The organism is Brucella pseudintermedia (genome assembly GCF_008932435.1).
GTDB classification, from domain to species: Bacteria; Pseudomonadota; Alphaproteobacteria; order Rhizobiales; family Rhizobiaceae; genus Brucella; species Brucella pseudintermedia.
Genome location: NZ_WBWE01000005.1, coordinates 224,052 through 279,386 on the forward strand (window position 1 = coordinate 224,052; position 55,335 = coordinate 279,386).

Sequence of the window (55,335 nt, forward strand, 5' to 3'; positions counted from 1 at the left end):
GAAAACAGCGTCAGCCTCTGGGCTTTCAGAAATGGCGCGTGGATCAGGATCGTGCCTTTGGTTCCCTCGATCAACATGCGGTTCTCGCCGTCGCGGTCGAAACCGCAGGAGAGGTTGGCCGTGGCTCCCGGCCAGCCAAGCTGGAACTCGGTGCGCATGTCCACACCGCTTTTGGCGCGCTGCCAGCGACCGTCGACATGATCCGGCAGGCCCAGGAAATACAGTGCCAGCGAAACCGGATAGACGCCGAGATCGAATGCCGCCCCGCCGCCAAGCTCCGGACTGAAAAACCGGCTTTGCGGATCATAGGCACGGATATAGGACAGATCGGCTTCGATGCGCGTCACCGCGCCGATGCGCCCGCTTTCGATATGCCGTTTGGCGGCGCGGATCGCTGGCAGAAAGCGGCTCCACATCGCCTCCATGGCGAAGACGTTTTTTGCCTTTGCGGCGGCTTCGATCTGCCTTGCGCCAGCGGCGTCGAGCGAGAGCGGCTTTTCGATCAGGCATGGCTTGCCTGCCGCGATTGCCTGCATGGCCTGCAGCACATGCATGGCGCTCGGGGTCGCTATATAGACCGCATCGATATCCGGATGGGCAAGAAACGCGCCTGAATCATGGAACGCCTTGTCAGCGCCGATGCGCCGGCGGAAAGTTTCGGCGGTCTCGGCCGCGCGCGAGCAGACAGCGGCGACCCGCATCCCGGTGCTTGCCTGAATATCGTCGGCAAAGGCGTTGGCTATCGTGCCCGTGCCCCATATGCCCCAGCGAAAGTCCTTCTTTGTCTGCTTGTCCTGATTCACGTGCTTGCCCCGCAGCTTCATACAGGTGCTATATAGCTCATGTAATGCGGCTAACGAAGTTTCTTTGTCCTGTGAGGATGTCTTTCATAAGGTGGATGCGATGAGCGGATTTGTCGTGGCTGTAGCGCGGGATGGCGAGCACCGTTTTTCAAAACAGGTGGTGCCGGAAATCCGCATCGTCACGGGGCTGGGCGTCGAAGGCGACGCGCATCAGGGCGTGACGGTGAAGCACCGTTCTCGCGTGCGGGCCGACCCGACGCAACCCAATCTGCGGCAGGTTCATCTCATTCACGCCGAGCTTTTCGACGAACTGGCGGAAAAGGGTTTTGACGTCGCGCCCGCTGATCTTGGCGAGAACATCACCACGCGCGGCATCGATCTTCTGGGCTTGCCGCAAGGCGCGCTGATCAGGATCGGCGACGCAGTTGTTCTGGAAACGACGGGCCTGCGCAACCCCTGCGCCCAGATAGAGAATTTCCAGGCCGGGCTTCTCGATGCCGTGCTGGATCGCACGCCCGATGGCGAACTCGTCCGCAAGTCCGGCATCATGACCATCGTTCTCGCAGGCGGCACGGTGAAGGCGAATGATGCGATTGCCATTGAATTGCCGCCGCTGCCGCATCGCAAGCTGGAACGGGTGTGAAAAGCGCAAAATGTGGGCTTTTCGCGCGGGCTAACCGATTTAACAAGGCAGTTATGCAGGCAAAACCGGTGATTTTCGTGAGGGAAGGTCTATCAACTTTGCGTCATATGCCCTAGATCATCCCACAATAGGATACAGATTGACATGCGCTGCTGCCGAAACCCGGCGGCAGCCTGTTCTTATCGGTTCGGCTTGTCGGCGTTCGATGTTGCGCATGTGTCTGGACGACGGCTGGCCGGTTGCATTTCTAAAGGGCACAAAATGGAAAAAGCAGATATCGGAATGGTCGGCCTTGGCGTCATGGGTTCCAACCTGGCGCTGAACATAGCCGAGAAGGGCTATACGGTAGCCGTCTACGACCGTGATGAGCCTGTGCTGAAAGCCTTTCTCGAGAAGGCTGGCCCGCTGCGCGACAAGATCATTCCTTGCCCCACTTTCGAGGATCTCGCGGCCAATATCCGCAAGCCGCGTCCGATCATCTTCCTGATCAAGGCAGGCGCCCCCGTCGATGCTGAGACCACCCGCCTCAAGGCCTATCTTGAGAAGGGCGACATCATGATCGACGCCGGCAATTCCGATTACCGCGACACGGTGCGCCGCCTGAAGGCGCTTGGCCCCAACGATCCGACCTTTGTCGGCATGGGCGTTTCTGGCGGCGCGGAGGGCGCGCGCCATGGCCCGTCGATGATGGTTGGCGGGACCGAGGAAGCCTATGAGCGCATCGCGCCGATCCTGCTTGCCGCTGCCGCCAAATACAAGGACGAACCTTGCTGTGCGCTGGTAGGCCCCGATGGCGCCGGTCACTTCGTCAAGACGATCCACAACGGCATCGAATATGCCGACATGCAGATGATTGCCGAAATCTACGGCATCCTGCGCGACGGCCTTGGGCTGTCGGCCCCGGCCATCGGTGACGTGTTCGAGAAATGGAATCAGGGTCCGCTCAATTCCTATCTGATCGAAATCACGGCCAAGGTGCTGAAAGCGACCGATCCCGAAACCGGCAAGGCGATGGTCGACATGATCCTCGATGAAGCCGGTCAGAAGGGCACGGGTCGCTGGGCGGCCATTGAGGCGCAGATGCTGGGCGTTCCGGCAACGGCAATCGAAGCAGCGGTCGCCGCGCGCTCGCTGTCTTCGCTGAAAGCGGCGCGTGCGCTTGCCGCGGAAGCTTACAATCCGGGAAAGCGCAGCCTCGATATTGCCGAGCAGGCGAAATTCCTTGCCGATCTGGAGCAGGGGCTGCTGGCAGGCAAGATCGCCGCTTACGCTCAAGGCTTCGCGGTAATGGAAGCCGCCTCGCAGGAGCATGGCTGGAACATTCCGCTTGCCGAAACCGCCCGCATCTGGCGCGCAGGCTGCATCATTCGTTCGCAGCTTCTGGACGATATCGCCCATGCTTTTGAGGATAGCGAAAGCCGCAACCTGCTTTTGGCGCCTGCCTTTGTCGAACGCATGAGCAAGGCTTCCAGCGGCCTTCGCCAGATCGTCGCCAAGGCAGCGCTCGCAGGTCTGCCTCTGCCCGCTTTGGGTTCGGCGCTCAGCTATTTCGACAGCTTCACGCAGGCGCTTGGCACCGCCAATCTCATTCAGGGCCAGCGCGATTTCTTCGGTTCGCACGGCTTCAAGCGTATTGATAAGGACGGGGATTTCCACGGTCCCTGGGGCTGAGATCTTTCGGTCCCTGACCCGCCTGCAAATGGCGTCTTTCTGCGATCCGGTGCCCACGTACTTAATGTACGCTGCGCTCCGGTTCTCGAAAGCCACCATTTTCGGCACGTCATGAACCGAAATCTCACCAGCCCATCGCGCGTGTCATCAACAACAAAGCCGCCCTCGGGCGGCTTTGTATTTTACTGCTTTCGCTCCCCCTCATCCTGAGCTTGTCGAAGGGTGAGGTTAGGAAGGGGCGTCAGTCTGCCAATACCAGCAGGTCGTGCGAGGCGAAATGCACCGTCACTTTGTCGCCGCGCTGCGGCGGCGGCTGGGTCGGGTCGTTGAACGTGTCGAAAGACAGGCGGTTTTTGCCGAGCGTCACGCGCGTGCGGATGACGGAGCCGAGGAAATGCACGTCCTCAATGGTCGCATCCAGTGAAGTATCGTGGCTCTTGCGCGCCTCAAGGCTGACAGCTTCCGGGCGCAAGGCCAGCGTCAGCGGCTTGCCTTTGGGATGATGGTCGAGCTTTTCCTGCACGGTGATGGTGCGGCCGTCGAGGTCGATGCTGTTCCGGCCCGGTTCGCTGACCGACGCTTCCAGCATGTTGAGCGTGCCGACGAACGACGCCACGAAGCGCGAGGCAGGGCGGTTATAGATGTCGAACGGTGAGCCGATCTGGTCGGCGCGGCCTTCGTGCATGACCACGATGCGGTCAGAGATCGACAAGGCTTCTTCCTGATCGTGGGTGACAAAGACGGTCGTGATGCCGAGCTTCTGCTGGATAGCGCGGATTTCTTCGCGCAAGGAAATGCGGATTTTCGCATCGAGCGCGGATAGCGGCTCGTCGAGAAGCAGAACTTGCGGCTTGGTTGCAAGCGCGCGCGCAAGCGCCACGCGCTGCTGCTGGCCGCCGGACATCTGGTAGGGATAACGGTCCGCCAGATGGTCGAGGCGGATGAGCCCCAGCATTTCCTTCACCGTGGCGTCGATTTCCGTCTTCGGCTTTCCGGCAACGCGCAGGCCGAACGAAACATTCTGCGCGACCGTCATATTGGGAAACAGCGCATAGGCCTGAAACACCATGCCGATATTGCGCTGGTTGGGCTTGAGGTCCACCACGTCCTTGCCGTTGATTTCGATGGCGCCGCTGTCGGGCAGCTCGAAACCGGCGATCATGCGCAGAACGGTGGTCTTGCCGCAGCCCGACGGGCCGAGAAAGGAGACGAATTCGCCTTTTTCCACGGCAAGGTTGAAATCGTGGACGACGGTATTGGCGCCGAAGCTCTTTTTCAGGTGCTTGATATTGAGAAAAGCCATGAATGTTACCCGGCGGTTGTCTTGAATTTATTAAGGCGCGAGACGAGTTGCAGCATGATGATGCTGAGCCACGTTATGCCGAACGAGATGATCGCCAGCGCTGACGGCTCATAGGCGCGGTTCGCGCCGACCAGTTGCAGGTAGGGGCCGAAGGCCGGGCGGTTCAAAAGCGAGGCCAGCGTGAATTCGCCGATGACGATAGCGAATGTGATGAAGGCGCCGCTCATCACGCCGGAGATCACGTTCGGGAAAATCACCTTGAACATGATGCGGCCCCAGCCCGCGCCGAGGCTTTGCGCGGCTTCCGTCAGCGTATTGACGTCGATGGTGCGCATCGCCGTATCGACGGCGCGATACATATAGGGCAGCGACAGTGTCATATAACCGAACATCAAGAGCACGTCGGTTGCCCGCGTCGACGCCGTGAACGGCAGCCATGACGACGAGTTGTAGATGCGCAAATAGCCGAACACGATGACGATGGCGGGAATGACCAGCGGCAATAGGGTGATGAATTCCATCACCGGACGCAATTGCGGCAGGCGCAGCCGCACCCAATAGGCTGTCGGCACCACCAGAAGTACGCCGAAAACGATGGTCAGCAGGCCGAGCAGGATCGAATAGCCGAAGGTCGCCTGGAAGTTCGGATCGGAGAACACGACGCGATAGGCATCGAAGGAATATTCGCCCCGCCGCATCCGCAGCGAGAATTCAAACGTCCCGATGAGGGGCACGAGGAAGTAAATGGCGCCGATCAGGAAGGCGATCCATGCGCCGATTTTCTGGGCGTTGATGCTTTTCCGTTTCATCGCTGCCACCTCTCGGCGCGAATGCGCAGCCAGATATAGATGAGGTTGGAAATACCCGTAATGACGATCATGCCAAGGGCCAGCGCATAACCGAGGTTCTGGTTGTGCAGCACATCACCGCGGATCTGGGCATAGAGCAGGATCGGTACGATGTTGAGCGAGGAACCCGTCAAGGCATAGGCGGTCGCAATCGCCCCAAAGGCGTTGGCGAACAGAAGAAGCGTGGTGCCGAGCAGGCTCGGCCACAGGATCGGGAAGGCCACCATGCGCCAATATTGCGCGGTGGTCGCGCCCAGAATGGAAGAGGCCTCGCGCCACTCTTTCTTCAGTCCGTCGAGAGCGGGCGTCAGGATCAGCACCATCAGCGGTATCTGGAAGAAGAGATAGGTGAGCGTCAGGCCGAAGAAGGAGAGCAGGTTGAAACCCGTCGCATAGAGGTTGAAGCCGAACCATTCCCTGAGCAGGATCGTCACGAAGCCGGTTCGCCCCAAGGTCGCCAGAAAGGCGAAGGCCAGCGGCACGCCTGCAAAGTTGGATGCAACGCCGGAAAAGGTCAGTACCGTCGGCCGCAGCCAGGAAGGCAGATTGCCGAGCACGACCGCCCAGGCGAGGAAGAAGCCGATGATCGCGCCGCCAATGGCCGATGCAAGGCTGACCTTGATCGAGATCCAGTAGGCGCTCATGATCTGCGGCTGGAACAGATCATGGATGTTCTGGAGCGTGAAATTTCCCGCCGGATCCTGGAAGGCGCCGATGATGAGATACATCGTCGGCCAGATCAGGAACAGGATGGCGAAGATGAAAAACGGTGTCACGCCAAGCCAGGACAACGGAAGCTGGCGCTTGCGCGCTCCGCTGCGGGGGACTGTTGTTTCGGCTACTGCACTCATGCGCTCTTTCTTTAGACCGGGTTCCCGCCAGAACGGAACTGAATCGTTCCAACTTTTTGTTTTATTTGTGCGATCAGCAGGGCTGTCATTCGGCGTCGGGTAATCGATAAAGTGCCTGAGTGTGAACCCCTTTGATATCGCGCCGACCGTGCAGGGCCGACGCGATATGTGTTCGATGCGACAGGCGCGAGCCTGCCGCTCGCGGTCCTTACTGGACGTTTGCGCCCACGACGCTATCCCATTCCTTGGTGATCGTGGTCTGTGCGGCCTCGATCTGCTCCAGGGTCGGGAAGATAGCCTTTTCATAGGCTGCTGCCGGCGGCAGCTTGTCGAGCAGTTCCTGCGGGATCTTGCCGGCCTTCGCCATCGCGTTGAAGCGGATCGGGTGGCAATAGCCCTTCAGATAGCCGAGCTGGCCTTCATCCGAATAGATGTGCTCCATCCAAAGCTTCGCAGCGTTCGGATGGGGCGCATAGGCGCTGATCGCCTGCACATAGACGCCGGCGATGACGCCCGACTTCGGAATGACGGTTTCGATTTCCGGATTGCCCTTGAGCGTGTCGCGGTCGGCGAGTGCGTTATAGTCCCAGCGGATGACGATGGGGGTCGAGCCCTGCGCCAGCGAAGCGGCCTTGCCGATGACCGGAACGAAATTGCCGTCGGCGTTCAGTTCCTTGTAGAACTCAAGGCCCTTCTTGCCGGCGGCTTCGCCCGGCTCGCCACCACGGGCGATACCTGCGGCATGAACGCCGAGAATGGCCTGTGCGGAAACGCGCGGATCGCCTGCAAGCGCGACGGAATTTGCGTAGTCGCTCTTGAGGAGGTCTTCCCAATCGGCGGGCACGTCCTTCACGATGTCCTTGTTCACCTCGAAAGCAAGCACACCGTAATAGTCGCCATACCAGTACCCCTCAGGGTCCTTGGCGCTGTCCGGGATTTCGTCCCAGGTCGCGACCTTGTAAGGCTGGATCAGGCCGTCCTTCTTGGCCGATGCGCCGAAGGCAAAGCCCACGTCGATGACGTCAGGAGCCTGCGGGCCCTTATTGTCCTTGTTGGCCTTGATGGCTTCGATTTCATCGCCCGAACCGGCGTCCGGGTTCAGTTCGTTGACCTTGAGGCCGTACTTGTCCTTGAAGCTCTGGATGATTTCGCCATAGCCGCACCAGTCATGCGGGAGGGCGATGGTGGTCAGTTCGCCTTCTGCCTTTGCAGCGGCGATCAGTTCGGCTGACGGTTCGGCAGCGGCGATGGAAACCCCGGCAACGGCGATTGCCGTCGAAAGCGACAGCAGACGCGCTGTGTAAGCAAGCATTGTTTGACTCCCCTGTTTTAAGGTCCGGCGAACGCCCCCGGTCGATTCCGGTGCTCGCGCATTCCCGATACCCGCCCTGTATGACGGTTGGATGACGGTTTGCGGCTTGTCACAAACCGTCAGCGATGGAAAGTGAAACACGTTTTCAGAGACTTAGCAATTCATCCCTTTGCGGGAACAGCATTTTTATGACAGGAAATGTGACAGCAAATTCGTCGTTGTCATAATTCTGCAAGAGGCTTTTCCTCGCGCGACAACGGTTTGTCTCAGCGCGGCATCGCATCCGGATCTCGGCGGCAAGCGAAAATTTCTGAAAGATGATCGAACCCGGACGGGTTTCATATGAAATCGGGCAGTGGAGGGCTAATGCCCTCCGCCGCCACCGGCAACCTGCTTCGGCTTGCGCAGCATGATGGCGCAGACGGCAAGCGAACAGAACATCATCGTCAGGATAAAGAACACGTCGATGAAGGACAGGAGGGTCGCCTGCTGGCGCACCATGCCGGAAAGTTTGGCGATGGCAACGGTCGCGCCGTCCATGCCTGCCGCATTGTATTTGGCGGTCAGGTTGGCAATCATCCTCTCCGCTTCGGCATTGCCCCAGCGAACATGTTCGGCCAGCCGCTCATAATGCATGTCGCCGCGCCGGGTCAGGATCGTGTTGATGACGGCGAGGCCGACGGCGCCGCCCAGATTGCGCGTCAGGTTGAAGAGACCGGACGCGTTTTTCAGCAGGGAAGGCGGAAGCGTGCCGAGGGCCAGATTGTTGATCGGCACCATGCACAGCATCAGCGAGCAGCCGCGCAGGATCTGCGGCAGCAGCAATTCGTAGAAATCCCAGTCGGCGGTGAGTCCGGTCACCATCCACGTGCCGGCGGCGAAGCCGAGAAAGCCGATCATCATCATCAGGCGCGGGTCCATCCTGTTGGACAGGAAGCCCGCAACCGGCGCGGTGAAGAACATGGCGAGGCCGCTGACGAACAGCGCTTCGCCGATCATGAGGGCATCATAGCCACGGACGCTGCTCAGATAGAGCGGATAGAGATAGGTGAGGCCATAGAGCCCGACGCCCATCACGAAGGAGAACAGCGAGCCGAATGCGAAATTGACGTTTTTGAAGGCACGCAGATCCACGATGGGCTGTTCCGCCGTGAATGCCCGATAGAAGAAGAGGATGCCGCCGACCGTCATGACGATCGAAAGGACCAAGATCGCTTCGTCCTGCAGCCAGTCGTTGCGCGGGCCCTCTTCCAGCACATATTCCATGGAGCCAAGGAAGGCGGCCATGCCGATAAGGCCCCACCAGTCGAACTTGTTCAAAAGCGAGCTGTCGCCTTCGTCGAAGTCGATCAGGTTCCATGCGGCGATGGTGACGAGAATGCCGGGGCCGACATTGACCAGAAACAGCCAGTGCCAGGAAAAGGCGTGGCTCAGATAACCGCCGATGGTCGGGCCGATGGTGGGCGCAAGCGTCGCCACCAGGCCGATCATCGGCGAGACGATCGAGCGCTTGGAGGGCGGGAAGATCGTGAAGGCAGCCGCGAAGACGCTCGGGATCATGCCGCCGCCGATGAAGCCCTGAATGGCGCGGTAGACGATCATCTGCTCGATATTGGTCGCCGTCGCGCAGAGCATGCTGGCGAGGGTAAAGCCCGCAGCCGAAAAGGTGAAGAGCACGCGCGTCGACAACAGGCGTCCAAGGAAGCCCGACAGCGGAATCATGATGACTTCCGCGATCAGATAGGACGTCTGGACCCATGAGATTTCATCGGAACTGGCGCTGAGGCCCGCCTGGATTTCCGCGAGCGACGCCGAGACGATCTGAATGTCCAGGATTGCCATGAACATGCCGAACACCATGGCCAGAAAGCCGATGGCCTTCTTCGGGTCTATGCGGTCATCTGCCGGGGCTATCGGCCCCATTGTCGTGTCTGCGGCCATGACGGCGCACTCCGGAATGGAAGAGAAAGGCGGCGTGAAACCTGTTCGCCGCCGCCATCTGTTATTTCATGTCACCCACAGCGCCCGGTCAGTCGGCCTTTTGCCCGGGGGCCGTGCGCGTGTCGATATCGACCACGACGCTGAGGCCCGCGCGGATCTTGCCGGATTCCAGCGCTTCCTTCGGGATCATGATGCGCACGGGCACGCGCTGCACGATCTTGGTGAAGTTGCCGGTCGCGTTTTCCGGCGGCAGCAGCGAGAATACGGCACCCGACGCCGGAGCGACGGACGCAACCTTGCCATCGAACTTCGTGCCGTCGATTGCGTCCACATAGATATGCGCCGTCTCGCCGGTCTTGATGCTTGCGAGCTGCGTTTCCTTGAAATTCGCATCGATATAAAGCTCATGGACCGGAACGAGCGCCGCGATCTTCTGGCCCGGCGAAACGAGATCGCCCTTCTTGCCGGAAAGATTGCCGATCACTCCGTCGAACGGCGCGCGCAGCGTGGTGAAGGAAAGGTCGCGTGCGGCTTTGTCGCGGGCAAGTTCTAGCGATTTCACGGTGCTTTCCGCTTCGCTATATTGGGCATTGAGCACTTCGATATTGGCCTTGGCGGAGGCGATCTGTGCTTCGCTGCCGACCAGCTTGGCGCGCGCCTGATCCAGCGACGACTGGGCGGTGTCGAGTTCGGCCTGCGCGACGAAACGCGTCTGGTGCAGTTTCTGCACGCGCGCCATCGCGTTCTGCGCATTGATCAGCACAGCCGTTGCCGCCTGCTTGTCGGCATCGGCCTGCTGAAGCATCGCCTGGGCTGCATCGGTTTGCGCCTTGATGCGGACGAGCGTCTGTTTTTGTGTCGCGAGTTTGGCCTCGGCTTCGTCGAGCGCGATCTGGTAGTCGCCTGCGTCGAGCTGAAAAATCACGTCGCCAGCCTTGACCTGCTGGTTGGCTGTCACCGGGATATTTTCAATATAGCCAGTCACTTTCGGGGCAATGGACGCGATGTCGCCCTGCACATAGGCGTCATCGGTGGACACCATGAAACGCCCCACGGTCCACCAGTCATAGGCATACCAAAGCCCGCCGGCAACGGCGGCTACGATGATGCCGGGAAGGATCACGCGTTTGCCCAATCCCTTCTTTTCGCCCTTTTTTGCGGGAGCGCCTTTTGGAGCGGCCTCCTGCGCGTCAGGTGCGGGGTGCGGCTGGGCTCTCTCGCTCACCGTGGCGTCGTCCGTCGCGGGCTGGGCTGCCGATGCGAAGTTCTTGGCATTTGGGAACGGATGAATATCGGCCTTATCAACGGACTTGGGGGCTGACATAGGGGAAACTCTCTGCACATCCTGGGGATTGAACCGCCCGGTTCGATGTTGACATAGATCAATAAGATGCGCATATCAAGAGCATATCGAACCGTTTGGTTCGAAAAATGTTAAGAGTCATTGAAATGAAACCGGACCGCAATAAAAGAGGAGCAATGAAAGAGAAGATGGATGATCGCAACCGGCACGATGAAAGTGCTATCGGCTGGCCTGGCGGCGATCAGTCTTCCGGGGATCAAGCCACCATTTGCGGTCCCGATACGGAATGCGGTCGCACGCGGCTCGGTGCCGGACAGGATCCGGCGAAGCGCCGCCAGATACTGGAGGGCGCGCAGAGTGTTTTCCTGCGCATGGGCTTCGATGCTGCCAGCATGAACGACATCACGCGCGAAGCGGGTGTCTCGAAGGGCACCATTTACGTTTATTTCAATAGCAAGGAAGATCTCTTCGTCGCCTTGTGCGAGCATTATCGCCACACAATGTTCAGCGAACTGATCGATACGCTCGACAACGGCTTCGACAGCCGTCAGGAGCTGATAGACTTCGGCGTGGCGCTGGTAACGCTCATCACCTCGTCAACCGCTATTCGCGCCCAACGGATCGTGCTGGGCGTCAGCGAGCGCAAGCCGGAACTTGCCGCACGATTCTACGAGCGCGGCCCGAAGCGCAGCCTCGTGGTGATGGCCGAATATCTCAACCGCATGATCAGGAACGGCAAGCTCAAGCCCTTCGACGCCGACCGGATGGCTTATCAGCTTTCCGATCTCTTTCTTTCGGGCCTCTATCGACCTCGCCTTTTCGGTGCGATCGCGGAGCCGCCGGCAGTGGAAACGATTCGCAGCAATGTGGAATTGGCAGTCGACTTCTTCTATCGTGCCTATGGCAATGAGCAGGAAGTGTGCTGAAATAGAACAACAGGATCCGGCAACTATGCCGAGATCAACAAAACTTTACCCAAAGACTAAATGAGTCCTTATTCGAGCCTTAATTCGGCGGCGTCTTGTGTGCAATTCATTGCCATAGATTAATTGTGGGTTGTCAACAGCCCGTTTTTTTATGTCACTACTACGCAAAACTGAATGGCTTCAGGCGCCGATTCGCCACGTTTCGAACCAGGTAATAAATCGCCTGCCAGCATCAAGGACATTATTATAATGACACTCGATCTGATTCATTTTCCCAATTTCAAGAAGACATTTTTTGGCTCGTCATTCCAGAGCGATACGCTGGCTCTGCTGACACGAATCCGCGACGAGATCGGTTGCCGCCATATCATGCACACCTATAAGGGGCGCATGGGCGATTGCACGAAGGCCAACGCGTCCGACCTCACCGTGGTCATGACGATACCTTCCAACTGGGCGGCACGCTACTCCACCAAGAACTATTTCGTCATCGATCCGATCTTTCAGGAAGACGCTCCTTATTTCAAGGAGGATGTCAGCGGCATAGTCCGCAATCTTCAGGAGGACGCAGACCGGTGCCCGGCTGTCGCCGAAATGCTGCAGGACGCCGAAAAGCATGGATTGGGCAATATTTTCGTTGCCGTTTCCGCCCGCAGCCAGAAAGGAGCGCCCGGCTGTTCCCTGTTCAGCTTCGAGGTCAGCCCGGATGAGGACCGCGAGCAGTTCGTGGCCAAGCTTCGTCCGCGACTGTTGAGCCTGTCGGGGATCATCCACTCCGCCCTGTGCGGCTGCAAGGATGTGGCGACCGTTTCCAATCTCCTGACCCCGCGCGAGGTCGACTGTCTGCGCTGGGCTGCAAATGGCAAGACGGATGGCGAGATCGCCGAAATTCTGAACATCGCCCGTTGGACGGTGGTGACTTATCTCCAGAACGCCAAGATCAAGCTCAACTGCTCCAACCGCACCTCGGCTGTGGCGACGGCGCTGTCGCTTGGCATCATCGAAATGCCGGAAGTCCACCATCTGAACTGATGCCGACGGTCTTTTAGAGAAGGATACCGGATGTTTTCACGCATCCGGTATTTTGCTGCACTCATTTTCCGATATGGCTGCTGCCGCTTTCGGAAAGTATTCTCAGGCCCGTTTTCGAAGCGGCAGGCGTGCGGCGTCGAAGGCGTTGGCGAGCCTTGCCGTGTTCTTCACCGGGTCTTCGTCGGCATCCTCGAAAGCGATGTGGTTCAGCTCCACGCCTGCCGTCTTGTCGGTAAGCGTCAGCCGGAAATAGGCATAGACGCCCTGATTGCGGAACTCCATGTCGAGCACGATGGCAGGCGGCGACTGCCAGTCGCAGCGATATTCCCCGCCATGACCGAGTTCCAGCGTGCCGGGAAAGAAGTAAAGCTCGGTCGCCGAACTGACGATATCGGCGATATTGGCAAAAAGCTCGCAGCGTATGAAAGCAATATAGTCGGCCGGATCGACCAGGCGAAGGTCGGCTGCGACTTCGCGCAGGTTTCCCGCAATGATCGCCTCGCGTTCGTTGGAGAATTGCAGGCTTTTCATGGTCTCACCGCCAATCTGGGGAACAGGCTGTCACTGTTCTGAAACATATAAATATCATGACTATCCATTTGTTCGTATACATGTCTTACTCCCAAAACCGGTTCCCGCTTTTGGGAGACATGCTCTAATGCAATGCATGTCGCGCATTGATGACCCGGATCAGCTCGGCCACGGCCTTGTAGAATTCCGGCGCAATCATCTGGTCGACATTGACCTGTTTGTAGAGCGCGCGCGCCAGCGGAACGTCCTCGAATATCGGGATGGAATGCTGTGCGGCGATCTCTCTTATCTTGAGAGCGATCAGATCCTGCCCCTTTGCCACGACGACCGGAGCGGCATCCTGCTCCGGCTTGTAGCGCAGTGCTACGGAAAAATGAGTCGGATTTGCGACGATGAGCGTTGCCGTCGGCACGGTGTTGATCATGCGGCGGCGCGCACGGTCGCGGCCGAGCGATCGCAGGCGCGACTTGACCAGCGGGTCACCTTCCGACTGCTTCAGCTCGTCTTTCACTTCCTGCCGGGTCATGCGCAGTTCCTGCCGCCAGTGAATGCGCGACCAGGCAAGGTCGAAACCGGCGATTGCCGTAATCGCCAGAACATTGGCGACGAGCAGGCGCACCATGTTCTCGCGCAGAAATTCCGGCAAGGCGCTCGGATCGGAGGCGACCGCATCGGTGAAAAGGCTGTTGCCGCTGAAGAAGACGACAAAGACGATGACGCTCGCCGCCAGGAATTTCGCCAGCGACTTGAGAAACTCGACCTGACCGGCGCGCCCGAAAATGCGCTGCCATCCCTTGAGGGGCGATATGCGCGATGCCTGCGGGCGGATGCGCTCGCCAACGAAGCGCGGCACGTTCTGGAACGCGGAAGCCGCGATGCCGGCAAGCGGAATGATGATGAACACCGGCACGAGGGCCGCGCCGACGGCGAGCGCCAGCACGCCAAACAGGCGGCTCGCATCCTCGGCGCTGTTCAAGAGCCAGTCCTCGGGGCGGTCGATCAGCTCGCGCAGGAAGACGGCAAGCTTCGTTGTGGCAGGTCCTGCGACAAAGACCGCGATAATCAGAAAGGAAGCGATACCGGCAAGGATCGGCGTTTCGCGTGAGAAGGGCATATTGCCCTTTTCCAAGGCGTCGCGGATTTTCTGCTCGGTCGCTTCTTCTGTTTTGCTTTCCTTGTCAGCATCATCTGCCATGGGTCACCGCAATCAGGACGAAGCTTCGCCAGCGTCGAGGGTGATGATTCCGCGCTCGGAAAGGTCGATGGCGATACGGGCTATCGTGCGGCGCGCATCGGCAATGTTCTGCGCTGTTATGTTGCCCTGTTCCGCGCCAAGCTCGGTTTCCACCATGCGTCGGCCACGGGTCGAGAGCGAGGAGAGAACCAGTTCCTGAAGCCTTGTGTCGGCCCCGCGCAGCGCGGTTGCGATCTGTTCGGTCTGCACTTCATCGAAGAGCAGCAGGCGCGCGCGCTGCGACAGGCGTTCAATGTCTTCAAAGGTGAAGAGCTTGGCCTTGATGCGGTTGAGATCGTCGCGGTTGAGGTCTTCGAGGCTCGCCATCAGTTCTTCCATCTCGCTTCTGTCGAGCTGGTTGAAGATGTTGGCGATCTGGCCGTGATGTGCCTTGACCGGACCGGAATCGCTGCGGCCCAGAAGGTCGCGCCGCAGCACGTCTTCCAGAATTTCCACTGCCGCTGGCGCCACATTGCCGATATGGAGCGAGCGCTGCACGACGGCATTGCGCAGTTGCGGCGGCAGGACGACGAACAGCCGCGCTGCAAGGTCGGACGGCAGCTTCGACACGATATAGGCGATGATCTGCGGATGCTGGTCGGTCAGATAGGCTTGCAGGCTTTCCACCGGCAGGCGTGCGAGCTGCACCCAGACCGATTCCTGAACGAGCTGCGGCTGGACGCGGTCTTCGAGAACGGCATCCACCTCTTCCTGCGGCAGCGCTTCGCGCAGCAGGCCCTCGAAGCGCTGGGCAGCTTCCGAAACCGGCGCGCCTTCGGCAAAGGAATCCTCGAACTGCTTGACGAGCTGCTCGAAATCGAGCGGTGAAATCGGCTCCAGCGTGCGGGCATGACCGGCAAGCTTGCGCAGGTCCTCGGCATTGAAATGCTTGAGAAGGCGCGCGGCGGCAGGCCGCCCGATGGCAACGAGGATCGCCGCCGCCTTTTGCGGGCCGGTCAGCGTATCGATGAGGCCGGTCGCGCCGCCTTCCATGTCGTCCGCAAGCGCCTGCTGTTCATTGTCGGCCATGGTCACGTCCGTTACTTGCCGATGATTTCGGTGAGGCTGACACCGAAACGCGAGGAATCGTCTTCCAAAACGATCACTTCCCCACGCGCGATGACGCGGCCATTGACCACGATATCGACCGGATCGCCGATCTGCTTGTCGAGGGTGATGACCGCGCCGCGACCAAGCTTCATCAGATTGGCGACCGGCATGGTCGTGCCGCCAAGAACCACCTGCACATCGACGGGAATGCCCATGATGAGTTCGAGATTGGGCTTGGATGGACCTTTCTGGGCGCTGCGCGGCTTTTCCTCGCGCAGTTCCTCAATGGCTTCGTCCAGTTCCTGCTGCATGTTGTTTTCCTTATTGTCCGCGCTCATGCCTGGCCTGCGAGATTTACGGTAGCTTTACGGACCGCGCGGCGCACAAAAACCGGCAGCGCATTCTTTTCCTTCGGAAGCGCTTGTTCGGTGACGGTCGCGATCCTGTCTTCGCTGCGTGCGCTATCGGCGACGTTGCGCGCATGGCGTATGTCGCGGGTCAGCGCCTTGCGCAGCCGGTTCAGTTCCTCGATCGCTTCTTCCATTTCGCGGCGCACGCGCTGCGTTTCGGCAAGACGGGCTTCAAGCTTGTTGTTTTCGTCGGTCAAGTCGGTGCGCTCGCTCTGGATCGCCTTGACGGCGCGTTCCAGCCCGTTGGAGGCGGCTGCAACGCGCAGCGCCAGCACCTTGCCGAGCTTGATCGTCTCGTTGGCCTTGCGGCCCACCACGATGAGCGCGCCCAGCGATGCAAGAGCCATCAATGTCGAAAGAACGTTAGCCAGCAACAAGCTCATCGATGAAATCCTCTTCCTGATTGACCGGGTCGCCGACCTTGACTGTGAAATGAATGCCCGATTTGCCGAGCGTGCACTTGAAAAGCTGCTGGTCGCCCGCGCGCAGGCGCACCTGCTGCATGGCGTCGGCAGGCAGTTTCAGAACCTGGCCGATTTCCAGCATCGACAAGGCGTCCAGCGTCATCGATCCCTGCTGGATAAAGGCTTCGAGTTCGATGCGCGCGCGGCTGACTTCGTGGCGCAGCTTCTTCGCCCAGCTTGGATCGGCCTGGTTCATCGGGCGGCGCAAAAAGGCGGCCACGGCATCCTGCATCGGCTTGTGCGTGCTGCGCGGTAAAAGCAGATGCACCTGCCCGGTCTTGCCTGCGGCAGCAACATCGATGCGGCAGGAAAAAAGGCGCGAGCGCTCGAAATTCTCGCGGTCGAATTCGGCGGTATCGATGCATTCACCGGCGGCAAAAAGCGCCTGGCCGTTCGCTTGTCCGTTTCCGGCAAAGACGTGATCGAGAGAAGTCGCAAGATGACCGGCCAGAAGCGCGGAAATCTTCTGCTCCAGCATCCCGAAGGGACGGTCCGCATCGACGGAGCCCATATTTCCCTGCGCGCCGAACATTGCCTCGATCACGGAGAAGACAAGCGTCGCATCGGCGGTGAAGTAAAGCGTGCAGCCCCAGCGCTCGGCCCTCAGGGGCGCGATGATCGCAGCCTTGTCGAGAATATCGCCAAAGGCGGCATCGTCGGTGCTTTCCACCTGTCCGGCCTCAATGTCGAATGCGGCAGCGCAGCCGTGTTTCAGCCGGTCGCAGAAATGCGTCGAGGCATCCTTGAACACATGGGCAAGCGATTTCAGGTCGTCGCCCGAAAGACCGGCTGCGCGCAGCACATTCTCGGCCAGAACATCGGTTTTGCGGTTTTGTCCCAATGTGGCGGTTTCGGCGGTGGTCATCTTACGCGGCCTGCTGGGTCGGCGCGCTCGCCATGGTTTCCTGCTCGACCACATCGATGGTCGGGCGATCATAGGCGGAGATGGTCTTGCGGCCATATTCCACGGCGATCTGCGGCAGGGAGCCGTTCATATAGGCGAGAAGCGTCTGCTTCACGACGATATAAAGACGATTGTTCTTTTCGCGGGTCGATTTGATCTTGGCTGCGATCGGGCCGACGACGCCGTAGGAGAAGAAGATACCGGCAAAGGTGCCGACGAGGGCCGCGCCGATCAGATGGCCTAGCACTTCCGGCGACTGGTCGAGCGCGCCCATGGCCTTGATGACGCCAAGCACGGCGGCGACGATGCCGAGTGCGGGAAGCGCTTCGGAAATGCTGACCATGGCGTGGTAGGGCTTGAGCTTGTCGCGGGCGATGGTGTGGATTTCCTCGTCCATCAGCGCCTCGATTTCATGCGAGCGCACATTGCCGACGATGATGAGGCGGCAATAATCGCAGATGAAGTTGGTGAGGTCCTCTTTCTTCAATACGCTCGGATAAGCCTGGAAGATCGGCGATTCCTTCGGATTGTCGATATGCACTTCCACTTCATTGCGCGACTTGGCGCGCAGCTCGCGCATCAGGCTGTAGAGCACGCCCAGAACGTCAAGATAGTCGCGCTGCTTGGGAACCGCATTGCTGAATGCCTCCATGCAGGCGCGGCCCGTGTCCTTCACCAGCGAAAACGGATTGGCGATGAAAAAGGTGCCGAGTGCCGCGCCCAGAATGATGACGAACTCCCACGGCTGGATGAGCACGCTGACATGTCCGCCCATGGCGATAAAGCCGCCCAGCATACAGCCCAGTGTGATGACAAGACCGACAATAATGCCCAAAGCTCGAGACTCCCGTACATTCTCTTTGCCGGGAACCTAAGCGCTGCGCCTTGCGCGAACCTTGTCTGGGGCAAGCTAGACTTCGGTCAGCCTTGGCCAGCTTCGGACAAGCTTGGTCTTTCATAAAGAGCGTAAATTTCAGCAGGGGGTCATGCGCATGGTCGATACGATGACGAGCTATCGCCTGATCGCGTCGGATATGGCGCGGTCGTTGCAGCGTGTTTCAAAGGAACCGATGGTTGAGCGGGAAACCGCCTACTACAAGGAGAATATCGGCAAGGTGAAATCCATTGATGATTTCATGGCCGACACCCGCCTTTATAATTACGCGCTGAAGGCGTTTGGCCTGGAGGACATGGCCTTCGCCAAGGCGTTTGTGCGCAAGATATTGACCGAAGGCATCAAGAGCGATGATGCCATGGCAAACAAGCTGACCGACAAGCGCTACAAGGAATTTGCGACGGTCTTCGATTTCGAGGGCAAGGGCGCGGAGGCGACCCAGGGCACCGCGGCGCAGCAGGGCGTGGTCGACAAATATCTTCGCCAGACGCTGGAGACGGAAGCGGGAAGCCAGAACGAAGGCGTGCGGCTGGCGCTCTATTTCCAGCGCAAGGCGCCGACGCTGACCAATGCCTATGAAATTCTGGGCGATAAGGCGCTGGTGTCGATGATCCAGACGACCTTTGGCTGGCCGTCCACCATATCCAATGCCGATATCGACAAGCAGGCAAAGATGATCGAGGACAAGATCGACTTCACCAAAATGTCCGATCCCGATTATGTCTCCAAGCTGATTTCACGATTTACCGCCATGTATGAGATGAACAACCCGACCGCGAGCAGCCCGGCCTCGATTGCGTCCCTGCTTCTGGGCGGCACGTCTTCGGTCGGCATTTCGATGGATATCCTCAGCACCTTGCAGAACTTCAAGCCGGGCGGGCGCTAGGCGATGCAGAATAATTCGATTTATGTAGGGCTTTCCTCGCTCATCACGCTTGAACGGCGGATGGATGCCATTGCCCATAACGTCGCCAATGTTTCCACGGTCGGGTTCCGGGGCGAGGGCACCAAGTTCGAGACCATCGTATCGAGCAAGGCCAGCGACGATGTGAGTTTTGCCACCGCAGGCAAGAGCTTCATCCGCACCGAGGCAGGCCCGATGATCAAGACCGACAATCCGCTGGATGTCGCGGTCAAGGGCGATGTGTGGATGTCGATCTCCACGCCGCAGGGCCAGATCTATACGCGAGACGGGCGCATGAACATGCTGCCGACGGGCGATCTCGTCACCGTCACCGGCCATCCGGTTCTCGATGTCGGCGGCGCGCCCATCGTGCTCAATCCGGCTGGCGGCGCGCCGAAGATTTCGAGCGACGGCGCAATCTACCAGAACGGCGCGCAGATCGGCGCCATCGGTCTCTTCACCATTCCCGCCGATGCCGACCTCACCTATGCGGGCACGTCCGGCGTGATCCCGAACAAGCCTGCCCAGCCAGTGGCCGATGACAACAGCGTGGGTGTCGTGCAGGGCATGATCGAGGGGTCGAATGTCGATGCCATGACGGAGATGACCCGCCTCATCAGCGTCAGCCGCGCCTTCGAGCAGGTCAACAATCTGCTGGCGCAGCAGGAGACCACCGTTTCTGAAGCCATCAAGACCCTGGGCTCCAGAAACGGATGACGCCTGATCTGCCGCTCTCCCGTCTTGCCGCTTTTGCCCGTCAGCAGTCGGTGGCACATAAGCCGCTCACCGGTATCGGCGGAACGGTAAGCGACGTGTCGCGTTCGGCGATTGCCGTGCGCGGGCTTTCGCGCGAGGCGCGGCTGGGCGATGCGGTGGCGATCCATGCGCAAGGCAATCAGTGCCTTGCGGAGATCATCCGGGTGGCGGATGCGCAGGTGCTGGTAAAACCCTTTGACGACCGCATCATTCCCTCGCTTGGCGCAGCGGTTTTCGAGGAAGGACCGCTCAATATCCGCCCGGCACCGGAATGGCGCGGGCGCGTCATCAATGCGCTGGGCCAGCCGATTGACGGCAAGGGCGCCTTGCAGCCCGGCACGCGGCCCATGGCGTCCGAGAGCCTTGCGCCCGCTGCGCTTCGCCGCGCGCGGGTGGATCGCGGTTTGCGCACCGGCGTCAATGTCATCGATATTTTCACGCCGCTCTGCTTCGGCCAGCGCATCGGCATCTTTGCGGGTTCTGGCGTCGGCAAGTCGACGCTGCTCGCCATGATGACGCGCGCGGCGGATTTCGACACGGTGGTGCTGGCCTTGACCGGCGAGCGCGGACGCGAAGTGCGCGAGATGCTGGAAGAAACCATGGCCGGCCATCTCGACAAGACCATCACGGTGGTTGCGACTGGCGATGAAAGCCCGATGATGCGCCGCCTCGCGCCCAACACCGCGACCGCCATTGCCGAATATTTCCGCGACCTTGGCCATAATGTCCTGCTGATCGTCGATTCCGTCACGCGCTTTGCCCATGCCGCGCGCGAGGTGGCGATTGCGGCGGAAGAGCCGCCGGTTTCGCGTGGCTATCCGCCAAGCGTCTTCAGCCAGCTGCCGCGCCTTCTGGAGCGTGCAGGACCGGGCATTACGGAAGCTGGCGGCAGCATCACCGGCATCTATTCGGTGCTGGTCGATGGCGACGATCATAACGAACCGGTTTCCGACACCATTCGCGGCACGCTGGACGGTCACATCGTGCTCGACCGGGCGATTGCGGCGCAGGGCCGCTTTCCGGCGGTCGATATTCCGGGCTCCGTTTCGCGCCTTGCAAAGCACAACTGGACGCCGGAACAGCGCAAGCTCGTCAGCCAGTTGCGGGGCATGGTCGCCCGTTTCGAGGAAACGCGCGATTTGCGCGCCATCGGCGCCTACCAGAAGGGCCATGATGGCCTTCTGGATCAGGCCGTCGATCTTGTGCCGCGTATCTATGATGCCTTGCAGCAATCGCCGGAAACCGGCCTATCGGACGATCCCTATAACGACCTTGCCGCGGCCCTGCGCGGCGACAGACAGGCGCAACACGCATGATGACGGGCTTTCGCAAGACAAAGGAAGAAAAACTCCTTGCTGACCTGACGGCGGAGGTGGAAGCCGCCGCACGGCAGGAGGGCATGAAGAAGCCGCAAAGCAAGGTGGACCGCTATCTGAAGATCGCGGCCATCACCCTTGCTGCGGGAAGCGCGATGCTGCCCTTCATCACCTATTTGCAGCGTGCCGATCTGGGCGCGCCGGAAAAGGCCGAGCGCAAGATCATCGATCCGCTCGACCGCTCGGAGCAGAAGACGGTGCGCCGCTTCCCGTCCTTCCGCCCGTCCGAACAGGTCGCGCCGAACGCCGATGTGGACGATACGATGACGGGTTCCGTCATGTCGAACGGCAAGGGTCTTCCGGGAACAGGTGCAGGCGGCGACGGCGAAGGCGGGGAAGGGCAGGCCATGCCCAAGCCGGTTTTCGCGCTGCGCGAGGTGGTCGGCGGCATGGCGATGATCGAGGATACATCCGGCTACTGGTTCGTTGAAAAGGGCTCGCTGCTGCCCGATGGCAGCCGCCTTGTTTCCATCGGTCGCGGCGCGGGCACATGGCAGCTTACGACGTCGTCCGGCGATGTGATCCAGAAGACGCCGTAAGCCCTTTTCAGAACCCCGCCGAGGGCGGGATTCCGGTCCGGTTTGAATTGAACCGTTGGAAAGGCTCTAACTGTTTGTTTTGTCGCATTTTCCAACGCAAACCGCTTCGCATTTTTGCTGGAAACGCTTTAATCAGAACTCATATTTCATGATGCGTTCGCCGCAGATCACCTCCCCCGTCATTCGGAAGCCTGTCTGCTCGTAGAGTCGCTGGGCACCATCGTTACCCGGCTGAAGGCCGAGAATGACGAAGGGGCAATCCGGCAGTTCCGACAGCAGGCCCAGCAATTGCTTGAGGGCTGCGCGGCCATAGCCCTTGCCCTGATGGCGCGCGTCGATCATGAAGCGATAGATCCAGTAGTTTCCATCGTCTTCATCAAGGGCATACATGGCGAAGCCGACCGGCTCGCCTCCGGCCCGGATAAGAAGCGGAACACAGGCCGGGTTGTCGTCCGCCTCTTCAAGGGATTCCTCATTGCTGGCCACAAAGTCCTGCTGATGCGGATGGGGATGCAGGGCTGTCACCCGCGGGTAGTCCGCCTGCCTGACCGGTTCGAGGGTCACGGCGGTATCGTCTGCAGCGCGAGGCTGTCCATTCTGTTTCATGACAGTGGGTTCCTGTAAGGCGCACGAGTTTTGGGCGTCCGGATGGACGCACGGCGCTCCAAGTTTCGATAGGATGCCCGCTGGCCGATAGGAAAACGCTTTAAACGTTCGCGCCTTGGCGCGATCCGAAACCAGCGGGCGCGGCAAATTCTGTCTTTTTCAGCATGTCGCACCTCCCGGCTCGCGTTGACGATGGCTCGCAGTTAGCCGCTTTCCTGGCATCACGCAAGTCTCGCACAAGATTCGCTGTGTAGGTTAACGAACAGTGAATAAGGATGGCGGGTAATAGTTATGGGGCCGATTCATCTCTTCGATCTGGCCGCAAGGCAGGCGCAGTGGCTGTCGGTAAGGCAGGCCACGGTTGCGGGCAATGTCGCCAATGCGAATACGCCGGATTTTCGTGCGCGCGACGTGCAGCCCTTCGCGGATGTGCTGGACAAGACGCAGCTCACCATGGCTGCCACCAGCCCCTTGCATCTGGAAGCCGAAGCCGACGGGATCGCGGCTACGCGCCTGCGCCCGGACGACATCACCGAGCAGACCCATTCGGGCAACACGGTCGATGTCGAGCAGGAAATGATGAAGGCCGGTGAGATCGCCCGCGAATATTCGCTCAACACAAGCATCGTGAAGGCGTTCCACCGCATGATGCTGTCGGTTGCGAAGGGATAGTCATGTCTTCCGATGCCTTGCAGAGCACATTGAAGATCGCAGCGTCGGGCCTTTCGGCCCAATCGACGCGTCTGCGCATCGTTTCCGAAAACATCGCCAATGCGCAGTCCACCGCCAAGACCGCCGATGCCGATCCCTATCGCCGCAAGACGGTTTCCTTCCGCACCGAGCTGGAACAGGGTACCGGAGCCGCCGAAGTCCGCATCGCGGAAGTCGGCAAGGATACGTCGCCCTTCGTCGAGCAATACGAGCCGAGCCATCCCGCAGCGGATGAGCGCGGCTATGTCCGCTATCCCAACGTCAACATGGTCGTTGAAATGGCGGACATGCGTGAAGCCAATCGTTCCTATGAAGCCAATTTGCAGGTCGTGAAACAAGCCCGTGAGCTGATTTCCATGACCATCGATCTCTTGAGGAGCACATAATGTACGACTCTATCATGAGCATTTCGGCGCGCAATGCCCTGTCGCGCCTTTCCGAGACGGTCGCCGAAAAGGGCGTGGGCTCGGCCTCCGCGCCGCAGGCGGTTCCGGCCGCTCCCGGCGCCTCGTTCGGCGAAGTCCTGTCGCAGATGACGGATTCCGTCGGCCAGAAATTGCAGGCGGCGGAGGCAACCTCCATTCAGGGCATCAAGGGCGATGCGCCGGTGCGCGATGTGGTCAGCTCCGTCATGGAAGCCGAACAGTCGCTTCAGACGGCCATCGCGATCCGCGATAAGATCGTGCAGGCCTATCTCGAAATCAGCCGTATGCCGATCTAGCGTCTGATCCAAAAGTCGCCATGCCGGGCTGCAAATGGCGATTTCTGCGTTTCCGGTGCTCACGTACCTCAAAGTACGTTGCGCTCCGGTCCTCGAAATCACCATTTTCGCCACAGCCTGCCGCTTTTTGATTCAGACTTCCAGATGAAAGATTAAGGACGCGCCATGAAAGCCCTGACGATTGCCGCAACCGGCATGAACGCCCAGCAGCTCAATCTGGAAGTGATCGCCAACAACATCGCCAATATCAACACGACCGGCTTCAAGCGTGCGCGGGCCGAGTTTACCGATCTGCTCTATCAGTCGGAGCGGACGGCGGGCGTGCCCAATCAGGCGAACCAGGCCATTGTGCCGGAAGGCGCGCTGGTTGGCCTTGGCGTGCAGACGGCGGCGGTGCGCAATCTTCATATCCAGGGCAGCTTCAACCAGACTGGCAATCCCTATGACGTGGCGCTGACCGGGCGCGGCTGGTTTCAGATCCAGAGCCCGACCGGCGAGACGCTTTATACCCGCGCCGGCGCGTTCAACAAGAATGCCGACGGCCAGCTCGTGACGCTCGACGGCAACCCGGTCGAACCGGCAATCACCATTCCGCCGGATGCTATCGAAGTGACGATCACCGATACGGGCCAGGTGTTCGCGAAATTGCAGGATCAGGTCAATCAGGTCGATCTCGGCCAGCTCACCCTTGCGAACTTCACCAACGAAGCGGGGCTGGAGCCGCTCGGTGGCAATCTCTACCGCGAAACGGAAGCATCCGGCGGTCCGCTGGTCGGCGTTCCGGGTGATCCGGGCTACGGCTCGATCAAGCAGGGCTATCTGGAAGCGTCGAATGTCGATCCGGTGAAGGAAATCACCGATCTCATCACCGCGCAGCGCGCCTATGAAATGAATTCCAAGGTCATTCAGGCTGCCGACGAAATGGCGGCGACCGTGTCGAAGAACTTGCGCTGACGGTGATGACGATGCGGCTGGCGAAAGCAATCTTACGGAAAACGGGGCTGGCGCTTGCAGGCGGATTGCTGCTCGCGGCAACAACCGGCGCGGTTGCTGCCGACCGCATCGCTTTTGTCGTGCCTTCCGCCACCGTTTATCCCGGCCAGATCGTGAGCGACACGGCGCTTCTTGAAAAGCAGTTCTTCATCAATGCCCCCGCAGCAAGCCAATATGTGCTATCGCTGGATCAGGCGGCGGGCAAGGTGGCGCGCAAGACGCTGCTCCCCGGCAAGCCGATCCTCGTTTCCGCATTGGGCGAGCCGTCTCTGGTCACGCGCGGCGTTCCGGCACCGCTGGTCTTTACAGCCGGTACGCTGACCATAACAGCCATGGGCACCCCGCTGGAATCCGGTGCGGCTGGCGATTTCATCAAGGTCCGTAACGTCGACAGCGGCATCATCGTTTCCGGCACGGTGCTGGCAAATGGTCGTATTCAGGTGGGGATGCAGTGAAGAAGACTTGCGCCGCCCTATTCACCGCTTTCGCACTCCTGTTCCAGCCCGTCGCAGGCTTTGCGGACGAGTCGTCGAAGAACGCGCGGGAATTCGGTTCCGCGGTGGATGCCGACGCCGATTGGCTGGGCTCCGGCGGCGATCCGTCGAAAATGGCTTATGCCGAACTTGGCCGGGGCAGCGCGGTCGCGCGCCTGAAGGACATTGCCACCATTCAGGGCGTGCGCGAAAACCAGCTTGTGGGCTACGGTCTTGTCATCGGCCTCAAGGGCACGGGCGACAGCCTGCGCAATTCGCCGTTCACCGAACAGTCCATGCGCGCCATGCTGGACAATCTCGGCATCAGCGCGCCGCGCAATTCCACCCGTTCCAAGAACACGGCTGCGGTCATCGTAACCGCCAACCTCCCCGCCTTTGCCGGGGCCGGTTCGCGCATCGACGTCACGGTATCGTCGCTTGGCGATGCGACCTCATTGCAGGGCGGCACGCTGGTCATGACCCAGCTTATGGGCGCCGACAACCAGATTTATGCCGTGGCGCAAGGCAATATGATCGTGTCTGGCTTTTCGGCGGAAGGCGAAGCGGCAAGTGTCACGCAGGGCGTGCCGACTTCCGGCCGCATTCCGAACGGCGCGCTGGTCGAGCGCGAAGTGGCTGGCAATTTCGGCAAGGAAAGTGAAATGATCGTCGAGCTGCGCGATCCCGATTTCACCACTGCCGTGCGCGCCGCCGATACGATCAATGTCTTCGCCAAGCGCCGTTACGGGCGCGGGGTGGCCATTGCGCGCGATGCCAAGACGATCCGCCTGTCACGCCCGAAGAACGTGCCAGCGGCGCGTTTCCTGGCCGAGCTTGAGGGTCTGCCGATCACGACCGACGAAGTGGCGCGTGTGGTGGTGGATGAGCGGACGGGGACTGTCGTTATCGGCGAGAAGGTGCGCATTTCCAAAGTCGCGATCAGCCATGGCAGCCTGACCGTCCGCGTGACGGAAACGCCGATGGTTGTCCAGCCTGAACCGTTCAGCGACGGCGTGACGGCGGTTGAGCCGAACACCGATATCGCCGTCAACCAGCAGAACGCCAAGATCGGCATCCTGACCGGCGCGAACCTTGAAAATCTGGTGAAGGGCCTGAACCAGATCGGTGTGAAGCCGACCGGCATCATCGCGATATTGCAGGCCATCAAGACATCCGGCGCGCTTCACGCGGAACTGGTGGTGCAATGACCAAGGCGCATAAATTGATCCGGTTTGGCTCGGCAGCGGCGCTGTTTCTGGCGACGTCCGTTCCCGCTTTCGCCGATCCGCCCGCACTCGGCAATCTCGATGAAATCCGCAAGTTCTGCGGCAATATCGACGATCAGGCGGCGGATGCCCGCTATGCGCTGCAAACCCGCCAGCTGACCGAGCTGAAGGCCGATGTCGAGGAGCGGATGCGGGCGCTTGAGGAAAAGCGCCGCGAATATGAAATGTGGCTGAAGCGCCGCGACGAGTTCGTCAGCAAGGCGCAGGATTCGCTGGTCGACATCATCTCGAAGATGAAGCCGGAGGCCGCAGCGGCGCAAATGGCGCTGATCGGCGACGAAGCGGCGGCGGCCCTGATCCTCAAGCTCAATCCGCGCGTTTCCAGCATCATCCTCAATGAAATGCCGCCGGAAAAGGCGGCCAAGCTTGCCCGCGTCATCGTCGGCTCGCAGCGCACCTCGACCGCGCCGCAGCCTGCCAGCGACCAGCGCGCCGCGGCGCAGACCGGGAATACGGTGCAATGAAGAACAGCATGAACAAAGCGATCCTTGCAGCAGCGACCCTCGTGCTCCTCGCCGGTTGCGCGACCAAGCCGGAGGAAATTGGCCGCGCGCCCGACCTCTCCCCGGTTGCGGCCCATCTCGGCATGGAAAACAATCCGCAGCTCAGCGGCTATCCGGTTCGCCCGAGCAAGGCGTCCTATTCGCTCTGGGACCAGCGCTCGACCAATTTCTTCAAGGACCCGCGCGCCGCAACGCCCGGCGATGTGCTGACCGTCATCATTTCCATCAATGACCGCGCCAACCTCGACAACAAGACAGACCGCGAGCGCGTGTCGAAGGGCATCTACGGTGCGGGCGGTTCCTTCGCCACGAGCAGCCTTTCGGGCGCGGCGGCTGGCGGTGACATGGACGCTTCGGTCAACACCCATTCCGACAGCAAGTCGAAGGGCAAGGGCACCATCGAGCGCAGCGAGGATATCCGCCTGCAGGTTGCAGCCATCGTCACCGATACGCTGCCCAACGGAAACATGATCATCCGTGGCTCGCAGGAAGTGCGCGTGAACAATGAATTGCGCGTGCTGAACGTCGCTGGCGTCGTGCGGCCGCGTGATATTTCCGGCAACAACACGATTTCCTACGACAAGATTGCCGAAGCCCGCATTTCCTATGGCGGGCGCGGACGACTGAGCGAGATTCAGCAGCCGCCTTACGGCCAGCAGATTCTCGATCAGGTTTCTCCCTTCTAAGGCATACCGGATATGAGCGACACGACGGCAACGGAAAAGGACGGCAAGGCGAAAAGCTCGCTGACAGGGCTTCTGGCGGCGCTCGCGATCCTGACCGTCATCGCCGGCGGCGGCGGCTGGTATCTGGGCGGCATGATTTCCGCCGACCGGCAGGCATCGGCCAGGCCCTCCGGCAAGGAAGACAAGCCGAAACAGGGTGACTTTGAATCGCGCTCCATCGGCACTGTCGTTCCCTTGCAGCCGATTGTGACCAATCTCGGCATTCCGCAGGATACGTGGGTGCGGCTTGAGGCGTCGCTGGTGGCAAAGCCCGGACATGAAATTCCAGCGGCGTTGGCGGCAAGCGTCGGCGATGATTTCCTGAGCTTCCTGCGCAGCGTCAATCTCATGCAATTGCAGGGCGCGGCGGGGCTTGCCTATCTGCGCGCCGACCTCGAAGAACGCGCGCGCCTGCGTTCGGAAGGCGCGGTCGACCGCGTCTTCATCTCGGCGCTGGTGGTGGAATGAAAAAGCTCCTTGGCCTCGGCGTCGTCCTGACGCTCGCCCTCACGGTGTCCGCACAGGCGCAGCAGCCGCTGACGCTCGACAACCTGCTTCCGGCAGGCAGCGGGGCTGCGAGCGGCCAGATCGTGCAATTGTTCGGGCTTCTGACGGTGCTTTCTATCGCGCCGGGCATTCTCATCATGGTCACGAGCTTCACGCGCTTTGCCATCGCCTTTTCGCTTTTGCGTTCGGGCCTCGGCCTCCAGACCGCGCCCGCCAGCATGGTGATGATTTCGCTTGCCCTGTTCATGACGTTCTATGTGATGGCGCCCGCCTTCGACCGCGCGTGGAACAACGGCGTGCAGCCCCTGATGCGCAACGAAATCACCCAGCAGGCCGCTTTCACTGAAATTTCCCAGCCGTTCCGGGAATTCATGCTGGGACAGGTGCGCGACAAGGATCTGCGGCTCTTTGAAGACCTCGCCGATCCGTCTTTCCGTACCGGCGATGACGGCATTGTCGATTTCCGCGTGCTGGTTCCCGCCTTCATGATTTCGGAACTGCGGCGCGGGTTCGAAATCGGCTTCCTGATTGTCCTGCCATTTCTGGTGATCGACCTCGTGGTCGCTACGCTCACCATGTCCATGGGCATGATGATGCTGCCGCCGACGGTGATCTCGCTGCCGTTCAAGATTCTGTTCTTCGTGCTGATCGACGGCTGGAATATTCTGGTCGGAAGCCTGATACGATCCTTCTCCTGACCCATTTTGATACGCTTCAAACCGCACTGACCAAAATTCCGAATGGAAATTTGCGAATCGATTAAATTTTGACGGAATAAATTAGCCTTTCTTTAATATTTGGGTTCTATCTGTCGGCTCATGGTGGGTTTCCGCGCGTTACGCGGCAACAGGCATGATGCCGCTCCACCATGCCGGTAATCTAAAATCCGGCCTGTCCCTCAGATTGTTTTTCCCAAGGGGCAAAAAACTATGGCTAGCATTCTTACAAATTCGTCGGCTCTGACCGCTCTCCGGACGCTTGCATCGACCAACAAGGCACTGGAATCGACTCAGAACCGCATCTCGACCGGTCTCCGTATTTCCGAAGCATCGGACAATGCTTCGTATTGGTCTATCGCTACGTCGATGACGTCCGACAACAAGGCCAACTCAGCTGTTCAGGACGCCCTCGGCCTTGGCGCTGGCAAGGTCGACACCGCTTATTCCGCGATCAACAAGATTAAGGATGAAGTTGACAAGCTGAAGACGAAGCTTGTTTCGGCACAGGGCGCAAGCTACGAAGACCAGATGAAGATTGCGACCGAAATCAAGACGATTCAGTCGAATATCAAGTCTTTCGCAGCAAACGCCAACTATGCAGGTTCCAATCTGCTTCAGAGCGATTCTAGCAAAGATCCGGCTGCTGCTGGCGATCCGTCCAATCCTGCCGACCTGAAGGTTGTCGCATCTTACAACCGTACGGGATCTTCCGTGACCATCGATACGGTAACGGTTTCTGCGGCTGATACACGTGTTATCGATACTGACGGTGCGGGCGCTGGCATGGTCGACGCTCTGCTCAAGGATGATTTCTTCAAGCCTACAGCCGGTACTGGTGGCGCAGCTGATGTACCAGTCGATGCAGCCGACATCAAGACCGCTCTTGAAGCTGTTGAAGGCGCTCTCGGCAAGCTGACCACCGGTGCTGCTGCACTCGGTGCGGCCAAGTCGCAGATCGACAGCCAGAAGAGCTTCCTGTCGGGTCTTCAGGACTCCATCGAGAAGGGCGTTGGTACGCTCGTTGACGCTGACATGAACAAGGAATCGGCACGTCTGTCGGCTCTGCAGGTTCAGCAGCAGCTCGGCGTTCAGGCTCTGTCGATCGCCAACTCGTCGAACCAGAACATCCTGTCGCTGTTCCGCGGCTAATCTGAGTAAACAGCAAGAGCGCCGGGTTGCCGGCGCTCGCGAGTTCTCAGGCAAATCAGGGGTTCGCATCCGAACCGGCCTGATCGGATCGGATGTCTTTGGGCGGAAAACGGGGCGCGGGATTTATTCCGCGCCCCAATTCTTTCCCGGTCTCCAGAAGCACCTGCTTTCATCCGCCGCCACTTTCGCGCAAGCTTCGCGGGCTAGTTTGCATCCATCATGATGGCGGTGGTGTCGATGCAGCAGAATTTCCAGCAATTGATCGAACAGCTCAAGGCTACGCTTGGCAAGCTTGGCGCGCGAAAACTCGTGGCGCTCGGACTTGTGGGCGCGGCGCTTATGGGCGCGATCCTCTATACAAGCATCTATCTGAGCCGCCCCTCCTACGAGACACTTTATGTCGGCCTTTCGCGCGACGACGTGAACCGCATGGGCCTCGCGCTCGGCGAGGCAGGCATTCCTTTCGATGTGAAGGCCGATGGCTCGTCCATCCTCGTGCCCATCGGCAAGGCGGAAAACGCCCGCATGTATCTGGCCGAAAAGGGCCTGCCGACCTCCAATAATGCCGGTTATGAACTCTTCGACAATATGGGGTCGCTTGGCCTCACCTCGTTCATGCAGGAAATCACCCGCGTACGTGCGCTCGAAGGCGAAATCGCCCGCACCATCCAGGCCATTCGCGGGGTGAAAGCAGCCCGCGTCCACATCGTTCTGGCCGAAAAGGGTTCGTTCCGCCGTGGCGACCAGAAGCCGTCGGCCTCGGTCGTCATCCGCGCCGAAGGCGGCTTTGCCGCCGAATCCGCCCAGTCCATCCGCCAGCTGGTCGCCGCTGCCGTTCCCTCGCTTGATGCCTCTGCCGTGACCGTTCTCGACACCAATGGCCGGCTGCTGGCGTCAGCAGGCGAAGCCGCCAATGGCGCGGCGCTGATGACCGCCTCGCTGGAACAGCAGGTCGCCGGCAACGTGGATGACAGCATCCGCAAGGCGCTGGCGCCCTATCTTGGGCTGGGCCATTTCCAGACAAGCGTTCAGGCCGTGCTCGATACGGACCGCCGCCAGACCAACGAAACGATCTTCGATCCTGAATCCCGCGTCGAGCGTTCGGTGCGCGTGGTCCGTGAAAGCGGCGATTCCCGCAACAACCGCAACGACAACGCAACCGGCGTCGAACAGAACATTCCGCAGGAAGAAATCCAGAACCGCAACGGCGAAAGCTCGTCGGAAAAGACCGACCGCCGCGAGGAGCTGACCAATTATGAAATGAACAGCAAGACGGTTTCCACCGTCAGCGACGGCTACACTGTCAAGCGTCTGTCCATCGCCGTTGTCATCGATCAGGCGCGGCTTCTGGAAACCGCAGGCACCACGCCGCCGCCCGCCAATTTCGTCGACCAGCAGATCGCCAAGATCCGCGACCTCGTGGCAACCGCTGCCGGTCTCAATGCCGATCGCGGCGACGTCATCAACGTGACGGCAGTCAACTTCCTCGATCCTGCCGGTGCCGATATGGAGCCGGTCTCCACGCCGTGGACCGAAACCGTGCTTCGCCAGAGCGGTTCCTATGTCAATGCGCTTGCCATCCTTGCCGCTGTCGGCCTCCTGATCTGGTTCGGCCTGCGCCCGCTGCTGCGTGACCAGACTGCCAAGCCTGCGGGCACGGAAGTCGCTATCCGCGAGACAAGCGAAGTGGCCGCGCCCGATTTCGTCGGCGGTCAGGCGGCAGGCGAGGGCGTACAGGCCGTCATTGGCGGGCCGGAAGCCTATGCCGACCAGATGAAGACCAGCCTCAGTGATCTTCGCCAGCGCATGCGCATGCCCGCAAAGCTGCGGCTGGAACAGATGATCGACATGGATGAGGAGCGTGTCGCCGCAGTTCTCAAGCAATGGATTCACGAAACCGCTGCAAGCCGCGAGGCCCAGCCCGTGCAGGCTTCGGTCATGCCGGAGCTTGAGGCGGCCTGACGATGAGCGCGCTTTCGCTGAGCCGTTACCTTCCCGATTTTTCGACCCATCATATCGGTGATGAGGCGGTCGAGATCATTGCCGCGCCTCTGCCGCCGAAGCCGCTGAAGGAGATGCCCGCGCCGCAGGGCGTGAGCGAGGCGCAGAAGCGTGCGGTCTCCGCTGAACATTCTGTTGCCGCCGAGCAGGCGGAAGTCGCGGCCATCATCGCCAGTGAGGAAGAAAAGCGCGCTGCCTTTGAAGCAGGCCGCGAGGACGGGCACCGCGAAGCCGAGGCGCTTTACGAGGCCGAGAAGGCGCGGCTTCTGCGTGAGCACGAGGCCGAAATCGAAACGCTGCGCGCTGCATTCTCGCGTGAGCAGGCCCTGCTTCTGGCGGGAAGCCTGACCGAAGCGCTGGCTGCGCTGGAGCGCAGTTTTTCCGGCCAGATCGCCGAAATCCTGATGCCGTTGCTGGCGCAAAAGATGGAGCGCGAGGCGGTTGCGGAGTTTGCACGGCGCATTGCGGCGCTGGCGCTTGATGGCGAAGCGCCGGAAATTTCCGGTCCGGCGCGGTTGATCGCGCCGCTGCGGGATCATGCTGCCCTTCTGCCGTCCGGCTGCCGGTTTTCCGAAACCGGTGCGGACGAACTTTCCTTTTCCTTTGGCGAGCGGATGCTTGAAACGCGCATCGCGCCGCTTCTTGAAGAATTGAAGGCTGCGGTCCAATGAGCATCGATCCCGAAACCAAGCGTGAGATCATCATTGTTCGCCGTGGCGGGCATGACGACCATGACAGCCATCATGGCGGCGTGTGGAAGATCGCCTATGCCGACTTCATGACTGCAATGATGGCCTTCTTCCTCGTCATGTGGCTCATCAATGCCGCCAATGAGGAAACCAAGGCGGCGGTTGCCAGCTATTTCAATCCCGTCAAGCTGATGGACCGGCATTCAAGCCCCAAGGGCGTGCAGGATATCGAGGAAAAAGACGGCAAGGTTCGCTATGAAAGCGACCAGAAGATCGAAAACAGCACCAAGGTCATCAATGATACGACCGTTGCGCCGGTGAGCGAACAGGAAGAGCGCCAGCTTTTCCGCGAACCTTATGCGGTGCTGTCGGAACTGGCCCACGAAACCGGTGTTTTGCAGAACCAGTCGGCCAAGGGCGATGGCGGCACGTCGCAATCCGGTCCCGCAACGGGTGCCGAAGGCGGCGAAGCCTATCGCGATCCTTTCAGCCCGGACTACTGGTCGAGCAAGGCTGTCGGCGACCTGACCCCGCCGGATGCCGCGCCTGCCGCCCCGCCGAAGCCGGAAGCGGCCCAGCCGAAACCGGAAGAGGCTGCAAAGCCTGCGGAAGCGCCAGCAGAAACGCAAGAACAGCTCATCGCCGATCTGAAAAAGGCCGCAGAAGGCGAAACCGCGAAGGAAGATGCCGCGGCGAAGAAAGCCGAGCCGATGCCCGACGTGACGGTCGTTCCCGTCGATGGCGGCGTGATGATCCAGCTTACCGACAAGATCGACTACGGCATGTTCACCATCGGCTCCGCCAAGCCGGATGCCCGGGTGGTACAGATGCTGGAGCGTATCGCGCAGGTGATTTCCCGCCAGCCCGGCGAAGTCATCATCAGCGGGCATACGGATGCGCGCCCGTTCAAGAGCGCGACCTATGACAACTGGCGTCTTTCATCGGCGCGCGCGCAGATGGCCTATTACATGCTGGTTCGCGGCGGGCTTGACGAAAAGCGCGTGCTGCGCGTGGAAGGCTATGCCGACCGCCAGCCGAAGAACACCAACGATCCGAATGCGGCTGAAAACCGCCGCATCGATATTTTCCTCAAGTCCGCGCCATGAAGCAATATGGGAAGCGGTTCGCCACGCGCTCACTCCTGGCATGTGTTGCAGGCCTTTTCCTGACGGGAGCGGCCTTCGCACAAGCGCCAGCGTCAGCCGGGACCCGCACGCTGCCGGTGCTGGAACCCTACAAGCTCGTGCGGTCGCTGCGCATGTTGCAGGACCAGATTGTCGCCGGAAAGCCGGAAGCAGTCGTGATGCTCAACAAGCTTCTGGGCTTCGTCAGCGCGGATATGGGACGCGCGTCGGGCGAGGTCTGGAACAATCCGGAAAATGTCTACGCGGCGATCATCTATCTGTTCAATGGCGGCAATCCGGAAGCCGTGCGCAAGGTCCTGGCCGACCTCAAGACCGATGCCGTGCCGCCGGAACTGGTCAAGGGCGCGCTGGCCTATGCTTCCGGCCAGACGATTGAAGTTGTGAAGCTTTTTTCGGTGCCGCTGTCGCCTGATGTTCCGGCGGAACTGAAGGCATCCATCGTGCTTGTCACCGCCAGCCAGATGACAGCCTTCGATCCGGCGACGGCCTTGATGCGGCTCGACCAGGTGCGGCTCGACGCGCCCGGCACCTTGTTCGAGGAAGCGGCGATCCGCCGGTCGATGCCGATCGCAGCCCGGCTTGGCGACGCCGACAAGATCAGGCTTCTGGCGCGAAACTATCTCCAGCGCTTTCCCCGTTCGCCCTATATGCGTGATTTCATGGCGCAATTTGTCGATGCGGCGGTAAAGCTCAACGACCGTATCGGCAATGCGGAACTGGCAAGGCTGATCGGCTCGGCCGATCCGGTGATGCAATATTCGCTCTATCTGCAAATCGCGCGCGGAGCGCTTGTCGATGGCCAGACGGAGCGAGCGCGTTTCATGTCGGCGGAGGCGAAAAAGCTTGCCGACAAGCTGAAAACCGACCCGACCCGCGCCAATCTCTATGCGGCGGCAAGCGATGTGGCGTCGGATTCGGCGGGCAGCGCGCTGCGCGAACTGTCGCAGATTTCGCCCGACAAGCTGCAGGAGCCGGACCGCAAATTGCTGAAAGCCGCCGAAGCAGTCGGCACCGTCGTTACCCGTACGCCGGACGCTTCGCCGCCCGCAAAACCGGCGCTTACGGAAAAGGATGTGCCGCCGATGGCCGTGGCAAATTCGCCGGAAAACCGGGCCGAAAAGCCGGTTCCAGCTCCGGTCGCTGTCAACCAGAAACCGGCCAGAAACCAGCCGGAAGACGATTTGCAGAAGACGATGGAAGATGCGCGGCGCAAGCTTGCCGAAATCGATGCCTTGCTAGGAAAGACCGTTCAATGAGCGTTGATATTTTGCTGAATTCCACCAGCCGGCTTGCATCGCTCGCCCGAAATTCCGGTCCGTCGCAGGCAAAGACCGAAGGCGAGAACGAGGGGCAGTCCGACCCGGCGAAATTGTTCAGCTCGCTTCTGGAAAGGCCGCAAGGCAAGGTCGAAAAGAAGGATGAAAACGAGCCGGGAGCCAAGACGGACGAGGCTGAAAAGAGGGAGGAGGACGGCGCGACACCGGTTGCGATTTTCGCTCTGCCACAAAATATCCTTTCTTTGGACACATCCTCGCCCGATTTGAAGGGGGTCAATCACAATTTCGCCACAGGAAATTTCGCGAAAAACGACCAAAACCTCCCCGATCCGCTGTCTGCCTTAATTAAGGAGCACGACCCGGTAGAGGTCGAGGAGCAGGGCGGTGAATTGCCTGCCGCCGGTGCCGGACAGAAGAAGACAGTCGCTCAGGCGACCTTCCCGGCAAGCGCGAAAACCGATCAGCCGGTCAAGCAGGATGCACCGAAAGCAAGCGTCGACAATCAGACGGAAGCAGCGACGGACGACCTCGCCAGCCTTCTGAAAACGGATAAGGGTCAGGCGCAGCAGCAGACGGGGCAAACGCCTGACCGTGCCGATCTCCAGCCGCAGCCAGCCGCGAAGGGCAATGCGCCCGCAGACGTAAAAGTCTCCGCCGCGCCATCGCCGGGCGCGGCGCGGATCGCCGACATTCAGGTGGTGTCCGAACGCAGCTTCGGTCCGGTCAAGACCTTGCAGATCAGGCTCGATCCGGCGGAACTTGGGATCGTGACGGCACGCATCCGCGTGGCATCGGAAGGGGTCGAGGTGCATCTCGTCGCTGAAAAGACCCATGCGGCGGAAGCGCTCGCCGCTGACCGCTCGATGATCGAGAAAGCCCTGAAGGCGGCGGGGATAGCGGACGACGCGAAAATTTCCGTAACCGTTGCCGACCGCAACGCGGCAGGCGCGGTGCAACAGCCCCAGGCGTCGCAGAATGCAGGCCAGCAGCAGGCTTTCAACATGCAGCAGGGCTTTGACGGACGGAACGGCGCGCAGGCGCAGGCGGGTTTCATGGGCGGTGAGGGCAGGCGGAATGGCGAATCCGGTCAGGCAGGACAGGAGCGTTCGGACAGGCAAGCCGCGCAGGAAAGCGGCAACGGCATTGCTGGCAGTGATGGCCGCAATCGCGGTCTGGTTGTCTGATAGTCGCCCCACCCGCGCCGAAAATATCTGCGAGCGCGAGATGCACCGGGCATCGGCGCGCTACGATGTGCCGCTCGGCATTCTCTATGCGGTGGGGCTGACCGAAACCGGACGCAAGAATTCCCTGCAACCCTATGCGATGAACATCGAAGGGCGCGCCGAATTCATGCCGTCGCAGACGGCGGCGATAAGGCGTTTCAATGAGGTCCGGGCCGAAGGCGCAAAGCTGATCGATCTCGGCTGCATGCAGATCAACTATCACTACCACGGCAAGGAATTTCCATCAGTCGCCGCGATGCTGATGCCAAGCCTCAATGTCGACTATGCGGCGCGCTTCCTGAAGCAGCTTCGACAGCGCGAAGGCAACTGGACGATGGCGGTCGCGCGCTATCATGCGGGACCGAACAACGACCCCGCCCAGAAGCGTTATGTCTGCCGCGTGATGACGAATATGGTCGCCAGCGGCTTCGGAAACTGGACGGCTGCGGCGCGAAGCTTCTGCTTCGGCTGAGCCGAAAACCCGGGAAATTTTACAGGTTGTAACAGAGTGTCAGGTGCACCCATGTTGCGGGTGCTCAATTAACGGTTGCAGCCCTTGGCGGGAGCTGTTAAAGCGACCCGAATTTTAAGCCCTTGTAAAGAATCGTAAAAGTTTGTGAGCCGTTAACCTCCGGTTAAGGTTTCAACGGCTAAGGGGGCGGACGCGTTGCAATCAATGCGATTCCTTTTATTTTAGTATAAGCTAAAATGCCTCCCAATTTATTGCGGGCAATTAATTGCCATTGTTGCTGATTCCCTCCCCCAGTTATTGCTAGCGTGCTTGGGCTAACATATTGATTCGGAAGGCGGGCCGATGATCGTTGTCGTAGACGACAGAGATATTGTGACTGATGGATACTCATCCTGGTTCGGTCGCGAAGGCATCACGACAACAGGTTTTACCCCTACCGATTTCGATGAGTGGGTGGAGAGCGTTCCACAGCAGGACATCATGGCCGTCGAAGCCTTCCTGATCGGTGAATGTGCCGATCAGCACCGGCTTCCGGCCCGGATTCGTGAACGCTGCAAGGCGCCCGTGATCGCCGTCAACGACCGCCCGTCGCTTGAACATACGCTGGAGCTTTTTCAATCAGGCGTTGACGATGTTGTCCGCAAGCCGGTGCATGTGCGTGAAATCCTAGCGCGCATCAATGCCATCCGCCGCCGCGCGGGCGCGTCCGCCGCTTCCAGCGACAACGGCACCGAGCTTGGCCCGATCCGCGTTTTTTCCGATGGCCGCGATCCGCAGATCAACGGCGTTGATTTTCCGCTGCCGCGCCGCGAGCGCCGCATCCTGGAATATCTGATTGCCAATCGCGGCCGCCGTCTCAACAAGGCGCAGATTTTCAGCGCGATCTACGGCATTTTCGACAGCGAAGTCGAAGAAAATGTCGTCGAAAGCCACATCAGCAAGCTGCGCAAGAAGCTGCGCGAGCAGATGGGTTTCGATCCCATCGATTCCAAGCGCTTCCTCGGCTACTGCATCAATATCGAATGAGGTTGATGCATTCCGGCACCGCGATCTCCAGACGCGCGGGTGCCTTCGGTAAACCGGTCCCTTCAGTAAAAGCGTAAAAAATCCCAAGGCTACAGTTTCACGCAAGCGTGGCTCATTAGCTTTACCGCGGATGGGTGGGACGATTTGCCGATTCCATCGCTGGATTTTACGGATTCCGGTCCAGGATCTTCGGATTTTGGCCGGTGCTACAACCATGGTGCTACAACCAATCAGGAGCTGCCAATGAGCCTCTACGGTATGATGCGGACCGGTGTTTCGGGAATGAACGCGCAGGCCAACCGCCTGTCGGCGGTCGCTGACAACATCGCGAATGCAAGCACCGTCGGTTACAAGCGCGCCGAAACCCAGTTTTCGTCGCTGGTTCTGCCCAGCACCGGCGGACAGTATAATTCCGGCAGCGTGCTGACCAATGTTCGTTACGGCATTTCCGATCAGGGCGGCATCCGCTCCACATCGTCCACGACCGATCTTGCCATCGACGGCAACGGCTATTTCGTGGTGCAGGGCGCGGACGGCTCCACCTTCCTGACTCGCGCCGGTTCCTTCGTGCCCGACAAGAACGGCAATCTGGTCAATTCAGCCGGCTATTATCTTCTGGGCGCAGGCCCGAACGATCCCGCCGGCGCGCTGACCATCCCGGGCCTCAACATCATCAATGTCAACAGCGCCGCCCTTCCGGCGGAAGGTAGTACTTCGGGTACCTTTACCGTTAATTTGCCGTCTAGCGATCAGGTACCGGCGGCGGGCGAGTTCAATCACAAGACCTCGCTGATCTCCTATAATGATAAGGGCGAGAAGATCACGCTCGACGTCTATTTCAGCAAGACGGGCGCGGACGAATGGAGCGTCACGGTCAAGAACGCAGCCGACAATCAAGTCGTCGGCGGTCCGACCACTCTGACCTTCGATCCGACGACGGGCGCGATGACGTCGGCGGGCGACGTCACGGTCGATCTCGGGCCTTATGGCGGCCAGAGCCTCAGCCTCAATCTCGGCGCCTCGACCCAGCGCGCTGGCGACTACACGATCTCGCAGGCGCAGATCAACGGCCAGGCGCCTTCGGCCGTCAAGGGTGTGGATGTGGCCAATGACGGTTCGGTCGTCGCCATTTACGAGAACGGCACGCAGAAGGTTCTGGCACGCATTCCGCTCGCCAATGTCGCAAGCCCGGACCGCATGACGGTGGTGAGCGGCAACGTGTTCCTGCCGAGCGCTGAATCGGGCGATGTTCGCCTCGGTTTCCCGCAGAGCGACGGCATGGGCAAGGTCATGTCCGGCACGCTGGAGGAATCCAATGCCGATATCGCGCAGGAGCTGACCGACATGATCGAGGCGCAGCGCAGCTACACGGCCAATTCCAAGGTCTTCCAGACCGGCTCGGAACTGATGGACGTGCTGGTCAACCTGAAGAGATAGATTGAAGCGTTCCGGGAAAGGGTGGAAGCCTTTTCCCGGAATTGCCGTAAATCCGGCCCGCGCGGGCAACACGCAGCGGACCGGTCGCCTGGGGCGGTTTCGTTCCGGCGGAATGACGGGACGGGTTCCGGGCAGTTGTTTCAGCCGCATTTCCGGGGGGCCTGCTCCTCACCTTCACCGGGAATGCACTTGTAGGATGGGGTAAGATGTCGCTTAGTTCTGCTCTTCTGACAGCCAAAAGCTCGCTTGCGGCAACGTCCAAGCAGACCTCCGTTGTCTCCCGCAATATTGCGGGCGCCAACGATCCGGATTATTCCCGGCGCACCGCTTCTCTCGTATCGGGGCCTTACGGCTCGCTTTACGTGGGCATCAGCCGGTCGGCGGATGAGGCTTTGTTCAACAGGTTCATCCAGTCCAACAGCACGGCTTCCTCTTCTTCCATTCTCGCAGGCGGGCTTGACCGCCTTTCGTCGCTTTATTCGGCAGACAATTATTCCGGCTCGCCCTCGGCCCTGATCGGCGATCTGCGCGATGCGCTCCAGACCTATGCCGCATCGCCTTCCAACAGCGCGCTTGGCGACAGCGTGGTCTCGATAGCGCAGTCGCTTGCCAATGCGCTCAATGCCGGAACCAAGCAGGTCCAGTCGCTGCGCAACGATGCGGACCGGGAAATTGCGGATTCCGTCGCCAACATCAACGATCTTCTTGCCAAGTTCGAGAAGGTCAATCAGGAGATCGTCGGCGGCACCCGCGCCAATCGCGATGTGTCCGACTATATGGATCAGCGCGACGCGATCCTGAAGCAGCTTTCAGGCGAGATCGGCATCACCACCATGATGCGCGGCGACAATGACATGGTGATCTTTGCCGAAAACGGCGTGACGCTGTTCGAGACGACGGCGCGCAAGGTCAGCTTCGAGCAATCGACGGTGCTGGCGCCGGGCATTTCCGGCAAGGCGGTACTGGTGGACGGCGTGCCGCTCAATCATGAGACATTCGACCAGCCTTATGGAACGGGGCGGCTCAGCGGCTTGCTGCAACTGCGCGACCAGATCGCCCCGCAATACCAGATGCAGCTTGATGAGATTGCGCGCAATCTGGTGACGATGTTTGCCGAAAGCGACCAGACCGGCGTTGGCACCGACAAGACGGGCCTTTTCAGCTGGGGCGGATCGCCGGATGTGCCGGGCGCTGGCGTGACGGCGGGCATCGCAGGCAGCATCAAGGTGTCCTCTGCTTTCGTTGCGTCCGAAGGCGGCAGCGCGCTTTTGCTGCGTGACGGCGGGGCGAACGGGCCCGATTATAAGTACAATAGCGAAGGGGCTGCCGGGTTCAGCGACCGCCTGCGCGCGCTCAACGAGGCATTTTCCGAGCCGATGGCGTTCGATCCGGCGGCGGGTCTCGCCGCCAGCGCCAGCCTGACGGACTACAGCGCGTCATCGATCAGCTGGCTTGAGGGCAAGCGCCAGAAGGCCAACAGCGAATTCTCCTATAATGCGACGGTTGCCAGCCAGGCGGATGCAGCCCTCTCCAACGCCAACGGCGTCGACATGGACACCGAAATGGCGCTGCTTCTCGATCTTGAACATTCCTATCAGGCATCGAGCCGGGTGCTGACCACGATCAGCGCGATGCTCGACGATCTTCTCAACGCGGTGTGAGGCCAATGAAAGCGCAATCGATTTCCACTTACGGCGCAACGTCAGCCCTCCGGGCCCTTGTCGCGAAGAACAAGGCCGAGATGTTGAAAGCCCAACAGGAAGCGACCACGGGAACCGTGTTCGATGTCGGGCTGTCGCTTGGCTCGAAAGCCGGGCAGACCGTATCCTTGCGCAAGGAATATGACCGGCTGAGCGTGCTCACCGACATGAACAAGCTGGTGCAGCAGCGCATGAATGCGACGCAGACCGCAGCCGGCACGATCATCGAGAATACGCAGAACTTTTTGGGCGACCTGACGGGCGCCAACAACACCGCCGAAAGCGCTGCCACGATTGCCAAATCGGCAAAGTCCATTCTCAATTCCGTCACCGGCCTGCTCAACACCAGCTATAATGGCGAATATATCTTCGCCGGGGTGAACACCGATGTGAAGCCGGTTGCCGATTATACCGAAGGCAGCGCCGCACAGACGGCGGTGCGTCAGGCGTTCCAGAACCATTTCGGCTTCGCCATCGACGATCCGCAGGTGGCCAGCATCACCGGCGACGAGATGACGGCCTTTCTCGACGGCGATTTCGCTGATGAGTTCAACGATGCCAACTGGGCCGCGAACTGGTCGGATGCGTCGGATACGGTCATCAAGAGCCGCATTTCGCCGACCGAAACCGCCGATACCTCGATCTCTGCCAATGCCGACGGTTTTCGCAAGACGATCATGTCGGCGGTCATGGTGGCCGAATTTGCAACCATCGGCCTCAACAGCCAGGCTTTCGAAGCCCTGACCGAAAAGGCCATGCAGACCACGACGACGGCGATCACCGAAACGACCTCGGAACAGACGACGCTCGGTCTGGCGCAGTCGCGCACGCAGGCGGCGACGACGCGCATCGTGGCCCAGCAGAAGATCCTGAACCAGTCGGTGCTCAATCTTGAGGAAGTCGATCCTTATGAAGCGGCGACCCGCGTCAACGCGTTGAAGACGCAGATCGAGACTTCCTATTCGCTGACGGTGCAGCTGCAGAATATGAGCCTGCTCAACTATCTCAGATAGTTAAGGGGGAGGACGGCAGCATGATGCGAGACCGTCCGGACTGATAGACGGAGAAAACCATGTATCAGATGCGCTACGAAGATGTCATGACTGACGATATGGCGAGCGCTAGGGAACGGGAGCGGGCGCTGTTCGACCGTTCCATCGCGATGCTCGAAGCGGCGAGGGAAAACGGTTCCGGTTCGCGCGAGGGGATCGACGCGGCCTATTTCACCACGAAGCTCTGGACCACGATCATCGACGATCTTGGGTCAGAAGAAAACGTGCTGCCGAAGGAACTGAAGGCGGCGATCATTTCGGTGGGCATTTTCGTGCTGAAGGAGATCGAGCGCATCCGTCAGGGCGAAAGCAACGATTACGCCACGCTGATCGAGATCACCCAGTCGATCCGGGACGGACTTTGAAATGGCGTCCAACGGAAAACCGGCCATTCGCCTTTCGCTGCGCGCGGGCGAGCGAATCTTCATCAATGGCGCGGTGCTGAAAGCCGACCGCAAGGTCTCGCTCGAACTTCTGAACGACGCCACCTTCCTTCTGGAAAACCATGTTCTCCAGCCCGAAGACACGACCACGCCGCTGCGCCAGCTTTATTTCGCCGCGCAGATGATGCTGATCGAACCGGCCATGCGCGAAGAGGCGCACCGCACCTTCGCGCAGATGCTGAAGGGCATGTTCTCGGCGTTCAAGGATGCGGAAATCCTCAATGCGCTGAAGCTGGTCGATGAGCTGGTTCATAACGGGCGCGTTTTCGAGGCGCTCAAGACCATTCGCGCGCAATATCCACGCGAGGCCGAACTGATGGGCCTCGAAGCCCCGGCTTTGCCAGTGGCTCCAATCCGGAAATCTGCGGAGGCAAACCGATGACCACGACACCGCCGGTCGGCACCAACACGACGAACAACACCAATACGTCCAACAGCAATTCCGCGGCCAGCAAGGCAAGCGTCGATTACAATTCCTTCCTGAAGCTTCTGGTGACGCAGATGCAGAATCAGGACCCGACGCAGCCCATGGACGCGACGCAATATGTCTCGCAGCTTGCGACCTTCTCCAATGTCGAGCAGGCCGTGCAGATGAACAGCAAGCTTGAAACCCTGATCGCCAATACGTCGCTGACGCAGGCCGAAGGCTGGATCGGCCGCACGCTGACCAATGCCGATGGCAGCATTTCGGGCGTCGTGAAGTCCGTTACCATCCAGTCCAGCGGCATGCTGGCGGAACTGGAAGACGGCAAGACGCTGATGATCGGCCCCGGCGTCAAGATCAGCTAGGACCTGATGCGGTGAACGAGGCCGACGCGCTCGATATCGTCAATTCGGCAATCTGGACCGTGCTTATGGCAAGCGGCCCGGCGGTGCTTGCCGCCATGCTTGCGGGCATCGGCATCGCGCTTTTCCAGGCCTTGACGCAGATACAGGAAATGACGCTGACCTTCGTGCCGAAGATCATCGTCATCTTCGTCGTGCTGGCGCTTACCGCGCCCTTCGTCGGCGCGCAGATCAATTCGTTCACGCTGCTGGCCTATTCGCGCATTGAGAAGGGCTTTTAGCTGCTTTTTTAAAGCGCATCTTGCCCGAAAACCGCTTCGCACTTTTCGGGATGCGCTTCGCACAGCCTTCGCGCAAGCTTCGCACGCTAAGGTCCGTCCGCAAACAGGAGACGGACGTGCAGCAGGCAGCGGCTAAACCCTTTATAAAAGGCGGATTTCTAACCGGCAGCGACATGGGTCTGGCGGTTGGCATCATCATCATCCTGACGGTGCTTTTCCTGCCTGTCCCGGCGGTCGTGCTGGATATCGGGCTGGCGTTTTCCATCGCCTTTTCCGTCCTGATCCTGATGGTGGCGCTGTGGATTCAGCGCCCGCTCGATTTTTCCGCCTTTCCGACGGTGCTGCTGATCGCCACCATGATGCGATTGTCGCTGAACATCGCGACGACGCGCGTGATCCTCACCCACGGCAATGAAGGCTATCTCGCCGCCGGTCACGTGATCCATGGCTTCTCGCAATTCGTGATGGGCGGCGATTTCGTCATCGGCCTGGTCGTCTTCTGCATTCTCATCATCGTCAACTTCCTCGTCATCACCAAGGGCGCGACACGTATCGCGGAAGTGGGCGCGCGCTTCACGCTCGACGCCATTCCCGGCAAGCAGATGGCAATCGATGCCGATCTTTCTTCCGGCCTGATCGATGAAAAGGAAGCGCAGCGCCGCCGCCGTGAGCTGGAAGAGGAAAGCTCCTTCTTCGGCTCGATGGACGGTGCGTCGAAATTCGTGCGCGGCGATGCGATTGCGGGCCTTATCATCACCGCCATCAATATTTTTGGCGGCATCATCATTGGCGCCACGCGCCACGGCATGGATATTGCGCACGCGGCTGACGTCTTCACCAAGCTGTCGGTCGGTGACGGTCTGGTCACGCAGATTCCGGCGCTGATCGTCTCGCTCGCCGCCGGTCTTCTGGTGTCGAAGGGCGGCACGCGCGGTTCCGCCGATCAGGCGATCTTCGGTCAGCTCGGTGCTTATCCGAAGGCGCTTCTGGTGGCGGCAATGCTGCTTTTCGTCCTCGGCATCATGCCGGGCCTGCCAGCCTTCCCCTTCTTCATGCTGGGCGGCGCAATGGCCTTTGTCGGCATTGCCGTGCCGCGCCGTCAGGCGCGCCAGCGCGAGGCGGAAGCCAACGAGGCCGGCAAGAAGCAGCGCGAAGCGGAAGAGCAGGAGCGCAACTCCGTCAAGGCGTCGCTTGAAACCAACCAGATCGAGCTTTGCCTCGGCAAGCAGCTTTCCGCGCGGCTGATCGCCTCGCAGCAGGAACTGGCGCATCGCGTCAACAAGATGCGGCGCAAGTTCGCGCAGGAATACGGTTTCGTCATTCCCGAGATCAAGGTGACGGACGATATCGCGCTGCCACCGAAAAGCTACCGCATCAAGATACACGGCACGGCTGTCGCCAGCCACGAGCTGCGCGTCGGCGAAACGCTCGTCGTGCTGGGCGAGCGCCCGATCCCGTCCATTCCGGGCGAGGAAGTGCGCGAACCGGCCTTCGGCATGCGCGCCTATTCCGTGCCGGAAACCTTTGCGTCCGATCTGCGCCGCGACGGTTACATGACCGTGGACAATCTCTCGGTGCTGCTGACGCATCTGAGCGAAATCGTGCGCAACAATCTGGCCCAGCTTCTGTCCTACAAGGACATGCGTATCCTGCTGGACCGTCTGGGGCCGGAATATCGCAAGCTTCTGGAAGATATCTGCCCATCGCATATTTCCTATTCCGGCTTGCAGGCGGTGCTGAAGCTTTTGCTCGCCGAGCGCATTTCCATCCGCAACCTGCATCTGATCCTTGAAGCCATTGCCGAAATCGCGCCGCTCGTCCGCCGCCCGGAAATGATCGTGGAGCATGTGCGCATGCGCATGGCGCAGCAGATTTGCGGCGACCTTTCCGACAATGGCGTGCTGAATGTTCTGCGTCTCGGCAATCGCTGGGATCTGGTTTTCCACCAGAGCCTCAAGCGTGACGCCAAGGGCGAAATCGTCGAATTCGACATCGATCCGCGCCTGCTGGAACAGTTCGGCACGGAAGCCTCCACCGTCATCCGCAAGCATTTCGACAATGGCGAGCGCTTCGTGCTGGTGTCATCGCCGGAAGCACGGCCCTACATTCGCATGATCATCGAGCGGCTGTTCGCCACGCTGCCTGTCTTGTCCCATGTCGAAATCGCCCGTGGCGTGGAGGTGAAGTCGTTGGGCGCGATTTCGTGAGAGAACAGCGTTCTTCAATCCTCTGGTCTTCCGGTCCCTCGACCCTCGTCCTTCGAGACGGTTCCCTGAGCGGGGCTCAGGGAACCTCCTCAGGATGAGGGGGAGCGAGCGAGAGTTGGAGACGCGCCCGTGCATGCGCTCACGGCGCAGCTCCTTCGGGCCGAGGAAAAAGTCTTGGCGCCCACGCCCCTCATCCTGAGGAGCCATGCCGAGCTTGTCGAGGCTTGGCGTCTCGAAGGATCGAAGGATCGAAGGACGAGGGAGTAATTATTGCTTGATATGATGAAAGGGCCTTGAGTGCCTGTCGCGCAATTGCCGCTCAATGAAATCATCCTGGCCGCCATACTGGCGTTCTGCCGCATCGGCGCGTGCCTGATGCTGATGCCGGGGCTTTCGAGCGCGCGCATTCCGTTGCAGGTGAGGCTTTACATCGCGCTGGCCTGTTCCTTCGCGGTGCTGCCGCTGGTGCTGCAGCACATCGTCACCGTTGTCGATGCCGGGCAACCGTGGACCCTGTTCCGCCTGATGGCGAGCGAACTGTTCGTCGGCGCGGTCATCGGCATTCTGGCGCATATCTATTTCTGGGCGCTGCAATTCATGGCGAGCACGATGGCGGTTTCCGTCGGCTATTCCGGCTCCCCCGCCGATGCGATCACCGAAAGCGAACCGCAGGCGACACTTGCAACCATCGTCACCTTCAGCGCGCTGTTCCTGTTCTTCATCACCGACATGCATCTGGAAATTTTCCGGGCGCTGCTCAATTCCTATGTCGCGATTCCCGTTGACGGACAGTTCCGGCCCGATGCGGCGATGATCGATTTCACCGATGCGCTTTCGGCGGCTTTTCTGGCGACGCTGCGCATCGCGGCCCCCTTTATCGTCTTTGCGATCCTCGTCAATTTCGCCATCGGCCTCGTCAACAAACTGACGCCGACCATACCGGTCTATTTCGTGTCCATGCCATTCGTTCTGGGGGGAGGGCTGCTGGTGGTCTATTTCATCCTGCCGGAACTCCTGCGCTTCTTCACCAACGAAACTGCGACGCAGTTGCGCGAATTGTTCTGAGGCCGCGATGACCAATCCGCGCAATCTCAAGAAGCTGATTGAACTACAAAAGCTTGGCAGCGCCCGGCTGGAGCAGGCGCTTGCCGCAGCCAATGCGCGCAAGGGCGCGCTGGCGGAGGAGCGCGCGGCGCTGATTGCCATGCAGGACCGCCGCTATGACGGCGATGCGCTCAATATCGACCCATCGCTGCTGATCCGGCGTCTTGGCAACAATGCCGCCGAATCGCAGCAGCTTGAACAGCGGCTCGATGTGCAGCGCAAGGCGCTTTTGCAGGAGCAGCGGCGGGTTGAATTGCTGGAAGATCGCCTGACGGAGACCAGAAACGAGCGCGACCGGCGCGAACTTTCCAGTCTCATCGAGGAATTTATTAGCCGGAAAACGACAAATCGCCCGCAAGGCCCTGATTGAGCGCAAAAACGAGGCTGAACGCACGCACAAGTTTCAGTCAAGTTTGACCTATTATGGTGCACATAACAAACAAGGAGTGATGCATGGCGATCAACCCGCCGTCAGATCTGGTGATGGACGTGGCGCGCGCCGCCGATCCGCAAGCCTATCGCATGGCGGCGGAACGGTTGAGGGCACCGTCCGCATCGGGAACCATGGTGGCCTCTGGCGCCGGTGGGCTGACGCGGGATGGTTTCGCCAGCTTTTCCGACAGCCTCGCCGCTGGGGTCAGCGTGCGGCCGGATGCGCAGAATGCGGCCAACCCGGCCTATCGCAAGTTCGAGGCTTTCATGCTGCAATCCTTCGTGCAGTCGATGTTCACCAGCGACACGACGGCGACCTTCGGGAAGGGGATTGCCGGTGAATACTGGAAGTCCATGATGGCGGAAGCCATGGCAAACAAGATGGCGGATGGCGGCGGTGTCGGCATTGCCAGGTTGCTTGAGGAACAGGGGGCGCGCAACGGACGGCCAGATGCGCCGACGACGGTAGCCCTGGGAGACGCGATCAACAATCTGGGAGACCAGATGAGCGAGGACGCCGTTTCAAAGGACATTGTGCATGGCTTTGAACGCAAGCTCATTCAAAAGCAGCTGGAGCATGTCTCCCGAAAGTGGGAACCGGTTTCGGGATAAGGACATGCGGGAAAATGAAAAGATAGACATCAGCGACACGGACAGTGCGCGCGGCTGACTGGGCCGTAACGACAAGCGTCATAATTGAGGACCCCGAAATGACCGAGACAAGCTCTGAAAACAGCCTGCCAGAGGATTCGCTGATCGTCGCCATGACGAGCGAACCCGGTCAGGCGCTGGCAGAGGAACCGGCCGAGAACCCGACATTGAAGCCGGTCGTGCGGGCGATCCAGCGTCTGGAAGACGTGATCGATACGGAAACGCGCCTTCTGCTGGAAGGCGGCAATCCGGACCTCGCCGAAATCAACGCCCGCAAGAGCCGGGGGCTCTACGATTTCAACAAGGCGATCAAGAAAGCGGCCAGCGCTGCCGAACCGGCGGCGATGAAGCGCCTTCAGCCGCTGCTCGACAGCCTGAAGCACAAGCTTGAGAAGAATTGCGAGGCGCTGCAACTGCATCTGCGGGCGGTGGGCGAGCTGGCCGACCTCATTCGCGGCGCGCTGGAAACGCAGGAAGCCGACGGCACCTATTCCATGCAGAGCGCGAGGCTCGGTCACGCACGATGATCCGCATCATTGCCATCGGCCTGTGGATCTGCGCCGTCGCTTTCGGCTCGCTTTTCTTCGCCGTTCGCCAGAACGCCTCGCCCTCTGGCGAGGCGCAGGCCGCGACCGGCGGGTTCGGAGGCGTGGATTATGTGAAGACGGATGTGATGAGCGTGCCGATCTTCTCGAACGGCGGCGTCGCCGGCTATGTGGTCACGCAGCTTGTCTATACGGTCGATTCGAACATTCGCAAGAAGCTCAGCGTGCCGCTCGAATTCTTCATCAGCGATGAAATCTTCCGCAAGTTCTATGGCAGCTATTCGGATACCAAGGAGGTCGAGAAGGTGAGCTTCGAGGAAGTGCGCGCCTCGATCATCTCCGATCTCAATGCGCGGTTCCCCGAGCCGGTGATCAAGGACCTTCTGGTCGAGCAGTTCAACTATATTTCAGCCGAAGAAATCCGCGCCATGAATATGCGCGGCACGCCGCGCGCGCCCGCGAGCCAGGAGCCGGCAAAGCAGGCCGACGCCGGGTCTGCCGGTCACAGCGAATAATATTTCCCTGAAAGCTGGGCGAGGCGCTCTTCGTCGAGCGGCGTGACTGCCGGGTCGGACACAAGCTCCACCCCCATTTCGCGGCCATTGCGCCAGGCGACGCGGGCCAGAAGTGCGCGACCGTAATAATCGTCGAACAGCCAGAAACGCTCGGGCAGGGTGGGGACTTCGACGGTCCTCAGCTTGGCGCCATGGGGCGCGATATCGCTGAACTGGCATTCGATGATAAACCGCCCGTCGAGGCCCACGATCTTGCCCGAGCGCAGCCTTGTGCGCTGTCTTTCTTCCCTGCGACGTTCATGGGATGGCTTAACCCGCGCCATATCAAAATCTTACCTGCTGTTCCCCACCGCATCGGCCTGAAAATCGGAAAGGATTTTCAGAAAGCACGATGCGCAGTTTTAAGAGCCCAGTTTAGCAGGTTTCGATTGCCGATGCGTTACTTTTTGAGCCGGGAACCTTCGGGCATGGTTACCTTGAACAGGTTCGTATCTGTTTGAGTATGATCTTGTTCCGCATTTGCGAACGCAAAACCGCTTCGCACTTTTGGAAATGCTCTAGTGCTCGCCGCAAGCTTCGCAGAGGCCGCGCAGTTCCAGTGTCGTCTTGCGCGACTTGAACCCGTTCTGGAGGCTCCATGCGCTGACGAGGTTCTCGATCGCCGCGTCGGAAAACTCCGTCACCTGACCGCATTTCTCGCAGATCGCGAAAGCCACGAGTCCTTGCTGATGGCATTGCGGATGGGCGCAGGCAACGAAGGCGTTGAGGCTTTCAAGCCGATGGATCAGCCCGTAGTCAAGCAGCTTTTCCAGCGCGCGATAGACCTGCAGCGGCGCGCGAAAACCATCGTCGCGCAACTGGTCGAGGATCGTATAGGCGCTGAGCGGGCCATCCGCCTTCGACAGCACGTCGAAAACCAGTGTCTGATTGCGGGTCAGGTCCTGCGGGGCGTGATGATGGTGATGGGTGCTCATTGTCCAGCGATCCGTTTCGGTGATGCTTGTTCCCTCTTATGTAGGGGTAACAGGCTCAAAATGAAAATGGCAAGCGCCGCGACCACGATGGACGGGCCGGATGGCGTGTCGAAATGAATGGAGCCATAAAGCCCGCCGATCACCCCGGCAGCGCCGATCAGCGAGGCGAGGACGGCCATCTGTTCGGGCGTGGAGGAAAAGCGGCGTGCGGTTGCCGCCGGAATGATCAGCAGCGAGGTTATCAGGAGGATTCCCACGATCTTCATCGCGATGGCGATGACGATGGCGAGCAACAGCATGAAGACAATGCGCGACAAAGCCGGGTTCATGCCTTCGGCACGCGCTATGTCCTCGCTGACGGTGGCGGCGAGGAAAGGACGCCACAGCCAGGCCAGAACCGCCAGCACGAACACCCCGCCGCCATAGATGAAGGCGATATCCATGCGCGAAACGGCCAGAATGTCGCCGAACAGGAAGGACAGGAGGTCGACTCGCACCCATGTCATGAAGGCGACAAGGACGAGGCCAAGCGACAGCGTGGCGTGGGACAGGATGCCGAGGAGCGAATCCGCCGACAATGTATGGCGGCGCTGCAAGAGCAGCAGAACGGCGGAAATCGCCACCGCGACCGCGAAGACGCCGATCATCATATTGATGTCGAAAACGAGCGCCAGCGCCACGCCGAGAAGCGCGGAATGCGCCATGGTGTCGCCGAAATAGGCCATACGCCGCCACACGATGAAGCAGCCGAGCGGACCGGTGGTGAGCGCCAGACCGACACCGGCGATGATGGCGCGGGTGAAGAAGTCGTCAAGCACGGGGCGCGCTCCCTTCGTGGTGGTCATGGTCATGATGATGGCCGTCATCGGCATGGCAGTGATCGGTCACGGAACCATCTGCGTGCAGCACGCGCCCGTCAGGCAAGTGCGTGTGATCGTGATGATGCTCGTAAACGGCAAGCGGCCCGACGGCGCGGCTGCCGAACAGCCGCATATATTCAGGGCTTGCCGTCACGTCGCGCGGCGTGCCGCTGCAGCAGACATGGCCATTGAGGCAGATGACGCGGTCGGTTGCCGCCATGACCAGATGCAGGTCGTGCGAAATCAGAAGCACGCCGCAGCCGGTATCATCGCGCAGTTTCGCGATCAGCTCGTAAAGCGCGGCTTCGCCGGAAAAATCGACGCCCTGCACCGGCTCGTCCAGCACCATGAGGTCCGGCTTGCGGGCAAGCGCGCGCGCCATCAGCGCCCGCTGGAACTCGCCGCCCGACAGGTTGGCGATCTCGGCTTTTGCAAGATGCGGGATGCCCACCACTTCCAATGCCGCCTCGATATCCTTGCGCCCGAGAGGGCCGGTCAGCGTCATCAGGCGCTCGACCGAAAGCGGCAGCGTGCGGTCGATATTGATCTTCTGCGGCACATAGCCGATGCGAAGGCCCGGCAGATGGATCACATTGCCTTCGTCCGGCTTAAGGATATGCAGGGCCATCTTGGCGGCGGTGCTCTTGCCCGCGCCGTTCGGCCCGATCAGGGTCACGATTTCCCCGCGCTCGACGCTCAGGTCGACATTGCGCACAAGCCAGCGCCCGTCGCGATAGACGCCGGCGCCCTTCAGTTCGATCAATGTTTCCCGCGCCTTTTGGGCGGGGAGGGCGGTCTTCCTGCTCATCTGTTCCGGGCTTTTCCAAGTGTCATTGCCGTTGCACCACCCCGGCTGCAATTTTTGCAAATTTGGGGGTTGCCTCACCTTATGGCAGACGTTATAGCATAACGCAACAGACGTTATAAAATAACATATCACTTGAATATGATGTCCTTCATAAATCCCACAAGAGAGAGACCATGAAACATCTCCGCTCCCTCCTCCTCGCCTCGGCGTTTCTGGCCGGTGCCGCAAATATATCGCTTGCCGCAGAGCGCGAAGGCGTCGTCGTATCAATCAAGCCGCTCCATTCGATTGTGTCGGCGGTCATGCAGGGGGTGGGCGAGCCGAAGCTGATCGTGCAGGGGGCAGGTTCCGAGCATGTCTACAGCCTCAAGCCCTCCGACGCCGAGGCAATCGAGCACGCCAAGGTGATCTTCTGGGCCGGGCCGTCGATGGAAACCTTTCTCGACAAGCCCATCGACACGCTGGGCGAGGGCGCAAAGATTGTCGCGCTTGGCGATGCGGATGGCCTGACGAAGCTGAAGTTCCGTGAAGGCGGTCCGTTTGAAGCGCATGACCATGGACATGAAGGACACGATCATGCCGCCGAAGCTCCGGAGGCAGGGCACGGCCATGATCACGGGCATGACCATGGCCACAGTGAATTTGACCTGCATTTCTGGCTCGACCCGCAGAACGGAAAGGTTCTGGCGGCGGATATTGCGAAGACACTTGCTGAAAGCGACCCGGAACATGCCGCGCAATATGAGAAGAACGCAAAGGACTATGGCGAGAAGATCGACGCGCTGACGGCGGAAGTCGCCAACGAACTGGAGCCGGTCAAGGACAAGCCGTTCATCGTCTTCCACGATGCCTATCAATATTTTGAAAATCGCTTTGGCGTGAAGGCGGCCGGATCGATCACGGTCAGCCCGGAAAAGGCGCCGGGTGCGGCGCGCATCAAGGAAATTCACGACAAGATCAAGTCGCTCGGCGCAGCCTGCGTGTTCTCCGAACCGCAGTTCGAGCCGAAGCTGGTGAAAACCGTTATCGACGGAACGGATGCCAAAACCGGCGTTCTCGATCCTCTGGGTGCGGAATTGAAGGATGGGCCGGACCTTTATCCGCAGCTTATCCGCAATCTGGCGGATTCACTGAAAACCTGCCTGTCGAAATAACAACCGCAGCCGCTTTCCTTTGCTGGATGCCCCCGCATTCGGAAAGCGGCTGCAAATGTGCCGGGTTGCAACCTGCTTGAACTTGCGGGCGGCCCGGCACTCAAGAAACCGGAACAAGCGGAACAGGCTTCGTTCGTTGGCTTCGTGCCGGATCAAGCGCAAACCGCTTTACCCGTACATTTCAGGCGGCTTCAACCGCCTATTTTCACCATCAAAAATGTTACGATATAACATAAAGGAGATATGAATGCGTAGCTTTGTGAGGGCGCTTCAGGCCGGTGCCGTTTTGACTTTTCTTGCTCCGGCAGTAGCGGGTGCGCATGGCATCTGGATTGCCGAGCGTCATGGAACGCAGGCTGTTGTGTACGGCCATGGCGCAAGCGACGAGGCCTATGATCCGCAGAAGCTGAAGACGGTTACCGCCAAAGACGGGGACGGCAAGGATGTTGCCGTGAAGATCGAGCGGCAGGAAGATCATGCCCTGCTTGGCGTGCCCGGAAATGCGGTCGTGGTCAACGGCACATTCGACAATGGCTTCTGGGCCGAGGGTCCGGACGGCAAGTGGGTCAACAAGCCGAAGTCCGAGGTGCCGGGTGCGAAACAGTCCAGCCAGAGCCAGAAATTTGCCGTCGCCATTCTCGATCATCTGCGCAGGAAGCCCGAGCCGCAAGGCTTGCCGTTTGAAATCGTTCCCCTGATGGACCCGACGATTTTGGAGGCGGGTAACGAGCTTCCCGTGCAGGTTCTGCTTGACGGAAAGCCGGTGGAAGGCGTCGAGGTCACGGCGGATTATGTCAATGACAGCCACGCGGCACCGGCAAAGACCGACGCCGAAGGCATCGCCAAAATCAGGATTCGCAATGCGGGTCTCAATGTCGTTGCTGCGGGCCATTCCAAACCGCTGTCCGACTCAAGGGAAGCCGACAAGCTCAGCTATTTCACCACGCTGACCTTCAATCTCGATCAGCATCACCACGATTGATCCCTTCCAGTTTCATCAAGGAACGCAGTGATGAGAAAAAGACTGCCCGTCACCGTCCTGTCCGGCTTTCTTGGCGCCGGAAAGACGACGCTGCTCAATCACGTGCTCAACAATCGCGAGAACCGCCGCGTCGCGGTGATCGTCAACGATATGAGCGAAGTGAACATCGATGCCGCCCTCGTTCGGGAGGGCGGCGCCAATCTCTCCCGCACGGACGAGCAACTGGTCGAGATGACCAATGGCTGCATCTGCTGCACATTGCGTGACGATCTCTTGAAGGAGGTTTCGCAACTGGCGGCGCAGGGCCGCTTCGATTACCTGCTGATCGAGTCGACCGGCATAGCCGAGCCCTTGCCGGTCGCCGCCACGTTCGAGTTTCGCGACGAGAAGGGCAACAGTCTTTCCGATGTCGCCCGGCTCGATACGATGGTGACGGTTGTGGATGCAGCCAACCTGCTGAAGGACTATGCGTCGAGCGACTTCCTGCGCGATCGCGGCGAATCCCTCGGCGCGGAGGACGAGCGCACGCTTGTCGACCTTCTGGTCGAGCAGATCGAGTTCGCAGACGTCGTGGTGTTGAACAAGATATCGACCGCTTCACAGGAAGAGCGTGATCTTGCCCGCAAGGTCATCCGCTCGCTCAATCCCGATGCCCGCATCGAGGAGGCCGATTTCGGTGACGTGCCGCTCGACGCCATACTGGACACGAGGCTCTTCGACTTCAACAAGGCGCATGAACATCCGCTCTGGTACAAGGAGCTGCACGGCTTTGCTGCGCACACACCCGAGACGGAGGAATATGGCGTTCGCTCCTTTATCTATCGCGCGCGGCGTCCCTTCGATCCCGAAAGGTTCCAGTCTTTCATCGACAAGGGCTGGCCGGGTGTGGTGCGGGCGAAGGGCTTCTTCTGGCTGGCGACAAGGCCGGATTTCGTTGGCGAAATCAGTCAGGCTGGCGCCTTGGTGCGCACGGGAAAAAGGGGCCGCTGGTGGTCGTCCGTGCCCAGGCAATACTGGCCGGAGGAACCCGAATGGCAGCGCGCCATGGAGCCGTATTTCCATAAGGTCTGGGGCGACCGGCGTCAGGAGATCGTTTTCATCGGCGTCGATCCGATGCGGGAAGACGCGCTCATCGATGCGCTGGACCAGTGTCTCCTTGAGGAAGAAGACTTCGTGCCGGAGCGCTGGTCGGGGCTGAACGATCCGTTTCCGAACTGGTCGCCAGCCTGAAGCCTATTTCGACAGTGAGACTATATCCATGGCCCTGCTGTCGGCCAGCGTTCGGTGATCCAGAACGCTGGCGATGGCTTCGCGCACGTCGAGCATCATATGGCGCACCTCGCATTCGTCCTCATCGCAATCGTCGCAAGGGCGATAGTCCGTCTTGCTGGCGCAGGCGATGGGCGCAAGCGCGCCATCAAGCGCGCGGATGATATTGCCGATGGCGATCTCGTTCGCCGGGCGGGCAAGGCAGAAGCCGCC

General features: G+C 60.1%; 62 protein-coding genes (2 of these 62 running past the window's edge). 42 read left to right on the forward strand and 20 right to left on the reverse strand.

Translation table 11 applies throughout. From position 1 onward, the window contains the following. On the reverse strand, positions 1-803 hold the 5' portion of the coding sequence (locus F9K78_RS08945) for a Gfo/Idh/MocA family protein (RefSeq protein ID WP_121985512.1). Its footprint begins 247 nt before the window's first position; the window shows 803 of its 1,050 coding nt (coding positions 1-803); its start codon is at positions 801-803; its stop codon lies off the left edge, out of view. A gap of 100 nt (positions 804-903) precedes the next feature. Here F9K78_RS08945 and F9K78_RS08950 point away from each other — a divergent pair, with 100 nt between their 5' ends. After that, positions 904-1,446, forward strand: a complete 543-nt coding sequence (locus tag F9K78_RS08950) for an MOSC domain-containing protein (RefSeq protein WP_121985419.1) — start codon at positions 904-906, stop codon at positions 1,444-1,446. Between the two features lie 261 nt (positions 1,447-1,707). Beyond that, positions 1,708-3,117, forward strand: a complete 1,410-nt coding sequence (gndA, locus tag F9K78_RS08955) for an NADP-dependent phosphogluconate dehydrogenase (RefSeq protein ID WP_121985418.1) — start codon at positions 1,708-1,710, stop codon at positions 3,115-3,117. 241 nt (positions 3,118-3,358) lie between these two features. On the opposite strand, the gene F9K78_RS08960 is transcribed toward gndA, so the two are convergent. The 6 genes from F9K78_RS08960 to F9K78_RS08985 all read right to left on the reverse strand — a co-directional run bounded on the left by F9K78_RS08960 (position 3,359) and on the right by F9K78_RS08985 (position 10,696). Further along, a complete protein-coding gene (locus F9K78_RS08960; RefSeq protein ID WP_121983481.1) occupies positions 3,359-4,420 on the reverse strand; it encodes an ABC transporter ATP-binding protein in 1,062 nt (353 codons plus the stop codon). Between the two features lie 5 nt (positions 4,421-4,425). Continuing rightward, entirely contained in the window at positions 4,426-5,229 is an 804-nt protein-coding gene (locus tag F9K78_RS08965; protein ID WP_121983482.1) for an ABC transporter permease, read from the reverse strand. After that, positions 5,226-6,119 (reverse strand): ABC transporter permease, encoded by an 894-nt coding sequence (locus F9K78_RS08970; RefSeq protein ID WP_121983483.1) that lies wholly within the window; start codon positions 6,117-6,119, stop codon positions 5,226-5,228. The genes F9K78_RS08965 and F9K78_RS08970 overlap by 4 nt, the downstream gene beginning before the upstream one ends. A gap of 208 nt (positions 6,120-6,327) precedes the next feature. After that, entirely contained in the window at positions 6,328-7,431 is a 1,104-nt protein-coding gene (locus F9K78_RS08975; RefSeq protein ID WP_121985417.1) for an ABC transporter substrate-binding protein, read from the reverse strand. Between the two features lie 363 nt (positions 7,432-7,794). Continuing rightward, positions 7,795-9,372 carry a DHA2 family efflux MFS transporter permease subunit gene (locus F9K78_RS08980; RefSeq protein WP_121983485.1) on the reverse strand — a complete coding sequence of 526 codons (1,578 nt, stop codon included), beginning with the start codon at positions 9,370-9,372 and terminating at the stop codon, positions 7,795-7,797. Between the two features lie 88 nt (positions 9,373-9,460). Beyond that, the gene (locus F9K78_RS08985) at positions 9,461-10,696 is read right to left on the reverse strand and encodes an HlyD family secretion protein (RefSeq protein WP_121985416.1); all 1,236 of its coding nucleotides are present in this window, start codon (positions 10,694-10,696) and stop codon (positions 9,461-9,463) included. Positions 10,697-10,821: 125 nt separating this feature from the next. Between F9K78_RS08985 and F9K78_RS08990 the strand changes: the two genes are divergently transcribed. Both F9K78_RS08990 and F9K78_RS08995 read left to right on the forward strand, forming a co-directional pair. Then, positions 10,822-11,601: a TetR/AcrR family transcriptional regulator gene (locus F9K78_RS08990; protein WP_235925399.1), complete on the forward strand. Its 780-nt coding sequence runs from the start codon at positions 10,822-10,824 to the stop codon at positions 11,599-11,601. Positions 11,602-11,850: 249 nt separating this feature from the next. Then, positions 11,851-12,633, forward strand: coding sequence for a helix-turn-helix transcriptional regulator (locus tag F9K78_RS08995; RefSeq protein ID WP_121985511.1), 783 nt, complete (start codon positions 11,851-11,853; stop codon positions 12,631-12,633). 102 nt (positions 12,634-12,735) lie between these two features. On the opposite strand, the gene F9K78_RS09000 is transcribed toward F9K78_RS08995, so the two are convergent. From F9K78_RS09000 to motA, 7 genes are all read right to left on the reverse strand, one after another. Then, entirely contained in the window at positions 12,736-13,164 is a 429-nt protein-coding gene (locus F9K78_RS09000; protein WP_121985415.1) for a hypothetical protein, read from the reverse strand. A 124-nt stretch (positions 13,165-13,288) separates the two neighbouring features. Continuing rightward, positions 13,289-14,359 carry a flagellar biosynthesis protein FlhB gene (gene flhB, locus F9K78_RS09005; protein WP_121983489.1) on the reverse strand — a complete coding sequence of 357 codons (1,071 nt, stop codon included), beginning with the start codon at positions 14,357-14,359 and terminating at the stop codon, positions 13,289-13,291. A gap of 12 nt (positions 14,360-14,371) precedes the next feature. After that, complete coding sequence (locus F9K78_RS09010; RefSeq protein WP_121985414.1) at positions 14,372-15,427, reverse strand: flagellar motor switch protein FliG; 1,056 nt, start codon at positions 15,425-15,427, stop codon at positions 14,372-14,374. Positions 15,428-15,438: 11 nt separating this feature from the next. Next, entirely contained in the window at positions 15,439-15,786 is a 348-nt protein-coding gene (gene fliN, locus F9K78_RS09015; RefSeq protein WP_121985413.1) for a flagellar motor switch protein FliN, read from the reverse strand. Continuing rightward, on the reverse strand, positions 15,783-16,241 hold the full coding sequence (locus tag F9K78_RS09020; RefSeq protein WP_121985412.1) for a BAB2_0123 family type IV secretion system effector: 459 nt from the start codon (positions 16,239-16,241) through the stop codon (positions 15,783-15,785). Before F9K78_RS09020 ends, fliN begins: the two co-directional genes overlap by 4 nt. Beyond that, positions 16,222-17,187, reverse strand: a complete 966-nt coding sequence (locus F9K78_RS09025; RefSeq protein WP_121985411.1) for a FliM/FliN family flagellar motor switch protein — start codon at positions 17,185-17,187, stop codon at positions 16,222-16,224. The genes F9K78_RS09020 and F9K78_RS09025 overlap by 20 nt, the downstream gene beginning before the upstream one ends. 1 nt (position 17,188) lies before the next feature. Beyond that, positions 17,189-18,061: a flagellar motor stator protein MotA gene (gene motA, locus F9K78_RS09030; RefSeq protein WP_021585290.1), complete on the reverse strand. Its 873-nt coding sequence runs from the start codon at positions 18,059-18,061 to the stop codon at positions 17,189-17,191. 157 nt (positions 18,062-18,218) lie between these two features. Between motA and F9K78_RS09035 the strand changes: the two genes are divergently transcribed. The 4 genes from F9K78_RS09035 to F9K78_RS09050 are packed head-to-tail and all read left to right on the forward strand — an operon-like array spanning position 18,219 to position 21,696. Then, positions 18,219-19,007 (forward strand): DUF1217 domain-containing protein, encoded by a 789-nt coding sequence (locus F9K78_RS09035; protein WP_121985510.1) that lies wholly within the window; start codon positions 18,219-18,221, stop codon positions 19,005-19,007. Positions 19,008-19,010: 3 nt separating this feature from the next. Beyond that, on the forward strand, positions 19,011-19,742 hold the full coding sequence (gene flgF / locus F9K78_RS09040; RefSeq protein WP_121985410.1) for a flagellar basal-body rod protein FlgF: 732 nt from the start codon (positions 19,011-19,013) through the stop codon (positions 19,740-19,742). Beyond that, positions 19,739-21,097, forward strand: coding sequence for a flagellar protein export ATPase FliI (gene fliI, locus F9K78_RS09045; RefSeq protein WP_121985409.1), 1,359 nt, complete (start codon positions 19,739-19,741; stop codon positions 21,095-21,097). The genes flgF and fliI overlap by 4 nt, the downstream gene beginning before the upstream one ends. Then, positions 21,094-21,696 carry a hypothetical protein gene (locus F9K78_RS09050; RefSeq protein WP_121983496.1) on the forward strand — a complete coding sequence of 201 codons (603 nt, stop codon included), beginning with the start codon at positions 21,094-21,096 and terminating at the stop codon, positions 21,694-21,696. The genes fliI and F9K78_RS09050 overlap by 4 nt, the downstream gene beginning before the upstream one ends. Positions 21,697-21,828: 132 nt before the next feature. Here the strand turns inward: F9K78_RS09050 and F9K78_RS09055 are convergent, their stop codons facing one another. Next, complete coding sequence (locus F9K78_RS09055) at positions 21,829-22,302, reverse strand: GNAT family N-acetyltransferase (protein WP_121983497.1); 474 nt, start codon at positions 22,300-22,302, stop codon at positions 21,829-21,831. A gap of 291 nt (positions 22,303-22,593) precedes the next feature. Between F9K78_RS09055 and flgB the strand changes: the two genes are divergently transcribed. The 31 genes from flgB (at position 22,594) to F9K78_RS09210 (ending at position 49,075) form a co-directional block, all read left to right on the forward strand. Then, on the forward strand, positions 22,594-22,974 hold the full coding sequence (gene flgB, locus F9K78_RS09060) for a flagellar basal body rod protein FlgB (RefSeq protein WP_112591979.1): 381 nt from the start codon (positions 22,594-22,596) through the stop codon (positions 22,972-22,974). A 2-nt stretch (positions 22,975-22,976) separates the two neighbouring features. Beyond that, positions 22,977-23,399 carry a flagellar basal body rod protein FlgC gene (flgC, locus tag F9K78_RS09065; RefSeq protein WP_112591981.1) on the forward strand — a complete coding sequence of 141 codons (423 nt, stop codon included), beginning with the start codon at positions 22,977-22,979 and terminating at the stop codon, positions 23,397-23,399. Continuing rightward, on the forward strand, positions 23,399-23,734 hold the full coding sequence (locus tag F9K78_RS09070) for a flagellar hook-basal body complex protein FliE (protein ID WP_025091738.1): 336 nt from the start codon (positions 23,399-23,401) through the stop codon (positions 23,732-23,734). Before flgC ends, F9K78_RS09070 begins: the two co-directional genes overlap by 1 nt. Before the next feature lie 165 nt (positions 23,735-23,899). After that, positions 23,900-24,688, forward strand: a complete 789-nt coding sequence (gene flgG / locus F9K78_RS09075) for a flagellar basal-body rod protein FlgG (protein ID WP_112591984.1) — start codon at positions 23,900-23,902, stop codon at positions 24,686-24,688. 11 nt (positions 24,689-24,699) lie between these two features. Beyond that, positions 24,700-25,182: a flagellar basal body P-ring formation chaperone FlgA gene (flgA, locus tag F9K78_RS09080; protein ID WP_121983533.1), complete on the forward strand. Its 483-nt coding sequence runs from the start codon at positions 24,700-24,702 to the stop codon at positions 25,180-25,182. Then, on the forward strand, positions 25,179-26,408 hold the full coding sequence (locus F9K78_RS09085) for a flagellar basal body P-ring protein FlgI (RefSeq protein ID WP_121985408.1): 1,230 nt from the start codon (positions 25,179-25,181) through the stop codon (positions 26,406-26,408). The genes flgA and F9K78_RS09085 overlap by 4 nt, the downstream gene beginning before the upstream one ends. After that, positions 26,405-26,950 (forward strand): MotE family protein, encoded by a 546-nt coding sequence (locus F9K78_RS09090; protein WP_121983499.1) that lies wholly within the window; start codon positions 26,405-26,407, stop codon positions 26,948-26,950. The genes F9K78_RS09085 and F9K78_RS09090 overlap by 4 nt, the downstream gene beginning before the upstream one ends. Then, entirely contained in the window at positions 26,947-27,675 is a 729-nt protein-coding gene (gene flgH / locus F9K78_RS09095; protein ID WP_121983500.1) for a flagellar basal body L-ring protein FlgH, read from the forward strand. The genes F9K78_RS09090 and flgH overlap by 4 nt, the downstream gene beginning before the upstream one ends. Before the next feature lie 12 nt (positions 27,676-27,687). After that, positions 27,688-28,182, forward strand: a complete 495-nt coding sequence (locus tag F9K78_RS09100) for a flagellar basal body-associated FliL family protein (RefSeq protein WP_121983501.1) — start codon at positions 27,688-27,690, stop codon at positions 28,180-28,182. Continuing rightward, positions 28,179-28,919: a flagellar type III secretion system pore protein FliP gene (gene fliP, locus F9K78_RS09105; RefSeq protein WP_121983502.1), complete on the forward strand. Its 741-nt coding sequence runs from the start codon at positions 28,179-28,181 to the stop codon at positions 28,917-28,919. The genes F9K78_RS09100 and fliP overlap by 4 nt, the downstream gene beginning before the upstream one ends. Before the next feature lie 231 nt (positions 28,920-29,150). Then, positions 29,151-30,089, forward strand: coding sequence for a flagellin N-terminal helical domain-containing protein (locus F9K78_RS09110; RefSeq protein WP_121985407.1), 939 nt, complete (start codon positions 29,151-29,153; stop codon positions 30,087-30,089). A 222-nt stretch (positions 30,090-30,311) separates the two neighbouring features. Further along, complete coding sequence (gene fliF, locus F9K78_RS09115) at positions 30,312-32,051, forward strand: flagellar basal-body MS-ring/collar protein FliF (protein WP_121983534.1); 1,740 nt, start codon at positions 30,312-30,314, stop codon at positions 32,049-32,051. Between the two features lie 2 nt (positions 32,052-32,053). Then, positions 32,054-32,761, forward strand: coding sequence for a hypothetical protein (locus F9K78_RS09120; protein ID WP_121983504.1), 708 nt, complete (start codon positions 32,054-32,056; stop codon positions 32,759-32,761). Next, positions 32,758-33,885, forward strand: a complete 1,128-nt coding sequence (locus F9K78_RS09125; protein WP_121983505.1) for a flagellar motor protein MotB — start codon at positions 32,758-32,760, stop codon at positions 33,883-33,885. Before F9K78_RS09120 ends, F9K78_RS09125 begins: the two co-directional genes overlap by 4 nt. After that, complete coding sequence (locus F9K78_RS09130) at positions 33,882-35,180, forward strand: chemotaxis protein (protein WP_121983506.1); 1,299 nt, start codon at positions 33,882-33,884, stop codon at positions 35,178-35,180. The genes F9K78_RS09125 and F9K78_RS09130 overlap by 4 nt, the downstream gene beginning before the upstream one ends. Further along, positions 35,177-36,385 carry a flagellar hook-length control protein FliK gene (locus F9K78_RS09135; protein ID WP_121983507.1) on the forward strand — a complete coding sequence of 403 codons (1,209 nt, stop codon included), beginning with the start codon at positions 35,177-35,179 and terminating at the stop codon, positions 36,383-36,385. Before F9K78_RS09130 ends, F9K78_RS09135 begins: the two co-directional genes overlap by 4 nt. Beyond that, positions 36,357-36,896, forward strand: a complete 540-nt coding sequence (locus F9K78_RS09140; protein WP_121983508.1) for a transglycosylase SLT domain-containing protein — start codon at positions 36,357-36,359, stop codon at positions 36,894-36,896. The genes F9K78_RS09135 and F9K78_RS09140 overlap by 29 nt, the downstream gene beginning before the upstream one ends. A gap of 342 nt (positions 36,897-37,238) precedes the next feature. Beyond that, positions 37,239-37,922 carry a flagellar transcriptional regulator FtcR gene (gene ftcR, locus F9K78_RS09145; protein ID WP_121985405.1) on the forward strand — a complete coding sequence of 228 codons (684 nt, stop codon included), beginning with the start codon at positions 37,239-37,241 and terminating at the stop codon, positions 37,920-37,922. Between the two features lie 243 nt (positions 37,923-38,165). Then, positions 38,166-39,359 (forward strand): flagellar hook protein FlgE, encoded by a 1,194-nt coding sequence (locus F9K78_RS09150; protein WP_121983510.1) that lies wholly within the window; start codon positions 38,166-38,168, stop codon positions 39,357-39,359. A 206-nt stretch (positions 39,360-39,565) separates the two neighbouring features. After that, positions 39,566-41,020, forward strand: a complete 1,455-nt coding sequence (gene flgK, locus F9K78_RS09155) for a flagellar hook-associated protein FlgK (RefSeq protein WP_121985404.1) — start codon at positions 39,566-39,568, stop codon at positions 41,018-41,020. A gap of 5 nt (positions 41,021-41,025) precedes the next feature. Further along, on the forward strand, positions 41,026-42,072 hold the full coding sequence (locus F9K78_RS09160) for a flagellar hook-associated family protein (RefSeq protein ID WP_121983512.1): 1,047 nt from the start codon (positions 41,026-41,028) through the stop codon (positions 42,070-42,072). A 59-nt stretch (positions 42,073-42,131) separates the two neighbouring features. Continuing rightward, the gene (gene flaF / locus F9K78_RS09165) at positions 42,132-42,476 is read left to right on the forward strand and encodes a flagellar biosynthesis regulator FlaF (RefSeq protein WP_121983513.1); all 345 of its coding nucleotides are present in this window, start codon (positions 42,132-42,134) and stop codon (positions 42,474-42,476) included. A 1-nt stretch (position 42,477) separates the two neighbouring features. Then, a complete protein-coding gene (flbT, locus tag F9K78_RS09170) occupies positions 42,478-42,936 on the forward strand; it encodes a flagellar biosynthesis repressor FlbT (RefSeq protein WP_121983514.1) in 459 nt (152 codons plus the stop codon). Then, entirely contained in the window at positions 42,933-43,343 is a 411-nt protein-coding gene (gene flgD, locus F9K78_RS09175) for a flagellar hook assembly protein FlgD (protein WP_121983515.1), read from the forward strand. Before flbT ends, flgD begins: the two co-directional genes overlap by 4 nt. Before the next feature lie 11 nt (positions 43,344-43,354). Next, a complete protein-coding gene (fliQ, locus tag F9K78_RS09180; RefSeq protein WP_006469393.1) occupies positions 43,355-43,621 on the forward strand; it encodes a flagellar biosynthesis protein FliQ in 267 nt (88 codons plus the stop codon). 50 nt (positions 43,622-43,671) lie between these two features. Next, a complete protein-coding gene (flhA, locus tag F9K78_RS09185) occupies positions 43,672-45,828 on the forward strand; it encodes a flagellar biosynthesis protein FlhA (protein WP_174813392.1) in 2,157 nt (718 codons plus the stop codon). Between the two features lie 297 nt (positions 45,829-46,125). Next, positions 46,126-46,893: a flagellar biosynthetic protein FliR gene (gene fliR, locus F9K78_RS09190; RefSeq protein WP_121983516.1), complete on the forward strand. Its 768-nt coding sequence runs from the start codon at positions 46,126-46,128 to the stop codon at positions 46,891-46,893. Between the two features lie 7 nt (positions 46,894-46,900). Next, entirely contained in the window at positions 46,901-47,302 is a 402-nt protein-coding gene (locus F9K78_RS09195; protein WP_121983517.1) for a hypothetical protein, read from the forward strand. Positions 47,303-47,385: 83 nt separating this feature from the next. After that, positions 47,386-47,976 carry a rod-binding protein gene (locus F9K78_RS09200; RefSeq protein ID WP_121983518.1) on the forward strand — a complete coding sequence of 197 codons (591 nt, stop codon included), beginning with the start codon at positions 47,386-47,388 and terminating at the stop codon, positions 47,974-47,976. 98 nt (positions 47,977-48,074) lie between these two features. Beyond that, positions 48,075-48,542 carry a flagellar protein FlgN gene (locus tag F9K78_RS09205; RefSeq protein ID WP_121983536.1) on the forward strand — a complete coding sequence of 156 codons (468 nt, stop codon included), beginning with the start codon at positions 48,075-48,077 and terminating at the stop codon, positions 48,540-48,542. Further along, positions 48,539-49,075: a hypothetical protein gene (locus F9K78_RS09210; RefSeq protein ID WP_121983519.1), complete on the forward strand. Its 537-nt coding sequence runs from the start codon at positions 48,539-48,541 to the stop codon at positions 49,073-49,075. The genes F9K78_RS09205 and F9K78_RS09210 overlap by 4 nt, the downstream gene beginning before the upstream one ends. On the opposite strand, the gene F9K78_RS09215 is transcribed toward F9K78_RS09210, so the two are convergent. The 4 genes from F9K78_RS09215 to F9K78_RS09230 form a co-directional block, all read right to left on the reverse strand. Next, a complete protein-coding gene (locus F9K78_RS09215) occupies positions 49,063-49,398 on the reverse strand; it encodes a PilZ domain-containing protein (RefSeq protein ID WP_006469386.1) in 336 nt (111 codons plus the stop codon). The two genes, F9K78_RS09210 and F9K78_RS09215, sit on opposite strands and share 13 nt — an antisense overlap. Positions 49,399-49,632: 234 nt before the next feature. Next, complete coding sequence (locus F9K78_RS09220; protein WP_121983520.1) at positions 49,633-50,049, reverse strand: Fur family transcriptional regulator; 417 nt, start codon at positions 50,047-50,049, stop codon at positions 49,633-49,635. Beyond that, positions 50,046-50,900, reverse strand: coding sequence for a zinc ABC transporter permease subunit ZnuB (gene znuB / locus F9K78_RS09225; RefSeq protein WP_121983537.1), 855 nt, complete (start codon positions 50,898-50,900; stop codon positions 50,046-50,048). Before znuB ends, F9K78_RS09220 begins: the two co-directional genes overlap by 4 nt. Beyond that, a complete protein-coding gene (locus tag F9K78_RS09230; protein ID WP_121983521.1) occupies positions 50,860-51,717 on the reverse strand; it encodes an ATP-binding cassette domain-containing protein in 858 nt (285 codons plus the stop codon). Before F9K78_RS09230 ends, znuB begins: the two co-directional genes overlap by 41 nt. A gap of 173 nt (positions 51,718-51,890) precedes the next feature. Here F9K78_RS09230 and znuA point away from each other — a divergent pair, with 173 nt between their 5' ends. From znuA to zigA, 3 genes are all read left to right on the forward strand, one after another. Next, on the forward strand, positions 51,891-52,871 hold the full coding sequence (gene znuA, locus F9K78_RS09235; protein ID WP_121983522.1) for a zinc ABC transporter substrate-binding protein ZnuA: 981 nt from the start codon (positions 51,891-51,893) through the stop codon (positions 52,869-52,871). Between the two features lie 247 nt (positions 52,872-53,118). Continuing rightward, positions 53,119-53,853, forward strand: a complete 735-nt coding sequence (locus tag F9K78_RS09240) for a DUF4198 domain-containing protein (RefSeq protein WP_121983523.1) — start codon at positions 53,119-53,121, stop codon at positions 53,851-53,853. Between the two features lie 30 nt (positions 53,854-53,883). Beyond that, complete coding sequence (gene zigA, locus F9K78_RS09245; RefSeq protein ID WP_121983524.1) at positions 53,884-55,083, forward strand: zinc metallochaperone GTPase ZigA; 1,200 nt, start codon at positions 53,884-53,886, stop codon at positions 55,081-55,083. 3 nt (positions 55,084-55,086) lie between these two features. On the opposite strand, the gene F9K78_RS09250 is transcribed toward zigA, so the two are convergent. After that, positions 55,087-55,335 carry the 3' portion of an RrF2 family transcriptional regulator gene (locus F9K78_RS09250; protein ID WP_121983525.1) on the reverse strand. 183 nt of this gene lie beyond the right edge of the window, so the window shows 249 of its 432 coding nt (coding positions 184-432); the start codon falls outside the window, past its right edge; its stop codon occupies positions 55,087-55,089.

Coding starts and splice junctions, on each gene's coding strand:
- F9K78_RS08975 (WP_121985417.1), bottom strand. CDS start 7,431: ATGCTTGCTTACACAGCGCGTCTGCTGTCGCTTTCGACGGCAATCGCC.
- F9K78_RS09010 (WP_121985414.1), bottom strand. CDS start 15,427: ATGGCCGACAATGAACAGCAGGCGCTTGCGGACGACATGGAAGGCGGC.
- ftcR (WP_121985405.1), top strand. CDS start 37,239: ATGATCGTTGTCGTAGACGACAGAGATATTGTGACTGATGGATACTCA.
- flhA (WP_174813392.1), top strand. CDS start 43,672: ATGCGCTTCGCACAGCCTTCGCGCAAGCTTCGCACGCTAAGGTCCGTC.
- F9K78_RS09070 (WP_025091738.1), top strand. CDS start 23,399: ATGTACGACTCTATCATGAGCATTTCGGCGCGCAATGCCCTGTCGCGC.
- F9K78_RS09215 (WP_006469386.1), bottom strand. CDS start 49,398: ATGGCGCGGGTTAAGCCATCCCATGAACGTCGCAGGGAAGAAAGACAG.
- F9K78_RS09055 (WP_121983497.1), bottom strand. CDS start 22,302: ATGAAACAGAATGGACAGCCTCGCGCTGCAGACGATACCGCCGTGACC.
- flgH (WP_121983500.1), top strand. CDS start 26,947: ATGAAGAACAGCATGAACAAAGCGATCCTTGCAGCAGCGACCCTCGTG.
- F9K78_RS09120 (WP_121983504.1), top strand. CDS start 32,054: ATGAGCGCGCTTTCGCTGAGCCGTTACCTTCCCGATTTTTCGACCCAT.
- F9K78_RS09125 (WP_121983505.1), top strand. CDS start 32,758: ATGAGCATCGATCCCGAAACCAAGCGTGAGATCATCATTGTTCGCCGT.
- F9K78_RS09205 (WP_121983536.1), top strand. CDS start 48,075: ATGACCGAGACAAGCTCTGAAAACAGCCTGCCAGAGGATTCGCTGATC.
- zigA (WP_121983524.1), top strand. CDS start 53,884: ATGAGAAAAAGACTGCCCGTCACCGTCCTGTCCGGCTTTCTTGGCGCC.
- F9K78_RS09035 (WP_121985510.1), top strand. CDS start 18,219: ATGGTCGATACGATGACGAGCTATCGCCTGATCGCGTCGGATATGGCG.
- F9K78_RS09025 (WP_121985411.1), bottom strand. CDS start 17,187: ATGACCACCGCCGAAACCGCCACATTGGGACAAAACCGCAAAACCGAT.
- F9K78_RS09140 (WP_121983508.1), top strand. CDS start 36,357: ATGGCCGCAATCGCGGTCTGGTTGTCTGATAGTCGCCCCACCCGCGCC.
- flgF (WP_121985410.1), top strand. CDS start 19,011: ATGCAGAATAATTCGATTTATGTAGGGCTTTCCTCGCTCATCACGCTT.
- flgK (WP_121985404.1), top strand. CDS start 39,566: ATGTCGCTTAGTTCTGCTCTTCTGACAGCCAAAAGCTCGCTTGCGGCA.
- F9K78_RS09160 (WP_121983512.1), top strand. CDS start 41,026: ATGAAAGCGCAATCGATTTCCACTTACGGCGCAACGTCAGCCCTCCGG.
- F9K78_RS09195 (WP_121983517.1), top strand. CDS start 46,901: ATGACCAATCCGCGCAATCTCAAGAAGCTGATTGAACTACAAAAGCTT.
- F9K78_RS08995 (WP_121985511.1), top strand. CDS start 11,851: ATGACACTCGATCTGATTCATTTTCCCAATTTCAAGAAGACATTTTTT.
- fliP (WP_121983502.1), top strand. CDS start 28,179: ATGAAAAAGCTCCTTGGCCTCGGCGTCGTCCTGACGCTCGCCCTCACG.
- F9K78_RS08950 (WP_121985419.1), top strand. CDS start 904: ATGAGCGGATTTGTCGTGGCTGTAGCGCGGGATGGCGAGCACCGTTTT.
- F9K78_RS09150 (WP_121983510.1), top strand. CDS start 38,166: ATGAGCCTCTACGGTATGATGCGGACCGGTGTTTCGGGAATGAACGCG.
- flbT (WP_121983514.1), top strand. CDS start 42,478: ATGGCGTCCAACGGAAAACCGGCCATTCGCCTTTCGCTGCGCGCGGGC.
- F9K78_RS09240 (WP_121983523.1), top strand. CDS start 53,119: ATGCGTAGCTTTGTGAGGGCGCTTCAGGCCGGTGCCGTTTTGACTTTT.
- F9K78_RS09210 (WP_121983519.1), top strand. CDS start 48,539: ATGATCCGCATCATTGCCATCGGCCTGTGGATCTGCGCCGTCGCTTTC.
- F9K78_RS09220 (WP_121983520.1), bottom strand. CDS start 50,049: ATGAGCACCCATCACCATCATCACGCCCCGCAGGACCTGACCCGCAAT.
- fliI (WP_121985409.1), top strand. CDS start 19,739: ATGACGCCTGATCTGCCGCTCTCCCGTCTTGCCGCTTTTGCCCGTCAG.
- F9K78_RS09230 (WP_121983521.1), bottom strand. CDS start 51,717: ATGAGCAGGAAGACCGCCCTCCCCGCCCAAAAGGCGCGGGAAACATTG.
- F9K78_RS09100 (WP_121983501.1), top strand. CDS start 27,688: ATGAGCGACACGACGGCAACGGAAAAGGACGGCAAGGCGAAAAGCTCG.
- F9K78_RS08990 (WP_235925399.1), top strand. CDS start 10,822: ATGAAACCGGACCGCAATAAAAGAGGAGCAATGAAAGAGAAGATGGAT.
- F9K78_RS08960 (WP_121983481.1), bottom strand. CDS start 4,420: ATGGCTTTTCTCAATATCAAGCACCTGAAAAAGAGCTTCGGCGCCAAT.
- F9K78_RS09110 (WP_121985407.1), top strand. CDS start 29,151: ATGGCTAGCATTCTTACAAATTCGTCGGCTCTGACCGCTCTCCGGACG.
- F9K78_RS08965 (WP_121983482.1), bottom strand. CDS start 5,229: ATGAAACGGAAAAGCATCAACGCCCAGAAAATCGGCGCATGGATCGCC.
- F9K78_RS09200 (WP_121983518.1), top strand. CDS start 47,386: ATGGCGATCAACCCGCCGTCAGATCTGGTGATGGACGTGGCGCGCGCC.
- F9K78_RS08985 (WP_121985416.1), bottom strand. CDS start 10,696: ATGTCAGCCCCCAAGTCCGTTGATAAGGCCGATATTCATCCGTTCCCA.
- F9K78_RS09020 (WP_121985412.1), bottom strand. CDS start 16,241: ATGAGCTTGTTGCTGGCTAACGTTCTTTCGACATTGATGGCTCTTGCA.
- F9K78_RS08970 (WP_121983483.1), bottom strand. CDS start 6,119: ATGAGTGCAGTAGCCGAAACAACAGTCCCCCGCAGCGGAGCGCGCAAG.
- flgC (WP_112591981.1), top strand. CDS start 22,977: ATGTCTTCCGATGCCTTGCAGAGCACATTGAAGATCGCAGCGTCGGGC.
- znuA (WP_121983522.1), top strand. CDS start 51,891: ATGAAACATCTCCGCTCCCTCCTCCTCGCCTCGGCGTTTCTGGCCGGT.
- F9K78_RS09090 (WP_121983499.1), top strand. CDS start 26,405: ATGACCAAGGCGCATAAATTGATCCGGTTTGGCTCGGCAGCGGCGCTG.
- flgA (WP_121983533.1), top strand. CDS start 24,700: ATGCGGCTGGCGAAAGCAATCTTACGGAAAACGGGGCTGGCGCTTGCA.
- F9K78_RS09130 (WP_121983506.1), top strand. CDS start 33,882: ATGAAGCAATATGGGAAGCGGTTCGCCACGCGCTCACTCCTGGCATGT.
- flgB (WP_112591979.1), top strand. CDS start 22,594: ATGGGGCCGATTCATCTCTTCGATCTGGCCGCAAGGCAGGCGCAGTGG.
- gndA (WP_121985418.1), top strand. CDS start 1,708: ATGGAAAAAGCAGATATCGGAATGGTCGGCCTTGGCGTCATGGGTTCC.
- flaF (WP_121983513.1), top strand. CDS start 42,132: ATGTATCAGATGCGCTACGAAGATGTCATGACTGACGATATGGCGAGC.
- flgG (WP_112591984.1), top strand. CDS start 23,900: ATGAAAGCCCTGACGATTGCCGCAACCGGCATGAACGCCCAGCAGCTC.
- F9K78_RS09000 (WP_121985415.1), bottom strand. CDS start 13,164: ATGAAAAGCCTGCAATTCTCCAACGAACGCGAGGCGATCATTGCGGGA.
- fliF (WP_121983534.1), top strand. CDS start 30,312: ATGGCGGTGGTGTCGATGCAGCAGAATTTCCAGCAATTGATCGAACAG.
- F9K78_RS09050 (WP_121983496.1), top strand. CDS start 21,094: ATGATGACGGGCTTTCGCAAGACAAAGGAAGAAAAACTCCTTGCTGAC.
- fliN (WP_121985413.1), bottom strand. CDS start 15,786: ATGAGCGCGGACAATAAGGAAAACAACATGCAGCAGGAACTGGACGAA.
- F9K78_RS09135 (WP_121983507.1), top strand. CDS start 35,177: ATGAGCGTTGATATTTTGCTGAATTCCACCAGCCGGCTTGCATCGCTC.
- flgD (WP_121983515.1), top strand. CDS start 42,933: ATGACCACGACACCGCCGGTCGGCACCAACACGACGAACAACACCAAT.
- flhB (WP_121983489.1), bottom strand. CDS start 14,359: ATGGCAGATGATGCTGACAAGGAAAGCAAAACAGAAGAAGCGACCGAG.
- znuB (WP_121983537.1), bottom strand. CDS start 50,900: ATGACCATGACCACCACGAAGGGAGCGCGCCCCGTGCTTGACGACTTC.
- F9K78_RS08980 (WP_121983485.1), bottom strand. CDS start 9,372: ATGGCCGCAGACACGACAATGGGGCCGATAGCCCCGGCAGATGACCGC.